The 56,692-nt window shown below is 71.6% G+C and carries 51 protein-coding genes and 2 pseudogenes; 26 read left to right on the top strand and 27 right to left on the bottom strand.

What is annotated here, in order from left to right; genetic code table 11:
* Positions 1 to 12: 12 nt before the first annotated feature.
* The 3 genes from ACIGXP_RS30095 to lipB all read right to left on the bottom strand — a co-directional run bounded on the left by ACIGXP_RS30095 (position 13) and on the right by lipB (position 2,319).
* Positions 13 to 210, bottom strand: coding sequence for a hypothetical protein (locus ACIGXP_RS30095; protein WP_069781302.1), 198 nt, complete (start codon positions 208 to 210; stop codon positions 13 to 15).
* 230 nt (positions 211 to 440) lie between these two features.
* The gene (gene lipA / locus ACIGXP_RS30090; protein WP_363218055.1) at positions 441 to 1,406 is read right to left on the bottom strand and encodes a lipoyl synthase; all 966 of its coding nucleotides are present in this window, start codon (positions 1,404 to 1,406) and stop codon (positions 441 to 443) included.
* 115 nt (positions 1,407 to 1,521) lie between these two features.
* Positions 1,522 to 2,319 (bottom strand): lipoyl(octanoyl) transferase LipB, encoded by a 798-nt coding sequence (lipB, locus tag ACIGXP_RS30085; RefSeq protein WP_363218054.1) that lies wholly within the window; start codon positions 2,317 to 2,319, stop codon positions 1,522 to 1,524.
* Positions 2,320 to 2,558: 239 nt separating this feature from the next.
* Here lipB and ACIGXP_RS30080 point away from each other — a divergent pair, with 239 nt between their 5' ends.
* Positions 2,559 to 4,028: a regulator gene (locus tag ACIGXP_RS30080; RefSeq protein ID WP_399773632.1), complete on the top strand. Its 1,470-nt coding sequence runs from the start codon at positions 2,559 to 2,561 to the stop codon at positions 4,026 to 4,028.
* A gap of 58 nt (positions 4,029 to 4,086) precedes the next feature.
* On the opposite strand, the gene ACIGXP_RS30075 is transcribed toward ACIGXP_RS30080, so the two are convergent.
* Complete coding sequence (locus ACIGXP_RS30075; protein ID WP_399773629.1) at positions 4,087 to 5,451, bottom strand: NAD(P)/FAD-dependent oxidoreductase; 1,365 nt, start codon at positions 5,449 to 5,451, stop codon at positions 4,087 to 4,089.
* Positions 5,452 to 5,634: 183 nt separating this feature from the next.
* On the bottom strand, positions 5,635 to 6,531 hold the full coding sequence (locus ACIGXP_RS30070) for a TIGR01777 family oxidoreductase (RefSeq protein ID WP_399773626.1): 897 nt from the start codon (positions 6,529 to 6,531) through the stop codon (positions 5,635 to 5,637).
* Between the two features lie 82 nt (positions 6,532 to 6,613).
* Between ACIGXP_RS30070 and ACIGXP_RS30065 the strand changes: the two genes are divergently transcribed.
* Entirely contained in the window at positions 6,614 to 7,102 is a 489-nt protein-coding gene (locus ACIGXP_RS30065; RefSeq protein WP_399773624.1) for a GNAT family N-acetyltransferase, read from the top strand.
* A 13-nt stretch (positions 7,103 to 7,115) separates the two neighbouring features.
* Here ACIGXP_RS30065 and ACIGXP_RS30060 read toward each other — a convergent pair whose 3' ends face one another.
* Entirely contained in the window at positions 7,116 to 8,300 is a 1,185-nt protein-coding gene (locus tag ACIGXP_RS30060) for a MarP family serine protease (protein WP_399773621.1), read from the bottom strand.
* A gap of 515 nt (positions 8,301 to 8,815) precedes the next feature.
* Here ACIGXP_RS30060 and ACIGXP_RS30055 point away from each other — a divergent pair.
* Positions 8,816 to 9,616: a peptidoglycan recognition protein gene (locus ACIGXP_RS30055; RefSeq protein ID WP_399773619.1), complete on the top strand. Its 801-nt coding sequence runs from the start codon at positions 8,816 to 8,818 to the stop codon at positions 9,614 to 9,616.
* A 102-nt stretch (positions 9,617 to 9,718) separates the two neighbouring features.
* Here ACIGXP_RS30055 and ACIGXP_RS30050 read toward each other — a convergent pair whose 3' ends face one another.
* From ACIGXP_RS30050 to ACIGXP_RS30010, 9 genes are all read right to left on the bottom strand, one after another.
* Positions 9,719 to 10,237, bottom strand: coding sequence for a DUF4240 domain-containing protein (locus ACIGXP_RS30050; RefSeq protein WP_363218072.1), 519 nt, complete (start codon positions 10,235 to 10,237; stop codon positions 9,719 to 9,721).
* 66 nt (positions 10,238 to 10,303) lie between these two features.
* Positions 10,304 to 11,308, bottom strand: coding sequence for a helix-turn-helix transcriptional regulator (locus ACIGXP_RS30045; RefSeq protein ID WP_399773616.1), 1,005 nt, complete (start codon positions 11,306 to 11,308; stop codon positions 10,304 to 10,306).
* 76 nt (positions 11,309 to 11,384) lie between these two features.
* Entirely contained in the window at positions 11,385 to 14,087 is a 2,703-nt protein-coding gene (gene aceE, locus ACIGXP_RS30040) for a pyruvate dehydrogenase (acetyl-transferring), homodimeric type (protein WP_399773614.1), read from the bottom strand.
* 260 nt (positions 14,088 to 14,347) lie between these two features.
* Complete coding sequence (locus ACIGXP_RS30035) at positions 14,348 to 14,971, bottom strand: GntR family transcriptional regulator (RefSeq protein WP_363218046.1); 624 nt, start codon at positions 14,969 to 14,971, stop codon at positions 14,348 to 14,350.
* Positions 14,972 to 15,154: 183 nt separating this feature from the next.
* The gene (gene sucB / locus ACIGXP_RS30030; protein ID WP_399773611.1) at positions 15,155 to 16,936 is read right to left on the bottom strand and encodes a 2-oxoglutarate dehydrogenase, E2 component, dihydrolipoamide succinyltransferase; all 1,782 of its coding nucleotides are present in this window, start codon (positions 16,934 to 16,936) and stop codon (positions 15,155 to 15,157) included.
* A gap of 61 nt (positions 16,937 to 16,997) precedes the next feature.
* Positions 16,998 to 18,386, bottom strand: a complete 1,389-nt coding sequence (lpdA, locus tag ACIGXP_RS30025; RefSeq protein WP_363218075.1) for a dihydrolipoyl dehydrogenase — start codon at positions 18,384 to 18,386, stop codon at positions 16,998 to 17,000.
* A gap of 302 nt (positions 18,387 to 18,688) precedes the next feature.
* A complete protein-coding gene (locus tag ACIGXP_RS30020) occupies positions 18,689 to 20,239 on the bottom strand; it encodes a leucyl aminopeptidase (protein WP_363218076.1) in 1,551 nt (516 codons plus the stop codon).
* Between the two features lie 181 nt (positions 20,240 to 20,420).
* Positions 20,421 to 21,011, bottom strand: coding sequence for an RDD family protein (locus ACIGXP_RS30015; protein WP_399773608.1), 591 nt, complete (start codon positions 21,009 to 21,011; stop codon positions 20,421 to 20,423).
* Between the two features lie 75 nt (positions 21,012 to 21,086).
* Positions 21,087 to 21,872, bottom strand: a complete 786-nt coding sequence (locus ACIGXP_RS30010) for an adenosylcobinamide-GDP ribazoletransferase (protein ID WP_399773605.1) — start codon at positions 21,870 to 21,872, stop codon at positions 21,087 to 21,089.
* Positions 21,873 to 21,932: 60 nt separating this feature from the next.
* Between ACIGXP_RS30010 and ACIGXP_RS30005 the strand changes: the two genes are divergently transcribed.
* Complete coding sequence (locus tag ACIGXP_RS30005) at positions 21,933 to 22,697, top strand: hypothetical protein (protein ID WP_399773603.1); 765 nt, start codon at positions 21,933 to 21,935, stop codon at positions 22,695 to 22,697.
* Here the strand turns inward: ACIGXP_RS30005 and ACIGXP_RS30000 are convergent.
* The 3 genes from ACIGXP_RS30000 to cobT all read right to left on the bottom strand — a co-directional run bounded on the left by ACIGXP_RS30000 (position 22,637) and on the right by cobT (position 26,441).
* Positions 22,637 to 23,389: a hypothetical protein gene (locus ACIGXP_RS30000; protein ID WP_399773600.1), complete on the bottom strand. Its 753-nt coding sequence runs from the start codon at positions 23,387 to 23,389 to the stop codon at positions 22,637 to 22,639. The two genes, ACIGXP_RS30005 and ACIGXP_RS30000, sit on opposite strands and share 61 nt — an antisense overlap.
* 24 nt (positions 23,390 to 23,413) lie before the next feature.
* Positions 23,414 to 25,210: a phosphatidylglycerol lysyltransferase domain-containing protein gene (locus tag ACIGXP_RS29995; protein ID WP_399773598.1), complete on the bottom strand. Its 1,797-nt coding sequence runs from the start codon at positions 25,208 to 25,210 to the stop codon at positions 23,414 to 23,416.
* Between the two features lie 121 nt (positions 25,211 to 25,331).
* Entirely contained in the window at positions 25,332 to 26,441 is a 1,110-nt protein-coding gene (cobT, locus tag ACIGXP_RS29990; RefSeq protein ID WP_363218082.1) for a nicotinate-nucleotide--dimethylbenzimidazole phosphoribosyltransferase, read from the bottom strand.
* A 133-nt stretch (positions 26,442 to 26,574) separates the two neighbouring features.
* Between cobT and ACIGXP_RS29985 the strand changes: the two genes are divergently transcribed.
* Positions 26,575 to 27,558 (top strand): class I SAM-dependent methyltransferase, encoded by a 984-nt coding sequence (locus ACIGXP_RS29985; RefSeq protein WP_363218083.1) that lies wholly within the window; start codon positions 26,575 to 26,577, stop codon positions 27,556 to 27,558.
* Positions 27,559 to 27,650: 92 nt separating this feature from the next.
* Here the strand turns inward: ACIGXP_RS29985 and ACIGXP_RS29980 are convergent, their stop codons facing one another.
* Positions 27,651 to 28,853 carry a bifunctional adenosylcobinamide kinase/adenosylcobinamide-phosphate guanylyltransferase gene (locus tag ACIGXP_RS29980; protein ID WP_399773595.1) on the bottom strand — a complete coding sequence of 401 codons (1,203 nt, stop codon included), beginning with the start codon at positions 28,851 to 28,853 and terminating at the stop codon, positions 27,651 to 27,653.
* Positions 28,854 to 28,933: 80 nt separating this feature from the next.
* Here ACIGXP_RS29980 and ACIGXP_RS29975 point away from each other — a divergent pair, with 80 nt between their 5' ends.
* Entirely contained in the window at positions 28,934 to 29,149 is a 216-nt protein-coding gene (locus ACIGXP_RS29975; protein ID WP_360087886.1) for a hypothetical protein, read from the top strand.
* 43 nt (positions 29,150 to 29,192) lie between these two features.
* On the opposite strand, the gene ACIGXP_RS29970 is transcribed toward ACIGXP_RS29975, so the two are convergent.
* From ACIGXP_RS29970 to ACIGXP_RS29960, 3 genes are all read right to left on the bottom strand, one after another.
* Positions 29,193 to 30,266: a S1C family serine protease gene (locus tag ACIGXP_RS29970; protein ID WP_399773590.1), complete on the bottom strand. Its 1,074-nt coding sequence runs from the start codon at positions 30,264 to 30,266 to the stop codon at positions 29,193 to 29,195.
* Between the two features lie 56 nt (positions 30,267 to 30,322).
* Positions 30,323 to 31,024 carry a methyltransferase domain-containing protein gene (locus ACIGXP_RS29965; protein ID WP_363218086.1) on the bottom strand — a complete coding sequence of 234 codons (702 nt, stop codon included), beginning with the start codon at positions 31,022 to 31,024 and terminating at the stop codon, positions 30,323 to 30,325.
* Between the two features lie 83 nt (positions 31,025 to 31,107).
* The gene (locus tag ACIGXP_RS29960; RefSeq protein ID WP_363218087.1) at positions 31,108 to 31,734 is read right to left on the bottom strand and encodes a DUF3043 domain-containing protein; all 627 of its coding nucleotides are present in this window, start codon (positions 31,732 to 31,734) and stop codon (positions 31,108 to 31,110) included.
* Positions 31,735 to 31,980: 246 nt separating this feature from the next.
* Between ACIGXP_RS29960 and ACIGXP_RS29955 the strand changes: the two genes are divergently transcribed.
* From ACIGXP_RS29955 to ACIGXP_RS29890, 14 genes and pseudogenes are all read left to right on the top strand, one after another.
* On the top strand, positions 31,981 to 32,772 hold the full coding sequence (locus tag ACIGXP_RS29955; RefSeq protein ID WP_363218088.1) for a PspA/IM30 family protein: 792 nt from the start codon (positions 31,981 to 31,983) through the stop codon (positions 32,770 to 32,772).
* Between the two features lie 32 nt (positions 32,773 to 32,804).
* Positions 32,805 to 33,083 carry a hypothetical protein gene (locus ACIGXP_RS29950; protein WP_363218089.1) on the top strand — a complete coding sequence of 93 codons (279 nt, stop codon included), beginning with the start codon at positions 32,805 to 32,807 and terminating at the stop codon, positions 33,081 to 33,083.
* Positions 33,084 to 33,278: 195 nt separating this feature from the next.
* A complete protein-coding gene (locus ACIGXP_RS29945; RefSeq protein WP_399773585.1) occupies positions 33,279 to 34,544 on the top strand; it encodes a sensor histidine kinase in 1,266 nt (421 codons plus the stop codon).
* Positions 34,541 to 35,218 (top strand): response regulator, encoded by a 678-nt coding sequence (locus ACIGXP_RS29940; protein WP_399773583.1) that lies wholly within the window; start codon positions 34,541 to 34,543, stop codon positions 35,216 to 35,218. Before ACIGXP_RS29945 ends, ACIGXP_RS29940 begins: the two co-directional genes overlap by 4 nt.
* A gap of 66 nt (positions 35,219 to 35,284) precedes the next feature.
* Positions 35,285 to 35,972 (top strand): annotated as a pseudogene (locus ACIGXP_RS29935) (efflux RND transporter permease subunit); the annotation flags it as partial.
* A 74-nt stretch (positions 35,973 to 36,046) separates the two neighbouring features.
* Positions 36,047 to 37,282 carry a cytochrome P450 gene (locus tag ACIGXP_RS29930; RefSeq protein ID WP_399773580.1) on the top strand — a complete coding sequence of 412 codons (1,236 nt, stop codon included), beginning with the start codon at positions 36,047 to 36,049 and terminating at the stop codon, positions 37,280 to 37,282.
* 72 nt (positions 37,283 to 37,354) lie between these two features.
* Positions 37,355 to 38,716: a cytochrome P450 gene (locus ACIGXP_RS29925; protein ID WP_399773578.1), complete on the top strand. Its 1,362-nt coding sequence runs from the start codon at positions 37,355 to 37,357 to the stop codon at positions 38,714 to 38,716.
* The gene (locus ACIGXP_RS29920; protein ID WP_363218094.1) at positions 38,713 to 39,780 is read left to right on the top strand and encodes a polyprenyl synthetase family protein; all 1,068 of its coding nucleotides are present in this window, start codon (positions 38,713 to 38,715) and stop codon (positions 39,778 to 39,780) included. Before ACIGXP_RS29925 ends, ACIGXP_RS29920 begins: the two co-directional genes overlap by 4 nt.
* A gap of 8 nt (positions 39,781 to 39,788) precedes the next feature.
* Positions 39,789 to 40,880 (top strand): terpene synthase family protein, encoded by a 1,092-nt coding sequence (locus ACIGXP_RS29915; RefSeq protein WP_363218095.1) that lies wholly within the window; start codon positions 39,789 to 39,791, stop codon positions 40,878 to 40,880.
* Positions 40,877 to 42,241: a cytochrome P450 gene (locus ACIGXP_RS29910; RefSeq protein ID WP_399773574.1), complete on the top strand. Its 1,365-nt coding sequence runs from the start codon at positions 40,877 to 40,879 to the stop codon at positions 42,239 to 42,241. The genes ACIGXP_RS29915 and ACIGXP_RS29910 overlap by 4 nt, the downstream gene beginning before the upstream one ends.
* Positions 42,238 to 42,471, top strand: coding sequence for a ferredoxin (locus tag ACIGXP_RS29905; protein WP_363218097.1), 234 nt, complete (start codon positions 42,238 to 42,240; stop codon positions 42,469 to 42,471). The genes ACIGXP_RS29910 and ACIGXP_RS29905 overlap by 4 nt, the downstream gene beginning before the upstream one ends.
* Positions 42,472 to 42,683: 212 nt before the next feature.
* Positions 42,684 to 43,295 (top strand): response regulator transcription factor, encoded by a 612-nt coding sequence (locus ACIGXP_RS29900; protein ID WP_363218098.1) that lies wholly within the window; start codon positions 42,684 to 42,686, stop codon positions 43,293 to 43,295.
* A gap of 222 nt (positions 43,296 to 43,517) precedes the next feature.
* Positions 43,518 to 44,759: a hypothetical protein gene (locus tag ACIGXP_RS29895; RefSeq protein WP_399773571.1), complete on the top strand. Its 1,242-nt coding sequence runs from the start codon at positions 43,518 to 43,520 to the stop codon at positions 44,757 to 44,759.
* Positions 44,756 to 45,961: a cytochrome P450 gene (locus ACIGXP_RS29890; RefSeq protein ID WP_363218100.1), complete on the top strand. Its 1,206-nt coding sequence runs from the start codon at positions 44,756 to 44,758 to the stop codon at positions 45,959 to 45,961. The genes ACIGXP_RS29895 and ACIGXP_RS29890 overlap by 4 nt, the downstream gene beginning before the upstream one ends.
* Positions 45,962 to 46,023: 62 nt before the next feature.
* Here the strand turns inward: ACIGXP_RS29890 and ACIGXP_RS29885 are convergent, their stop codons facing one another.
* Positions 46,024 to 46,779 carry an SDR family NAD(P)-dependent oxidoreductase gene (locus ACIGXP_RS29885; protein ID WP_399773568.1) on the bottom strand — a complete coding sequence of 252 codons (756 nt, stop codon included), beginning with the start codon at positions 46,777 to 46,779 and terminating at the stop codon, positions 46,024 to 46,026.
* A 53-nt stretch (positions 46,780 to 46,832) separates the two neighbouring features.
* Between ACIGXP_RS29885 and ACIGXP_RS29880 the strand changes: the two genes are divergently transcribed.
* Together ACIGXP_RS29880 and ACIGXP_RS29875 are read left to right on the top strand one after the other, a co-directional pair.
* The gene (locus ACIGXP_RS29880) at positions 46,833 to 47,915 is read left to right on the top strand and encodes a 3-oxoacyl-ACP synthase III family protein (RefSeq protein ID WP_399773565.1); all 1,083 of its coding nucleotides are present in this window, start codon (positions 46,833 to 46,835) and stop codon (positions 47,913 to 47,915) included.
* Positions 47,912 to 48,691 (top strand): SDR family oxidoreductase, encoded by a 780-nt coding sequence (locus ACIGXP_RS29875; protein ID WP_399773562.1) that lies wholly within the window; start codon positions 47,912 to 47,914, stop codon positions 48,689 to 48,691. Before ACIGXP_RS29880 ends, ACIGXP_RS29875 begins: the two co-directional genes overlap by 4 nt.
* A 63-nt stretch (positions 48,692 to 48,754) precedes the next feature.
* Here ACIGXP_RS29875 and nadA read toward each other — a convergent pair whose 3' ends face one another.
* The gene (gene nadA, locus ACIGXP_RS29870) at positions 48,755 to 49,939 is read right to left on the bottom strand and encodes a quinolinate synthase NadA (protein ID WP_399773559.1); all 1,185 of its coding nucleotides are present in this window, start codon (positions 49,937 to 49,939) and stop codon (positions 48,755 to 48,757) included.
* Positions 49,940 to 50,209: 270 nt separating this feature from the next.
* Here nadA and ACIGXP_RS29865 point away from each other — a divergent pair, with 270 nt between their 5' ends.
* Positions 50,210 to 50,566, top strand: coding sequence for an iron-sulfur cluster assembly accessory protein (locus ACIGXP_RS29865; protein ID WP_028422454.1), 357 nt, complete (start codon positions 50,210 to 50,212; stop codon positions 50,564 to 50,566).
* 64 nt (positions 50,567 to 50,630) lie between these two features.
* On the opposite strand, the gene ACIGXP_RS29860 is transcribed toward ACIGXP_RS29865, so the two are convergent.
* Positions 50,631 to 52,361, bottom strand: a complete 1,731-nt coding sequence (locus ACIGXP_RS29860; protein WP_399773555.1) for a hypothetical protein — start codon at positions 52,359 to 52,361, stop codon at positions 50,631 to 50,633.
* A 101-nt stretch (positions 52,362 to 52,462) separates the two neighbouring features.
* Positions 52,463 to 52,684 carry a hypothetical protein gene (locus ACIGXP_RS29855; protein ID WP_399773553.1) on the bottom strand — a complete coding sequence of 74 codons (222 nt, stop codon included), beginning with the start codon at positions 52,682 to 52,684 and terminating at the stop codon, positions 52,463 to 52,465.
* A 128-nt stretch (positions 52,685 to 52,812) separates the two neighbouring features.
* Between ACIGXP_RS29855 and ACIGXP_RS29850 the strand changes: the two genes are divergently transcribed.
* Positions 52,813 to 53,787 carry a carbohydrate kinase family protein gene (locus tag ACIGXP_RS29850; RefSeq protein WP_363220233.1) on the top strand — a complete coding sequence of 325 codons (975 nt, stop codon included), beginning with the start codon at positions 52,813 to 52,815 and terminating at the stop codon, positions 53,785 to 53,787.
* A gap of 45 nt (positions 53,788 to 53,832) precedes the next feature.
* On the opposite strand, the gene ACIGXP_RS29845 is transcribed toward ACIGXP_RS29850, so the two are convergent.
* Positions 53,833 to 55,212, bottom strand: a complete 1,380-nt coding sequence (locus ACIGXP_RS29845) for a cysteine desulfurase/sulfurtransferase TusA family protein (RefSeq protein WP_399773549.1) — start codon at positions 55,210 to 55,212, stop codon at positions 53,833 to 53,835.
* Between the two features lie 281 nt (positions 55,213 to 55,493).
* Between ACIGXP_RS29845 and coxB the strand changes: the two genes are divergently transcribed.
* Together coxB and ACIGXP_RS29835 are read left to right on the top strand one after the other, a co-directional pair.
* On the top strand, positions 55,494 to 56,453 hold the full coding sequence (gene coxB, locus ACIGXP_RS29840; protein WP_399773546.1) for a cytochrome c oxidase subunit II: 960 nt from the start codon (positions 55,494 to 55,496) through the stop codon (positions 56,451 to 56,453).
* Positions 56,450 to 56,692: pseudogene (locus tag ACIGXP_RS29835) on the top strand (cytochrome ubiquinol oxidase subunit I); the annotation flags it as partial. The gene coxB and the pseudogene ACIGXP_RS29835, both read left to right, overlap by 4 nt.

Genomic DNA, 56,692 nt, shown 5'->3' with positions numbered 1-56,692 from the left:
GGGCGGCGCGGGTCAGGAGCGGTCGGCGGCCTGCTCCAGGACACGCTGCGCCTCGACCCGGTCCTTGGCGCGCCGGCGGTCCTCCAGCACGGAGGTCCACGCGTTGCGGCGGGCGGTGCGCTGGCCGCCGCTCATGAGCAGGGACTCGACGGCGCGGAGGGCATCGGTGAAGGACGGGATGGCGGTGGCGCGTACGGGCGCGGCCTGCATGATCGAGGTCCCCCCTCGGATCGGATGGTGTACGGGGCGTGATACCAGAGTCACTGATTGGTGTTACCAGGGCGTGTCCGACCGGTCAAACGCCAATGAAGCCTTGATACAGAGCCCTGAAACGCTGACGCGGCCCTGATGCCCGCCCTCATCAGCGAGGACGGTCAGGACCGCGTCGACTCGGCCATTACTGGCCGGTAAGTGCTTGTGCGTGAATTCACACGCTGGGCTCACACCGCCTGGACGGCGATGTAGGAACCACGCTTCTCGATCGCCATCCGGTACAGGCGCCCGGCACGGTAGGACGACCGCACCAGCGGGCCGGACATCACACCGGAGAAGCCGATCTGCTCGGCCTCCTCCTTCAGCTCGACGAACTCCTGCGGCTTGACCCAGCGCTCGACCGGGTGGTGCCGGACGGAGGGGCGCAGGTACTGGGTGATGGTGACCAGTTCGCAGCCCGCGTCGTGCAGCTGCCTGAGCGCCTCGCTGACCTCCTCGCGGGTCTCGCCCATACCGAGGATCAGGTTGGACTTGGTCACCAGGCCGTAGTCGCGGGCCTCGGTGATGACCTTCAGGGAGCGCTCGTAACGGAAGCCGGGGCGGATCCGCTTGAAGATCCGCGGGACCGTCTCGACGTTGTGCGCGAAGACCTCGGGGCGGGCGGCGAAGACCTCTGCGAGCTGCTCGGGAACGGCGTTGAAGTCGGGAGCCAGCAGCTCCACCTTCGTACGGCCGCCCTCGCGGTCCGCCGTCTGCTGGTGGATCTGGCGCACGGTCTCGGCGTACAGCCAGGCGCCGCCGTCCTCCAGGTCGTCGCGGGCGACACCGGTGATGGTGGCGTAGTTCAGGTCCATCGTGACCACGGACTCACCGACGCGGCGCGGCTCGTCGCGGTCCAGGGCCTCGGGCTTGCCGGTGTCGATCTGGCAGAAGTCGCAGCGCCGGGTGCACTGGTCGCCGCCGATGAGGAAGGTCGCCTCGCGGTCCTCCCAGCACTCGTAGATGTTCGGGCAGCCGGCTTCCTGGCAGACCGTGTGCAGGCCCTCGCTCTTCACGAGGTTCTGCATCTTGGTGTACTCGGGGCCCATTTTCGCCCGGGTCTTGATCCACTCGGGCTTGCGCTCGATGGGGGTCTGGCTGTTGCGGACCTCCAGGCGCAGCATCTTGCGTCCGTCGGGTGCGACTGCGGACACGACCGGCTCCCTAAGCTTTGATTCTTCGGCGTACACCAGCGTACGCCCGTGCTCTGCACGCCCTGGCGGTGAGGCCAACCCCACAGCCGCAGGGCGCATTCCCCCCGGCGGTGGATCAGGCGGAGGCCTTCTCGATCTCCCGCGGCTTCAGTTCCGCGTGCTCCAGGATGTCCCTGAGGTGCTTCTCGACCACCGGCAGGACCTCCTCGATCGTGACGTCCCGGCCCAGCTCGCTCGCGAGGGAGGCCACGCCCGCGTCCCGGATGCCGCACGGGATGATCCGGTCGAACCACTTCATGTCGGGGTTCACGTTGAACGAGAAGCCGTGCATGGTGACGCCCTTGGCGACCCGGATGCCGATCTGGGCGATCTTGCGGTCCTCGCGGCGCTGGCCCGCGTTGGAGGGGGCGTACTCGGGACCGTTCAGCCGCGGGTCGAACTCCTCGTCGGCGAGGCGCGGGTCGAAGTCCAGGGACAGCCCTCCCAGGGCCGGCCGCTGCTCGACCGGGTCGCCGAGCACCCACACGCCGCTGCGGCCCTCGACCCGGGTGGTCTCCAGGCCGAACTCGGCGCAGGTGCGGATGAGGGCCTCCTCCAGGCGCCGGACGTGCGCGACCACGTCCACCGGGCGCGGGAGCTTCTGGATCGGGTAGCCCACCAGCTGGCCGGGGCCGTGCCAGGTGATCTTGCCGCCGCGGTCCACGTCGACGACCGGGGTGCCGTCCAGCGGGCGCTCGCTGTCCTCGGTGCGCCGGCCGGCGGTGTACACCGGGGGGTGCTCCAGGAGGATCACGGTGTCCGGGACCTCGTCGGCGAACCGGGCCGCGTGCACCCGCCGCTGCTCGTCCCACGCCTCCTGGTAATCGACGGCATCCGCACCGAACCCCATGCGGACGAACCGCAACTCACTCACGGCAAGCGCCTCCCTCAGCGACCGGTGTGTCAGGCACATAGCGCGCCCACGCCACTGTACGACCGACCGGCGTACGTCAGCCCTGCGGGCGTTCCTCACACGATCGGATGAATGCGGGGGGAAGACTGTGATCACCTGTTCACTCTCCGCTACATTCACGCCGTTCGTGCGGCCATAAGGGCTGCTCAAAGGCAATCCGGGCACTTCAGAAGCACGGAAGGCAGGAGACCGCACCGCAGATGACGGACCGACCCGCGCAGCGCACCCCCAACCGCCAGCTCGCCGCGCTCATCGCAGAGGCGGGGTTCTCCAACGCGGGTCTGGCTCGTCGCGTCGACCAGCTCGGCCTGGAGCACGGGCTGGACCTCAGATACGACAAGACCTCGGTCACCCGCTGGCTGCGCGGACAGCAGCCGCGCGGTACGACCCCCGCCCTCATCGCCGAGGTGTTCACACGCCGGCTCGGGCGCCGGCTCACCGCCCAGGATCTGGGCCTGGACGCGTGTGCGCCGGTGTACGCCGGGCTGGAGTTCGCCGCCACCCCGGAGGAGGCCGTCGACATCGTCAGCGGGCTGTGGCGCAAGGACTCAGGCAGCCACGCCGAGCTGCGCAAGATCGCCTTCACCCCGGCGGGGCTCGTGGTGCCCAGCCGGGACTGGCTGATCGGCAAGCCGGACGACAAGGTGGCCCGCGAACAGGCACCCCGGGTGCCCGCGCAGGGTCGCCCGGCCCCGGCCAAGCCCCAGGTCCGGCCGGTGCTGCCGGTTCCGCCCCGGGCCCGCGGACAGGCCGAGCGGGCCCCCGGCCACAAGGTCACGGGCGGTGACATCAATGCGCTGCGCTCGGTCGGCGAGCTGTTCCGCACCCTCGACGACCGGTTCGGCGGCGGCCACGCCCGCCAGGCCCTGGTGCGCTATCTGGAGCACGAGTGCGAGCCGATGCTCCGCGGCACCTACGACGAGCAGACCGGCCGCCGCCTGTTCGCCGCGGCGGCCGACCTGACCCGGCTCGCCGGCTGGACCTCGTACGACATCGCCGCGCACGGGCTCGCCCAGCGCTACTTCGTGCAGGCCCTGCGGCTCGCGCAGGCGGCCGGTGACCGTGCGTACGGTTCGTACGTCCTGGTCACCATGAGCCGCCAGGCCGTCTACCTCGGCCACGGCAGGGAGGCCGTGCAACTGGCCCGGGTCGCCCAGCAGGGCGCGGGCACGGGTGGCCCGCCGGTCGTGCAGGCGCTGCTGCACGCCTCCGAGGCGAGGGCGCACAGCGTGCTCGGCGAGGTGCGGGCGTGCACGGCGGCGCTCGTGCGGGCCGAGCGCGCCCTGGAGGCGGCCCGGCCCGGCGACGAGGTGCCGTACTGGGCCAAGTTCTTCGACGAGGCGCAGCTCGCCGACGAGTTCGGGCACTGCCACCGGGATCTGCAGCAGTTCCGGGCGGCCGCCCAGCACGCCGAACGCTCGCTGCAGCTGCGGGCCCCCTCCTACGCCCGCAGCCGCCTCTTCTGCCGGGTCGTCCTCGCCACGGCCCGCCTCGGGCTCGGCGAACTCGACCAGGCGTGCGCGCTTGCCGCCGAGGCGGCGGGGCAGGCCGCGGAGATGCGGAGCGCTCGCGCGGTGGAGTACGTGCGGGACTTCGAACGCCGGCTGGAGCCGTACCGGGACGCGGCACCGGTCAGGGGGTACCGGGAGAAGGTGGCGGCGCTGGCATGAGGGCGGGCTGAACAGGGTCCGGCGCCACCGGTCGGGTGACCGGCGGTGCCGCACTCTCCTACGCCGCCCGCGGCAACGTCGGTGCCGGGTCGGCCCGGTGCAGGGAACCAGCTGCGCCCAGGTCGGCCAGGATGGCGCTCGCGGCCCTGTGGGCCGAGTGGAGGGCGCCCTGGACCGTGCTGGTGTCGCGGTGGTCGCCGCAGACGTACAGGCCCGCCAGGAGGCGCACGGGGCGGCGCAGGTCGTGTGGGGGGCGCATGGCCGGGACGGCCTCCGGGGTGTGGTGGACCGCCAGCGTCTCCCAGCGGCGCGTCGAGGTGCCGTAGAGCCGGGCGAGGTGGATGCGCACCGCGGTGTCGGTGCCCTCGGGCGGGGTGCCCAGCACCGTCGAGGAGATCAGTACCCGGCCGACCGGCGCCCGGCTCGGGTCCACGCTGCTGAGCACCGCCGTGTGTGCCACCGGCCCGCCGCGGTCGGCGTCCAGCAGCAGCGAGGTACCCACCGAGAAGGCCGCCGCCGGATCGTCGGTGGTGTGGTGGACCACGGTCACCGGGTGGAAGTCCGGCACCCGCAGGCCCGGCAGCAGCTCCGCCGCGGCCCGTGCGTCCGTCGCCAGCAGCACCGCCCGGCAGCGGATCTCGCCGTGCTCGGCGGTCGTCACCGCGGTCGTGGAGACCGACGTGACCCGCACCCCGGTGTGCACGGTGCCGGGCGGCAGGGCCCGCGCCAGCAGCACCGGCAGCATCTCCGCGCCGCCCTCCGGCACACACAGCCGGCCGCTCGCGAAGGCCCGCAGTGCGAGGTCGGCACACCGGCTGGAGGTGCTGAGATCCGGGTCGCACAGCAGCGTGGCGAGCAGCGGGCGCAGGAAGCCGTCGATCGTGCGCCCCGGCATCCCGCGCTGGGCGAGGGCCTGTCCGGCGGGCATCTCCGGGCGCGCCAGGATGCGTTCGACCGGGGTGGTGGCGATCCGGCCGAGGGCGGTGCCGAGCCGGGCCTGGTCGACCGCGCCGCCCACCGGCGCGCCGACCCGGCCCGGGGTGGCCGCCGGCCCCCTGGGGGCGCTTGCAAGGGCGCGCACCACATGGAGTGCGCCCCTTGCGCTCCCTCCGGCCGCCGGTGCGCCGGCGCGCTGTGCGCGTCCGTCGCGGTGCAGCAGGACACCGGGCGCGAAGGTGCGCAGCACCAAAGAGTCCAGGCCTGGGGTGATGCGGAGTTCGGGGTAGGACGTGGACAGCAGCTGTCCGATGCGGTCGAGCCGGAAGCCGTCGACCTTCTCCGTCGACATGCGGCCGCCGACGTACGGGGCGGCCTCCAGGACTGCGGTTGAGATTCCTGCGCTGGTCAGCCGATGAGCCGCCGAGAGTCCGGCGATTCCGGCTCCCACGATGACGACGTCCACCTGGTACGCGGGCTCAAGCACGAGGCCCCTCCTGTGGTTGCGCGGCCGGTGGAGACGTCATGCCCCCAACTGGCTCCGGGGATACCCGAGTTCGGGTCGAGGTTAGGGCCGTGATCGGTCGCAAACAGTCGCGCATCAACAGGGCACGGTCGCATGGAGGTCGCATACGGTCACGTCTGTTCGCCCGTGTTGCAGGTTCTCCTCTCAGCCCGCGGAGCGGATCGCGTCATCGATACCAGGGAAGGCGAAACGGAACCCCGCCCCCAACAACCGCTTCGGCACCACCCGCTGGCTCCCCAGCACATCCCCGGCCAGCTCGCCCAGCACCGCCCGCAGCACCGGTGCGGGCACCGCGAACGGCGCCGGGCGGCGCAGCACCCGTGCCATCGCCGCCGTGATCTCACGGTTCGTCAGCGGCTGCGGGGCCGTCAGGTTGAACGGCCCGGACAGCGTGCCGTGGTCGATGAGATACCGGAGCGCGGCGACCTCGTCGTGCAGCGCGATGTACGACCAGTACTGCCGCCCGTCACCCAGCCGCCCCCCGAGCCCCGCCCGGAACAGCGGGAACAACCGCCCCCACGCACCGCCGCCCCGCGCCACGACCAGACCCGTCCGCGCGAACACCGTCCGCACGCCGGCCTCCCGCGCGGGCGCCGCCGCCTCCTCCCACTCCACGCAGAGCGACGGCAGAAAACCGTCGCCCGGCGGCGCGTCCTCGTCCACCACCCGGTCGCCGGTGTCGCCGTAGATGCCGATCGCGCTGCCGCTGACGAACACCCGCGGCGGCTCGGGCAGCGCGGCCACCGCCTCCGCCAGCGCGGCCGTACCCAGCACCCGGCTGTCCCGCAGCAGCCGCTTGTACGACGGCGTCCAGCGCCGGTCGCCGATTCCCGCCCCGGCCAGATTGACCACCGCGGCACAGCCGCTCAGCCCCGCCGCGTCGACGTACTGCCCCACGGGGTCCCAGCAGACCTCGTGCGGGCCCGCAGCCGCCCGGCGCACCAGTCGCACCACCTCGTGCCCGTCCGCGGTCAGGGACCGCACCAGGGCGCTGCCGATGAGCCCGGACGCGCCGGCCACGGCGATTCGCATACGCTCCATGGCCCCAGCATGCCCGCGGCCCCGGCAGGCCCGCCCGAAATACGCGTGAGGCGCTCCGGCCGCCCGCCGTAAGGTGATCGCCATGCCGGAGCCGTACATACGCATCGCCGTGGCCGCCGACGAAGAGGAACTGGCCGTCCTCGACCGGGCCACCTGGTCCACCCTGCACGCCGTGTCGCCGCGACCGGAGCCGCCGTACAAGCCGTTCTTCGACGAGCGCCACCTCCCGGGGGACTACCTGGTCGCCGAGACCGAGGGGCGGCTGGTCGGCTATGTCCGCATCGCCCGCCCGACCCCGCTGGCTTCCAACGCGCACGTCCTGCAGATCCAGGGCCTCGCCGTCGCCGAGGAGGCACGCGGGCGGGGGCTCGGGCGCGCGCTGATCCGGGCCGCCGTCGAGGAGGCGCGCGGGCGCGGCGCACGGCGGCTGAGCCTGCGGGTGCTCGGGCACAATGCCCCGGCCCGCGCGCTGTACGCGTCCGAGGGGTTTGTTGTCGAGGGAGTGCAGCCGGGGGAGTTCCTCCTCGACGGCGCCTACGTCGACGACGTGCTCATGGGCCGGCGGCTGTGACCCCCTCCGCTCGCTAGGAGCTGACCAGCTGCCCCGTGTCCACCGGCACTGTCGCCCTGGCCGCGCGCCGGGCGTCGCCCGCCACCTCGTCCGCCGTCAGCGCGTACCCCGTCTCGGCGTTCGAGGTGGAGCGGGCGAAGACCACGCCGAACACCTTGCCGTCCGTGGTCAGCAGCGGGCCGCCGGAGTTGCCCGGCCGGACCGTGGACCGGATCGAGTAGATGTCCCGGGTGACCACGCCGTCGTTGTAGATGTTCTGCCCGGTCGCCCGCACCCGGCTCGCCACCGTCGCCGCCTGCAGGTTCAGGCTGCCGTCCTGCGGATAGCCCGCCACCACCGCCGCCGCGCCGCGCACCGCGCCCGTGTCGAAGCGCAGCACCGGGGCCCGCAGATCCGGCACATACAGCACCGCCACGTCCCGGTCGGGGTCGAAGAGCACCACCCGGGCCCCGTACGACCGCCCGACGCCGCCCACCCGCACGCTCGGGTGGTCGATGCCCGCCACCACGTGCGCGTTGGTCATCACATGCCGCGCGGAAGAGACGAACCCGCTGCCCTCCCGGCCCTCGCTGCCCGAGACGCCCTCGATCTTCACCGTGCTCAGCTTCGCGGCGCGCGTCGCGGCCGGGGTGACGCTGTCACCCGTGGGCCGGGCCACCCGGGCCGTCGACTCGTTCTCGAACGGGTTGAAGACCTGCGGGAAACCCGCCTCCGTCAGCGCCGACGTGGCCCGTGAGAACCACGCGGGCGTGGTGTCCGGCATCGCCTGCTGCACCGCGCCGAGCAGCGTCGAGTTCCGTATCGCCGTGGTCAGGGTCTGCGAGGGGGCCGCCGCCAGCACGCTCGCCGCCACCCAGGCCACGATCAGCACCGCGACCGAGTTCGCCGCCGCGCCCCCTATCCCGTCCGCCACCCGCAGCGGACCCCGGTCCAGCTCCCCGCGCAGCCGCAGCGCCAGCCGGCCCGCCAGCTCGTGCCCCAACACCGCCGGCACCAGCACCGTCACCACCGCGAGCACCGTCGCCTGCGCCGTACCCCGCTCCACCAGGCCGGTCACCCAGGGCAGCACCCATACGCCGACGACGGCACCGCCGACGAACCCGGCCAGCGAGACACAGCCGGCGACCAGCCCGCGCCGGTAACCGGACGCTGCGTAGACGAGGATGACCAGCACAAGCACCAGGTCGAGCAGGTCCACGGAGCCGCCTTTCTCTCGGACCCCTCAGTACGGACGGGACGGGCCCGGTGATCAGTCACCCGTACGGGCACGGCCACCGGGCGTCGAACCGGCCACGTATGTGTGTACCCCCAGAAACGTCCCGGACCAGGACGATGGTTCCGCCGGGTGGCACAGCGCACATCGCGGACACGCCCCGCCACACCGAGAGTGGGACCATGCACGCCGCCCGAAGAACAGTGCACAGCTCCGGAACCCGACAGCCGCCGGGGCCGCCGGGGACCACGGAAAGAGCGGAAAGAGCGGAAAGAGCGGAGACCGGGGAGGGTCCGGAGGGGGTGGGGACTGCGGAGGGGGAGGCGCGTTCGGAGGGGACGGAGATCCCGGAGGCCTGGAGTGCGGGGGCGCCGAGGCCGTCGGGAGACCCTGGCATGCTCGGGACACCGCAGGGACCCGGGCTCTCCGGGGCAGCGGCCACGCCTGGACCGCCGGAACCGCCGGAGCGCCCGGGAAGGCGGAGCCGGGCGCGCCGGCGGGTGCCCGGAGTCCTGCTGCTGGTCGGCGGTCTGTCCGGGCTGGTGGCCGTCCTCGCGCTCGTCCTGTGCGCCCGTGATGCCGGGCGCCCCCAGGGGATCCGTCCGGACCGGCCCGGACCGGCCCGCACCCCGGCCCACCGCGCCGCCCGGCCGCACATCGTGCCCCGCTCCGTCTGGCTGGGCACCGCCCGGCGCACCCAGCCGCCCCCGCGCTACGACGACAAGGTGGTCGCCGTCTTCGTCCACCACACCGACTCGCCGAGCGCGTACGACTGCGCCGACGCGCCGCGCATCATCCAGCACCTGTACGCCGGGCAGACCGGCGACCGCCGCTGGGACGACATCGGGTACAACTTCCTCGTCGACCGCTGCGGCACCATCTACGAAGGCCGCGCCGGAGGCGTCGACCGGCCCGTCACCGGCGCCCACACCCTGGGCTTCAACCACCGCACCGCCGGCATCGCCGCCCTCGGCACCTTCACCGCCGGCGTCCCCGTGCCCCAGGCCATGACCGACGCGATCGCCGCCCTGACCGCCTGGAAACTCGGCCTCGCCGACGTCGACCCGCGCGCGACCGTCCGCCTGGTCTCCAGCAGCAGCCACAGCCGCTACCGCTCCGGCACCACCGCCACCCTGCCCGCCCTCGCCGGCCACAACGCCGGGTTCATGACCAGCTGCCCCGGCGCCGCCCTCACCGCCCGCCTCCCTGAGATCAGGGAGAAGGCCGCCCGCCTCCAGGGCCGCACCGCCGCCCTCCGGCCCCGCACCGCCCCCGCGCCGCCGTCCACAGGAACGCCATAGCCGCCACGCAGGGCCCTGAGAACCCCGCGCGCCCTACGGTCGTGCACGTCACCAGGCTCGACCGGGCCGACGCCGCCCCGCTGCACCGCGCGGTGGGGCCGCTCACTCCCTGAAACGGTTCCACAACCGGGGGAACCGTTCGGCGAGCGCCCGCTCGTTCTCGAAGTCCACCGGTGTGCCCTCCGGCTCGGCGGGCGCCGGGGCGATACCCAGATCGGGCGCGACGGTGCCGGTCAACTGCTCGTACGCCTCGTCCGCCGCGTAGCCCAGCTCCTCGCCGTCGCCGTCGATCTCCTCGTCGAACTCGCCCAGCAACTCCGCCAGCGCGTCCGGATCGTGCAGGGCGCCCTCGTAGACCTCGCGGCCCTGGCCGATCAGCCAGCACCGGAAGAAGTCGAACGCGTCGTCGCTGGCCCCGTCCAGCAGCACCCAGGCGGCGCCCCACAGGTCCCAGCGGTAGGCACGGTTGTATCGCGCCTCGAAGTGACGGGCGAAGTCCAGGACCAGATCGGGGTCCAGCCGGAGCAGCCGGTCCACGAGCACGTCGGCCTGCTCCTCGGGATCGCCCTCGGCGGTCTCGCGGGCGGCGTCGATCAGCTCCCAGAACTCCGTCTCGTCCATCACGGCACCAGCATCGGGCCTCCACCGGAGGGACGCACGCGGAGTGCGCCGGAGTGCGGCGGATCGTTACCCGGCGCCCGTACGGTCAGGGGGGCGCGGACCGCCGTACAGCGCGGCCAGCCGGGCAGCGGTCTCCGCGAACCGCTCGCGCAGGCTCTCGGGGGCCAGCACCTCGACGTCCGCGCCGAGCGCCGTCAGCTGCGTGTGTGCGACCTCCTCGGACTCCACCGGCAGCGTCACCGTCACCCAGCCTTCCCCGTCCGGCTCGCCCACCTCGCTCAGCGCCTCCCGCGCCGACATCGGGTCGCAGGCGTACCGCAGCGCGCGCACGCCTCCCGGGGACAGCCGTACGATCACCTCGGCGCGCAGCAGCGAGCGCGCGAACCGCTCGGCCTGCTCGGCCCAGTGGCCGGGGAGATCGAAGTCCGGATCACGGGCGAAGCGTTCCTCCAGCGGATCCACCGCGCCGAACCGGTCGATCCGGTACGTCCGGAAGGCCCCACCGCCGACCACCCGCGCGCACAGGTACCAGACGCCCGCCTTCAGCACGAGCCCGTACGGCTCCAGCAGCCGCTCCACCTCCTCCTCGCCCCGCCGGTACCGGGCGGTGACGCGGCGGTCGTCCCACACCGCCTCCGCGACCACCGGCAGCAGCGCGGGCGTCTCCGGCTCCCGGAACCAGGCCGGCGCGTCCAGATGGAACCGCTGCGCGGCGCTGTCCGGGGCGTCCCGCAGGGACGGCAGCAGCGCAGCCGACACCTTCAGCCGGGCGGCGGACGCGGCATCCTCCAGGCCCATCTCCCTCAGCGCCCCCGGCACCCCGCTCAGGAACAGCGCCTCGGCCTCGCTCCGGGCCAGCCCGGTGAGCCGGGTCCGGTATCCACCCACCAGCCGGTATCCCCCGGCCCGCCCCCGGTCGGCGTACACCGGCACCCCCGCCTCCGACAGCGCCTGCGCGTCCCGCGTCACGGTCCGCTCCGACACCTCCAGCTCCCGCGCGAGCTCGGCGGCGGTCATGGAGGGCCGGGACTGGAGGAGGAGAACCATCTTGATCAGGCGTGCGGCACGCATGCGTCTCATGATGCCGGGGGGTACCGACAAGGAAGGGGTACGGCAGCAGCCGTACCCCTTCACAGAACCCCGGTGACTACAGCCCGTACTTCTCCCGGGCCTCCTTGACCGCCGTGGCCTTCACCTCGCCGCGCTTGGCGAGCTGGGCCAGGGCCGCGACGACGATCGACTGGGCGTCGACCCCGAAGTGGCGGCGGGCGGCCTCACGGGTGTCCGACAGACCGAAGCCGTCGGCGCCCAGCGAGGACCAGTCCTGCTCGACCCACTGCGCGATCTGGTCCGGGACCTGGCGCATGTAGTCCGAGACCGCGAGGACCGGGCCCTCGGCACCCTGCAGCGCCTGGCGGACGAACGGCACGCGCTCCTCGCCGCGCAGCAGCGCCGCGTCGGCGTCCATCGCGTCCCGGCGCAGCTCCGACCAGGAGGTCGCCGACCAGACGTCGGCCGCGACACCCCACTCCTCGGCGAGCAGCTTCTGGGCTTCGAGGGCCCAGTGGATGGCCGTACCGGAGCCCAGCAGCTGGATGCGCGGGGCGTTCGCCGGGGCGGTCACGCCCGCGGACTCCGCCGTGTTGAAGCGGTACAGGCCCTTGACGATGCCCTCGTCGATGCCGAGACCCTGCGGCTTCGCGGGCTGCGGCAGCGGCTCGTTGTAGACCGTCAGGTAGTAGAAGACGTTCTGGTCCTCGCCCGGCTTGGCCTCGCCGTACATCCGGCGCAGACCCTCACGGACGATCACCGCGATCTCGTAGGCGAACGCGGGGTCGTACGTCAGCGCGGCCGGGTTGGTTGCCGCGATGACCGGGGAGTGGCCGTCGGCGTGCTGCAGGCCCTCGCCCGTCAGGGTCGTACGGCCCGCCGTCGCGCCGACCAGGAAGCCGCGGCCGAGCTGGTCGCCGAGCTGCCACATCTGGTCGGCGGTGCGCTGCCAGCCGAACATCGAGTAGAAGATGTAGAAGGGGATCATCGCCTCGCCGTGCGTCGCGTACGCGGTGGACGCGGCGATGAAGTCGGCCATCGAACCGGCCTCGGTGATCCCCTCGTTGAGGATCTGGCCGTTCTTGGCCTCCTTGTAGTACATCAGCTGGTCGCGGTCGACCGGCTCGTACGTCTGGCCCTTGGGGGAGTAGATCCCGAGGGACGGGAACAGCGACTCCATACCGAAGGTGCGCGCCTCGTCCGGGACGATCGGCACCCAGCGCCTGCCCGTCTCCTTGTCGCGGACCAGGTCCTTGACCAGGCGGACGAAGGCCATGGTCGTGGCCACGTTCTGCGAGCCGGAGCCCTTGTCGAAGGAGGCGAAGGCCTTCTCGGCGGGGGCGGGCAGCGGGGCCAGCGCGTGCGTACGGCGGGCCGGGGCCGGACCGCCGAGGGCCGCGCGGCGCTCCTGGAGGTAGCGGACCTCGGGGGAGTCGGCGCCCGGGTGGCCGTAGGGGACCACGCCGTCGACGAAGTCGCTGTCCTTGATCGGCAGGCCGAGCAGGTCGCGCATCGTCTTGAACTCGTCCACCGAGAGCTTCTTCATCTGGTGGTTGGCGTTCTTCGACGCGAAGCCCTCACCGAGGGTGTGGCCCTTGACCGTCTGGGCCAGGATCACGGTCGGCGCGCCCTTGTGCTCGACGGCGGCCTTGTACGCGGCGTAGACCTTGCGGGCCTCGTGACCACCGCGCGAGAGGTGGAAGCACTCAAGGATCTTGTCGTCGCTCAGCAGCTTCGCCATCTCGACGAGCGCCGGGTCCTTGCCGAAGAAGTCGGCGCGGATGTAGGCGGCGTCACGGGTCTGGTACGTCTGGATCTGCGCGTCCGGTACCTGGCGCAGGCGGCGTACGAGCGCGCCGGTGGTGTCGAGCTGGAACAGCTCGTCCCAGGCGGTGCCCCACAGCGTCTTGACGACGTTCCAGCCGGCCCCGCGGAACTGGGCCTCCAGCTCCTGCACGATCTTGAAGTTGGCGCGGACCGGGCCGTCCAGGCGCTGCAGGTTGCAGTTGATGACGAAGGTGAGGTTGTCCAGCTCCTCACGTGCCGCGAGCGCGAGGGCCGCCGTCGACTCCGGCTCGTCCATCTCGCCGTCGCCGAGGAACGCCCACACGTGCGAGGCGGAGACGTCCTTGATGCCGCGGTTGGTGAGGTAGCGGTTGAAGCGCGCCTGGTAGATGGCGGAGAGCGGGCCGAGGCCCATCGACACCGTCGGGAACTCCCACAGCCAGGGCAGGCGGCGCGGGTGCGGGTACGACGGCAGGCCGTTGCCGCCGGCCTCCTGGCGGAAGTTGTCCAGGTGGTGCTCGTTCAGCCGGCCGTCGAGGAAGGCGCGGGCGTAGATGCCGGGGGAGGCGTGGCCCTGGATGTACAGCTGGTCGCCGGAGCCGTCCCCCTCCTTGCCCTTGAAGAAGTGGTTGAAGCCGGTCTCGTACAGCCAGGCCGCCGAGGCGAAGGTGGCGATGTGGCCGCCGACGCCGTACTTCGCGCCGCGGGTCACCATCGCGGCCGCGTTCCAGCGGTTCCAGGCGGTGATCCGGGCCTCCATCTCCGGGTCGCCGGGCAGGCCCGGCTCGGCGGAGGTGGGGATGGTGTTGACGTAGTCCGTCTCGAGGAGCTTCGGCAGCGCGATGCCGCCCGCCTCGGCGCGCTCCAGCGTGCGGCGCATCAGGTATGCGGCGCGGTGCGGCCCGGCCTCCCTGGCGACGGCGTCGAGGGAGGCCTGCCATTCGGCGGTCTCCTCCGGGTCGCGGTCGGGGAGCTGGTCGAGCGCGCTCGGCTGGATGGCGTTGGGGTCGGTCATGTCGCCGCCTTCCTCAGTCGAAGGGGGTTCCCTCATCGGCAAGGGGTTCGGGGGTGCCCTTGGTCTTTGGCAGGACAGGGCGCGGACCTCGGTGGAAGTCCGTCGGCGACTGTAACTCCCTGATCGATGATCGATCAAAGGGTTCGGGGCGAAAACCTCTCGATTTCGAGAAAGTCGGCACGGGGTGCCTTCGAGGATGGCACCGGGTGACGCCGAATCGCCTTGTTTTCGCAGGTGAGCGGGGGGATGCTCGGGTGCGATCAAGGGCGCGGCGCGCAGCCCAGGACGTGCGCCTTCACCAGCTCCGCGATCCGCGGATCCCGGCGCTTGAACGCCTGCACCAGCTCCTCGTGCTCCTCCGCGTACGACTGCTGCACCGTGCCCAGCCAGCGGATGGACAGGGCCGTGAACACCTCGATACCGAGGCCTTCCCAGGTGTGCAGCAGCACCGAGTTGTCCGCGGCCCGGACCAGCTCGCGGTGGAAGCCGACGGTGTGGCGGACCTGGGCCGTGCCGTCGGCGTTGCGGTCGGCGTCGTAGAGCGCTGCCACATGCGGCTCCAGGGCCGAGCAGTCCTCGGCGAGACGGTCGGCCGCGAGTTCCGCCGCGATGGCCTCCAGGCCGGCCCGGACGGGGTAGCTCTCCTCCAGGTCCGCCGCGGTCAGATTGCGGACGCGTACGCCCTTGTTGGGGGCCGACTCGATCAGGCGGAGGGACTCCAGCTCGCGCAGGGCCTCGCGGACCGGGGTCTGGCTGACCTCCAGCTCGGTGGCGATACGGCGCTCCACGATGCGCTCGCCCGGCTGCCAGCGCCCGCTGACGATTCCCTCCACGATGTGCTCGCGGATCTGTTCGCGCAGCGAGTGGACGACGGGCGCGGTCATGAGGGCTCCTTCGGGAGGGCTGACGGTTAGACAATACGGCGCGTTCGCTCCGCGGGTAGGAGGTGTGGGGCCGCTTTTGCGCAGGTGAGACGAGCCTTACACGCAACGTGTGCCGACAAACACGAAACGCCCCGCCCGGAGAAGCTCCGGACGGGGCGCCGTACTGCGGTCCGATCAGGGAAGTCAGAGGCCGAGCTCGACCTCGAACTCGCCCGCCTCCAGGATCGCCTTGACCGCCGTCAGGTAACGGGCCGCGTCGGCGCCGTCGACCAGGCGGTGGTCGTAGGAGAGGGTCAGGTAGGTCATGTCGCGGACACCGATGACCGTGCCCTCCTCGGTCTCGATGACGGCCGGACGCTTGACCGTGGCACCGATGCCGAGGATCGCGACCTGGCCCGGCGGCACGATGATCGTGTCGAACAGCGCGCCGCGCGAACCGGTGTTGGAGATGGTGAAGGTCGCGCCGGACAGCTCGTCCGGGGTGATCTTGTTGGCGCGGACCTTGCCCGCCAGCTCCGCCGTGGCCTTGGCGATGCCCGCGATGTTGAGGTCGCCGGCGTGCTTGATGACCGGGGTCATCAGGCCCTTCTCGGAGTCCACCGCGATACCGATGTTCTCGGCGTCGAAGTAGGTGATCGTGCCCTCGGCCTCGTTGATCCTGGCGTTGATGACCGGGTGGGCCTTCAGCGCCTGCGCGGCGGCCTTGACGAAGAACGGCATCGGCGAGAGCTTGACGCCCTCACGGGCAGCGAAGGAGTCCTTCGCCTGGGCGCGCAGCTTCATCAGGCGGGTGACGTCGACCTCGACGACCGACGACAGCTGGGCCTGCTCGTGCAGCGCCTTGACCATGTTGTCGCCGATGACCTTGCGGATGCGGGGCATCTTGACGGTCTGGCCGCGCAGCGGGGAGACCTCCAGCGCCGGGGCCTTCTTCGCGGCGGCCGGAGCGACGGCGGCGGCCGGAGCCGGAGCGGCGGCGGCCTTCGCGGCCTCGGCGGCGGCGATGACGTCCTGCTTGCGGATACGGCCGCCCACGCCGGTGCCCTTGACGGTGGCCAGGTCGACGCCGTTCTCGGCGGCGAGCTTGCGCACCAGCGGGGTCACGTACGCGCCCTCGTCGGTCGCCTGGGTGGCGGTCGGGGAGGTGGGCGCGGCGGTCGGGGTGACCGGGGCCGGAGCGGGCGCCGGAGCCGGGGCGGCAGCGGCGGGCGCGGCCGGAGCGGCGGGGGCCGGAGCGGGGGCCGGGGCCGGGGAGGGGGCCGGAGCCGCGGGGGCGGCCGGGGCCGGGGCAGCGGCGGCGGGAGCCGGGGCGGGCGCGGCCGGAGCCGGAGCGGCGGCCGGGGCGGCACCGGGCGCGCCGATGACGGCGAGCTTGGCGCCGACCTCGGCGGTCTCGTCCTCGTTCACCACGATCTCCAGCAGCACGCCGGAGGCGGGCGCCGGGATCTCGGTGTCGACCTTGTCGGTGGAGACCTCCAGCAGCGGCTCGTCGGCCTCGACGGAGTCACCGACCGACTTCAGCCAGCGGGTTACGGTGCCCTCGGTGACGGACTCACCGAGCGCGGGCAGGACCACGTCCGTGCCCTCGGCGCCACCGGCCGGAGCGGCCGGAGCGGCGGGGGCCTCGGGGGCCGGGGCGGGGGCCGGGGCCTCAGCCACCGGAGCGGCCGGAGCCGGAGCCGGGGCCTCGGCGGCGGCGGGGGCCGGGGCGGCCGCGGGGGCGCCGGTACCGTCGTCGATGACGGCCAGCTCGGCGCCGACCTCGACCGTCTCGTCCTCGGCGACCTTGATGGAGGCCAGCACACCGGCGGCCGGCGAGGGGATCTCGGTGTCGACCTTGTCGGTCGAGACCTCGAGCAGCGGCTCGTCGGCCTCGACGCGCTCGCCCTCGGCCTTCAGCCAGCGGGTGACAGTGCCCTCGGTGACGCTCTCACCGAGCGCCGGAAGGGTTACGGAAACCGCCATGGTTTCGGTTGCTCCTAACGAATTGCGGAAGTCTGTGTCGTCGCGCCCGTTGACCGAAGGCTCAGTCGTGGGAGTGCAGCGGCTTGCCGGCCAGCGCCAGGTGGGCCTCGCCGAGCGCCTCGTTCTGCGTCGGGTGGGCGTGGATGAGCTGGGCGACCTCGGCCGGCAGCGCCTCCCAGTTGTAGATCAGCTGGGCCTCGCCGACCTGCTCACCCATGCGGTCGCCGACCATGTGGACGCCGACCACGGCACCGTCCTTGACCTGGACGAGCTTGATCTCGCCCGCGGTCTTCAGGATCTTGCTCTTGCCGTTGCCCGCCAGGTTGTACTTCAGAGCGACGACCTTGTCCGCGCCGTAGATCTCCTTGGCCTTGGCCTCGGAGATGCCGACGGAGGCGACCTCCGGGTGGCAGTACGTCACCCGCGGGACACCGTCGTAGTCGATCGGAACGACCTTCAGACCGGCCAGACGCTCCGCCACCAGGATGCCCTCGGCGAAGCCGACGTGCGCGAGCTGGAGCGTCGGGACGAGGTCACCGACCGCGGAGATGGTCGGGACGTTGGTGCGCATGTACTCGTCGACGAGGACGTAGCCGCGGTCCATGGCGACCCCGGCCTCCTCGTAGCCCAGGCCCTGCGAGACCGGCCCGCGGCCGACGGCCACCAGCAGCACCTCGGCCTCGAACTCCTTGCCGTCGGCGAGGGTGACCTTGACGCCGTCCTGGGTGTACTCGGCCTTCTGGAAGAAGGTGCCGAGGTTGAACTTGATGCCGCGCTTGCGGAACGCGCGCTCAAGAAGCTTCGAGGAGTTCTCGTCCTCGACCGGGACGAGGTGCTTCAGGCCCTCGATGATCGTGACGTCCGAGCCGAAGGACTTCCACGCCGAGGCGAACTCGACGCCGATGACACCGCCGCCCAGGATGATCGCGGACTTCGGCACGCGGTCCAGGACGAGGGCGTGGTCGGAGGAGATGATCCGGTTGCCGTCGATCTCCAGGCCCGGCAGCGACTTCGGCACGGAGCCGGTCGCCAGCAGGACGTGGCGGCCCTGGATCCGCTGACCGTTCACGTCGACGGAGGTGGGGGAGGACAGCCGGCCCTCACCCTCGATGTACGTCACCTTCCGGGACGCGATGAGACCCTGCAGACCCTTGTACAGGCCCGAGATCACGTCGTCCTTGTACTTGTGGACGGCCGGGACGTCGATGCCCTCGAAGGTCGCCTTCACACCGAACTGCTCGCTCTCGCGGGCCTGGTCGGCGATCTCGCCCGCGTGCAGCAGGGCCTTGGTGGGGATGCAACCCCGGTGCAGGCAGGTGCCGCCGACCTTGTCCTTCTCGATCAGGGCGACGTCCAGGCCCAGCTGCGCCCCGCGCAGGGCCGCGGCGTAACCACCGCTACCACCGCCGAGGATCACTAGGTCGAAAACGGTGCTGGCGTCGTTCGCCACGTCACGTCCTCCATGCATGTGCGCCGTACGCCGGTCTCCGATGACCGGCAGGCGGCTGGTGTCCGGCCGCTTGATGCTTCGGCCCTTCGGTGGGGGCCCTGTCCTGCCGGGCTCCATCTTTGCACTTGTTCGAGGCGGACGAGACGCCGGGCTGGGGTGTGAGACACCCCACGTACAGCTGAAAACGAAGCGCGCGTGAGCAAGGGGCGCGGGGCTGTGTCCGATATGCGGCTCCGCCGCGCGGGCGCGAACACCCCCACGCGGCGGAGCCGCACTACGGAACGGACCGAGCCTTCAGCGAGTCAGCCCAGGTCACCCGCAGCCGTGAGCTCGGCCAGCCGCACCAGCGTCCGCACGGCGGAGCCGGTGCCACCCTTCGGGGTGTAACCGAAGGGACCGCCCTCGTTGAACGCCGGCCCGGCGATGTCGAGGTGCGCCCAGGTGATCCCCTCGCCCACGAACTCGCGCAGGAACAGACCCGCGACGAGCCCGCCGCCCATCCGCTCGCCCATGTTCGCGATGTCGGCGACCTGGGACTCCATGCCCTTGCGCAGGTGCTCCGGCAGCGGCATCGGCCAGGCCGGCTCGCCGACCTCCTCCGCCGCCTCGAACACCGCGGAGCGGAACGCGTCGTCGTTGGCCATGACCCCGAACGTCCGGCTGCCCAGCGCCAGCATCATCGCGCCGGTGAGCGTCGCGACGTCCACGATGGCGTCCGGGTTCTCCTGCGAGGCCGCCCACAGCGCGTCGGCGAGCACCAGCCGGCCCTCGGCGTCGGTGTTGAGGACCTCCACGGTCTTGCCGCTGTACATGCGCAGCACGTCACCCGGGCGCACGGCGGAACCGGACGGCATGTTCTCGGCCAGCGCCAGCCAGCCGGTGACGTTGACCTCCAGGCCGAGCCGCGCGGCGGCGACGACGGCGGCGAACACGGCGGCGGCACCGCTCATGTCGCACTTCATCGTCTCGTTGTGCCCGGCCGGCTTCAGCGAGATGCCGCCCGAGTCGTAGGTGATGCCCTTGCCGACGAAGGCGAGGTGCTTCTCGGCCTTCGGGTGCTTGTACGACAGCTTCACCAGGCGCGGGGTGGCCGCGGAACCGCCGCCGACGCCCAGGATGCCGCCGTAGCCGCCCTTGGCCAGGGCCTTGTCGTCGAGCACCTGCACCCTGATGCCGTGTTCCTTGGCCGCGGTCTGCGCGAGGCCGGCGAAGATGGCCGGGGTGAGGTCGTTCGGCGGGGTGTTGATCAGGTCGCGGGCGCGGTTCATCTCCTCGGTGACCGCGACGGCGCGGGCGACGGCACCCTTGTGGGCGGCGTCGCGCGGCTTGCCGCCGAGCACCGCGGCCTCGGCCAGCGGCGCCTTGCCGTTCCTGGCCTTGGCGTCCTTGCCGTTGGCGTTCTCCTTGTAGACGTCGAAGGAGTACGCGCCGAGCAGGATGCCCTCGCTGATCGCGCCGACGGCGCCCGGGCTGTCGACGGGCAGCGCGAACGCGGCCTTCTTCGAGCCGGCCAGCGCCCGGGCCGCCACACCGGCGGCCTTGCGCAGCGCCTCGGCGTCGTAGCCCTCGCCGTCCGCGTTCTCGCTCTTGGCGTCCGGCTCCGCGCCCAGGCCGACCGCCACGACGAGCGGTGCCTTGAAGCCGGCCGGAGCGGGCAGCTTCGTCAGCTCGCCCTCGGCACCCGAGGCGCCGAGGGTCTCCAGAAGGCCGGCCAGCTTGCCGTCGTACGCCTTGTCCACGGCCTCGGCGCCCGGCGCGACGACGGGCCCCTGGGCACCCTTGGCGACACCGATCACGATCGCGTCGGCCCGCAGGCCGGGCGCCGCGGCGGTGCTGAGAGTCAGAGCAGTCACGGTGGTGAAATCTCGCTTCCGATGTGAAGTTGCTTGGCCGAAATGGGGTGGGTCGACCGGGCCCGAGAGCCGACCCTAGGTCCATGCGTGGGCGCAGGTGGCCACCGGGGCCTTCACCCTGTCGGCGAACACCCGGGACGAGACTACGCGCGTGTGCCCGTTCGCTCATTCCTTCGGGTGTTCACCCGCGTGTGGCGCGGTGGCCACTCAACGCGCCCACGACCGAGGTGCCGGCCAGCCGGTCGGCGAGGGAGCGGCGGCCGGGGGAGAACACCGTCAGCGCGTTGACCAGGAACAGCACCACCGCGACCGCCCACACCAGCACCGACAGCGCGAAGTGCCCCTCGATCAGCAGCACACAGGCCAGCGCGTACACCGCGACGTCGGCGGCGGTGCTGACCGCGGCCCGGCGCAGGGCGTGCCGGGACAGCCGTGGAGTGACCTGGAGGCCGAGCAGGCCCTTGCCGAGGGTGCGGCCGAGCCAGGTGAGGCAGGCCCACTGGTAGAGGAACGTGACGAGGACGAGCGCGCCGAAGGCCTCCTCGACGTCCAGCACCACCTTGTCCCAGAGGGACAGGCCGAGGTGCTCGGAGGCGCCGATGACGTCGCCGCGCGAGGTGACGAGGTCGAGGCCGCCCTTCGTCGCCAACTCGGGCACGTCCGTCACCAGCGCGGTGACTCTGTGGAAGGTGAGGACGGCCAGCACGGTGGCTGCCGTGACAACAAGTGCGAAGTCTATGGACCAGGCCGTGAAGCGGCGCAGCTTCAGCACGGAATTCCCCCGAATGCAACTCTCTTGTCCGTGTGCGGGCGAAGAGCTTAGCGCCGACGGGGGAGGAGGCGCGCCTCAGCCACCCAGTGCCAGGACCACCAGGGCGGTCGTCGCGGCCGTCTCCGCCAGCGCGCCGAAGACGTCCCCGGTGACTCCGCCGAAGCGCCTCACGCAGCGGCGCAGCAGGAGTTCGGCGGCTACGAGAGCCGGCGGTACCGCGGCCGCCGCGCGCACGGCACCGTACGGGCCCCAGGCCCAACCCCCCGCGGCCGAACCGAGGACGACCGCCGCCGCAGCCGCCGCCGCCCCCGCCACCGGCACCACCCCGGCCACCGCTGCGCCCAGCCCCTCCGGCCGGGCGGCCGGGACCCCTGCTCGGGCGGCGAGGGTGAGGGCCAGCCGGGCCGCGACGGCCGAGACCACGGCAGCCAGTGCGCCCCGGGCCCAGGAGTCGCCGTACAACTGCGCCAGGACCGCGACCTGGGCCAGCAGGGTCAGGACGAGGGTGAGGACCCCGAACGGGCCGATGTCCGACTGCTTCATGATCCTGAGGGCGTCCTCCGCGGGCTTGCCGCTGCCCAGCCCGTCGGCGGTGTCGGCGAGGCCGTCGAGGTGCAGCCCGCGGGTCAGGGCGGCGGGTACGGCGACCGAGGCGACGGCGGCGAGCAGCGGACCGGCGCCCAGAAGGAGCAGGAGCAGTCCGAGTCCGGCCGCGCAGGCGCCCACCACCAGCCCGGCGACCGGGGCGCCCAGCATGCCGCCGCGTGCGGCCTGCCGGTCCCAGCGGTGCACCCGGACGGGCAGCACGGTGAGGGTGCCGAAGGCGAAGCGGAGGCCGTCGAGAGGACTGGACTTGAGCACCGGCGAAGGTTATCCGGCGGTCGCGGAGCCGTCGTCCGCGCCCGGGGATATGGTGCGCATATGGGGCACTGGTGGGTACGGAACATCGCCGAACCGGGCAAACTCCCGCTGCTGCTCGCCCTCGCCGCCTTCCTGCTGACCTTCATGATCACCCGGGTGATCACCCGGCTGATCCGGGTCGGCAAGGGCCCGTTCGGCAACGTCAAGGCGGGCGGGCTGCACATCCACCACGTCGTCCCCGGGGTCGTCCTCACCCTCGTCGGCGGATTCGGCGCGGTCGCCAGCGACCGGCACGGTACGGGCGGGGCCGTCGCCGCCGTCCTGTTCGGGACGGGCGCCGGTCTGGTCCTGGACGAGTTCGCACTGATCCTGCACCTGGACGACGTCTACTGGACCGAGGAGGGCCGCAAGAGCGTCGAGGTCGTCGTGCTCACCGCCGCGATCGTCGGGCTGCTGCTGGCCGGTTTCGCACCGTTCGGTGTGAACGACCTGTCCCAGCAGGAACTGGCCGACCGGGGTACGGTCATCTCCAACATCGCCGGGAACTTCCTGCTCTCCCTCGTGGCCCTGAGCAAGGGCAAGGCCCGCACCGCGGTGTTCGGTGTGATCGTGCCGCTGGTCGCGCTCGTCGGTGCGATCCGGCTCGCCCGCCCCGGCTCCCCGTGGGCCCGCCGCTGCTACGGCCGCCGCCCCCGCGCCCGCGCCAAGGCGGCCCTGCGCGCCTACCGCCACGACCGCCGCTGGGCCCGGCCGCGCCGCGCCCTTCAGGACTGGATCGGCGGCAAGCCCGACCCGCGCCCGGCCCGGTTGCCCGGCGGCCGCTGACCGCGCTGCAGCAGGCGGCCGTACGCCCGCCCCAGCCCCTGCCCGCGGCGGTGCCGCAGCGCCACCGCGAGGCACAGCATCCCCACGGCCATCAGCGCGGCCAGGTGTTCCTTGCCCGCCAGGTTTTCCTTGAGCAGCACCTCGACGACCATCGCCAACGTCACCGCGCCCGAGGTGAGGTAGGCGCCGTACCGCCAGCTCACGAAGACGGCGAGCCCCACCACCGCCGCCGACGGACCGGTGTCCACCACCTGCGCGTCCGTCCACGGCAACCCGAACGGGGCGTGCGTGCCGAGCGTGATGCCGATGCGTGCGTACAGCGTGCCGGCGAGCGTGGCGACGTAGGCGATGGCCAGCGTCCGCCACCAGCCGATGCACATCTCGGCGATCCCGAACACCAGCAGGATCTGCGCGAGCGCGCCCCACACCGGCAGATCCAGCGCAGGCACGAACAGCGACAGGGGAGTGCGCAACAGGGCCAGCCACAGCGGGTCCTCGGCCCGTACGCCGCCCGCGTTCAGCACGAGCTGGTAGCCCCACGACTGGTTCTGCACATGCTGCAGCAGGGCCGTCAGGCACACCGCACCGAGCGTCATCGGGACCGCCCGCAGGCGCCGCTTCGGCAGGGCCTGCCGTACGGTGACGTACAGCAGACCCCACTCCTCACGCGCCCAGCGGGCGAGCGTTCCCATCAAGCGTTCCTCATCCCCGTACGGTCATCTGTGCGTGCCGAGGTGCCTGCGGTGCAGCCACTTCGGCAGTCCCGGCGCCTCCAGGAAGCCTTCCGCGCGGGCCGAGGCGAGGCCGATGCGCAGCAGGTCCGCGCTCTTCTCGAAGAGCAGGAACCGTGGCTCCCAGATGGGCCGGTACTTGGCGTTGGCGCGGTACAGCGACTCGATCTGCCACCAGCGCGAGAAGAAGCTGAGCAGCGAGCGCCACAGCCTCAGCACCGGACCGGCACCGAGGCGCGCGCCACGTTCGAAGACCGAACGGAACATCGCGAAGTTCAGTGACACCTGCGTGATCCCGATCTCGTCGGCGCGCCGCAGCAGTTCGATGACCATGAACTCCATCAGTCCGTTGTCGGAGTCCCGGTCGCGGCGCATCAGGTCCAGGGACAGCCCGTGCGGCCCCCACGGCACGAAGGACAGCAGCGCGCGCAGCCGGCCCTCGGCGTCCGTGCACTCCAGCATCACGCACCGTCCGTCGCCGGGGTCCCCGAGCCGGCCGAGCGCCATGCTGAACCCGCGCTCGGTCGCCCCGTCCCGCCAGTCGTCCGCACGCCCCACGAGATACGCCATCTCGTCCGCGGGGATGTCCTCGTGGCGCCGGATCCGCACCTCGTACCCGGCGCGCCTCACCCGGTTGCAGGCCTGCCGGACCGTCCGCATCGCCCGGCCCTCCAGTGTGAAGTCGGCGACCTCCACGATCGCCTCGTCGCCGAGTTCCAGGGCGTCCAGCCCGTGCCGGGCGTAGACGGTGCCCGCCTCCTCGCTCGCCCCCATCACCGCCGGGATCCAGCCGTGTGCCCGCGCCTCGGCCAGCCACGGCGCGATCGCGCCCGGCCAGGCCTCCGGATCCCCGAGCGGATCACCGGAGGCCAGACTCACCCCGCCGACCACCCGGTAGGCGACGGCCGCCTTCCCGGTCGGCGACCACACCACGCTCTTCTCCCGGCGCAGCGCGAAGTAGCCCAGCGAGTCCCGCTCGCCGTGCCGCTCCAGCAGGGCCCGCAGCTGCTTCTCGTCGTCCTCGGTGAGCGGGTCGACGGCGCGCCGGGAGCGGAAGGCGGCGTAGAGCACGGCGAGGACGAGGGCCGTGCTGAGCACGTTCACGGCGACGTTGGCCCAGTTCGGTGGGTCGATCCCCTGGAAGCGGGACTCCTCTGCGGCCACCGACACCAGGCGCAGGGTGCCGTAGTGCCAGCGCTCCAGGAAGGTGGAACGGGCCGCGTCCGGCGCCTGGTTGGTGACGGTCACCAGCAGCCCGGCGAGCAGACTGGCGATGAGCCCGCCGCCCACGGCGACCGTCGCCGCCAGCCGCGGGTTGGACCGGTCGCCCTTGGCGTAGAACTCCCGGCGGCCCACCAGCAGCGCGGCGACGAATGCGGCGGTGAGGCCCAGCGAGATCCAGTTCTGTGCGTACCGCTGGATGTCGGGGAAGGCCATGGCCAGCGCGAACAGGGCGAGGAAGGAGCCGCTGAGCACGAGGTTGAGGATCCAGGCGGCCCGCTTTCTGCGCCGCATGGTGATGGCCAGGAACGCGGTGAAGACGCCCGAGGCGAAGCCGGCCGTCAACAGGTACGGGGTGAAGAAGTCGTCCTGGTTGTGCCGGCGCACGTCCCGGCCGAGCGAGACCCAGACCGCGCTGAGGAAGTTGATGAAGGCGACGGTCCGCAGATACCAGACGGCGAAGGCGGCGGCCCGCCGGGAGGCCCCGGTGGACCGCCGCCCCTCCTCACCCGTGCGCCCCGGCTCGGCCTGCAGCCGCACGGCAATTCGGGCATCTCCCATGGGGCAGGATGATATGGGTGCTGCCCTGACCAACCGTACTTTTCCGGTCTCCGTGGCGTGCGCGCTGTTCCACCGCCGACCCGGCCGGCACGTCCTGGGTGCCGGACCGACCGGAACACGCCTACTCGTTCGTGTGTTCCGGTTCCTTCTCGAAAAGCTCTGCCGACTCCTTCTCGGACTCTTCCGGCTCCTGCTCGGGAAGCTCGGCGGCCAGCGCCGCCGCGGCCCGCACCAACGGCAGCGCCAGCAGCGCGCCCGCGCCCTCGCCGACCTTCACGCCCTGCTCCAGCAGCGGCTCCAGGGCCATCCGGTCCAGCGCCTTGGCCTGCCCCGGCTCCCCGCTGTCGTGCCCGGCCAGCCACCAGTCCGGCGCCCGGAACGCGACCCGCTGCGCGACCAGCGCGCACGCGGCGGCCACGACCCCGTCCAGGATCACCGGCAGCTTCCGCACCGCGCACTGCAGCAGGAACCCGGTCATCGCCGCGAGGTCCGCCCCGCCCACGGTCGCCAGCAGCTGCAGCTGGTCCCCGAGCACCGGCCGCGCCCGCCTGAGCGCGTCCCGGATCGCCGCACACTTGCGCATCCACGCCAGATCGTCGATCGCGAGCCCGCCCCGCCCGGTCACCACCGACGCGTCGGTCCCGCACAGCGCGGCGATCAGCACCGCCGCGGCCGTGGTCCCGCCCACGCTGATGTCGCCCAGCACCACCAGGTCCGTACCCGAGTCGGCCTCCTCGTCGGCGACCGCGACGCCCGCGCGCAGCGCCGCCTCCGCCTCGTCGAGGGTGAGCGCGTCCTCGATGTCGATACGGCCGCTGCCGCGGCGCACCCGGTGCCGTACGACGTCCTCCGGGAAGGCGTCGGGCGCGCAGTCCAGGGCCATGTCCACGATCCGTACGGGCACCTCCTGCCGCCGCGCGAGCACGGACACCGGGCTCGCGCCCTCCAGCACCGCCCGCACCAGCTGCTCCGCGCTGCCCGCGGGACGCGCCGAGACGCCCAGCTCGGCGACCCCGTGGTCACCGGCGAAGAGGATCACCCGCGGCCGCTCCACGGTCCGTACCGGTACGGCGCTCTGCGCGGCGGACAGCCACTCGCCCAGCTCGTCGAGGCGTCCCAGCGCCCCGGGCGGCACGATCTGGCGCTCCCGCCGGGCCTCGGCGTCGCGGCGCACGCCCCCGTCCGGGCGCTCGATCAGATCGGTGAAGTCGTCCAGATTAAGCCTGCTCATTCGCCGAACAGTACCGCCAGAGAACGCACGCTTCCGCGCCACATCACCACCACACCCCCACGACGTCATTGCACCCAAGATCGGGATCCCATACGTTCCGGTTTGCAGCGGAATGTCGCACAGGGAGCCGTCCATGCCGACCTCGCCTTTCACGCCGACGACCCTCCCGCGGTCGGCCGACCCGTTTCTTGAGCCGCGCCGCGAGAACTGCCCCTGGTGCGGCTCCGCAAAGCTGCGCACCCGGGTGCGCGCGAGGGACCCCCTGCGACACCGGCCGGGCAGGTTCGCCGTCGACCGGTGCCGTGAGTGCGGCCACGTCTTCCAGAACCCCCGGCTCACGGCGGAAGGGTTCACCTTCTTCCACCGGGACGTCTACGAACGGCACCTGGAGGAGTTCACCGCCCGGATCCTGTCCGCCGAGGCGGTCCGGCGCCGGCACCGCGCCACCGCCCGCAGGCTGTCGGCGCTGGCCGAGGCGGAGAGCTGGCTGGACGTGGGCACGGGCCACGCCCGCTTCCCCGAGGCGGCGAAGGAGTTCTTCCCGTACACGAGTTTCGACGGCCTGGACCCGACGGCCCGGGTGCAGCAGGCCCAGCTGGAGGAGCGGGTCGAGGAGGCCCACCGCGGCTACCTCTCCACCCCCGGAATGGCGGCCCGGCTGCGCGCCCGCTACGACGTGGTCAGCATGTTCCGGCATGTGGAGCACGCGCCCGACCCGCGCGCCGAACTCCGCGCGGCCCTGACGGTCCTCCGCCCCGGCGGCCACCTCGTCGTGGAAGTCGCCGACCCGCGCTGCGCGTTCGCCGCGCTGCTCGGCAGGCTCTGGCTGCCGTACGGCCAGCCCCGCCACCTGCACCTGATGCCTCTGGCCAATCTGCGCGCCGAGTTGGAGTCCCTGGGCTGCACCGTTCTCGTGATCGACCGCACGGACCCCCATGTGCCCTACGACCTCGCAGGCGCCGTCGCCCTGGCCTCGGCTCCCCATCTGCTGCTGAGGATCGTCGCGGCGCCCCTGCTGGACCTGGCGTCGGCCGTGGACCACATCCTGGCGCCCTTGTTCCGCCGCACCGCGTTCTCCAACGCGTACAGGATCGTGGCCCGCAAGGACCGCGGCTGACCGCGGGTGCGTCGTGGCTGGTCGCGCCCACGCGGCGGAGCCGCACAGCGATACAGCCCCGGCCCCGGCCCGCACCGGCACCGGGCGCCCACTCAGCCCCGGAGCACCAGAGCCTGACCGGCGACAACCAACAGCACCTGCTCACACTCCGCCCCGAACGCCGCGTTCAGGCGCCCCAGTTCGTCCCGGTACCGACGGCCGGAGGCAGTCGCCGGCACGATCCCCGACCCCACCTCGTTGGACACGGCGACAACGGTCCGCCGAGTACCGCGCACCGCGTCCGCCAGCTCCCGCACCCGCTCCCGCAGGGACTTCTCACCGCCCCCCGCCCACTCCGCGTCGTCCCACGCCCCCACGGAGTCCATGACGTCCGTCAGCCACAGCGACAGACAGTCGATCAGCAGCGGCGGCCCGTCCTCGCGGAGCAACGGCACCAGGTCCGTCGTCTCCGCCGTACGCCACGACCCCGGCCGCCGCTCCCGGTGCAGAGCCACCCGCTGCGCCCACTCGCCGTCCCCGTCCCGCGTCCCGCCGGTCGCCACGTACAGCACGTCCGGGAAGGTCTCCAGACGCCGCTCGGCCTCCACCGACTTGCCCGAGCGCGCCCCGCCCAGCACCAGCGTCCGGCGCGGCACGTCCGGTACGTCCTCGTACGCGCCGACGGTCAGCGTCGTGCCGTCGGCGACCGCCCGCGCCCCGGCCGCCGCCAGCCGGCGCCGCAACTCCGGACCGGGCGGCACGTCGTGGTCGAGGTGGACGGCGAGCACGTCCGTGGTCGGCCCGGCGGAGCCGACCGCCCGCAGCCGGGCCAGCGCGTCCGGGCGGCCCACGACGTCCGCGAGCACCATGTCGTACGACTCCGCCGTCGCCTCCTCCAGACCGGCCGGGGCCCCGCCGGGCGGCAGGTAGAGCAGCCGCCGGCCGTCCGGGCCGGTCACGTCGTATCCGGTGCCGCCCGCGTCCATCGCCATCGCCCGTACCCGATGCCCCGTCAGCACCGCCAACTCCCGCCCGTCCGGAACCCGCCCGGGCTGCGGCAGTCCGGCCGGCACCTCCACCACCGGCCCGTGGTGCGGATGGGACAGCAGCACCTGCCGCACCCCGGCCAGCGAATGCCCGGCCCGCGCCGCCGCGAACGCCGCGCCCGGCGTCAGATCGAGCAGCAGCGCCCCGTCCACCAACACGGCCGTGGCCGCCCGCGCGTCGGGCCCCAGCGCGGTCGCACAGGCGGCGCAGGGGCAGTCGGGCCGGGGCAGTCCGGCCGGGGCGCCGGTACCGAGCAGAGTCACGTCCACGGATCGATTTTCGCCCGTCCGATCAGGTCTTGCGCTTCCGGCTAGTCTTCCGGCAGGTGTTGGATCACAAGGAGGCCCACATGACGGCATGGACGTGGCGGTTCGAGAAGGCCGACGGGACGGAGGTCCAGCCCGCGGTGCAGCCCGAGGAGTTCACCACCCAGGGGGATGCCGAATCCTGGATCGGGGAGCACTGGAAGGCGCTGCTGGAGGGCGGGGCCGACCAGGTGCGGCTGTTCGAGGAGAACACCGAGATCTACGGACCGATGAGCCTGCACGCCGCCATGGAGGCGTAGGCCCGGGCCCGGGGGTACGGCTCGGGGCCGTACCCCCGCTTTCTCATTGCTCGCCGAGCGTCACCTCCGCCGTTCGTACGGCCCCGTCCCGCTGGAAGGTCACTGTCATCCGCTGGCCCGGCCTGTCCGTCGCCAGCGCCTCCGAGAGGGAGGTGATGGTGGTGATGGAGTGGTCACCCAGCCTGGTGATGATGTCGCCCGGGCGCAGGCCCGCCCGGTCGGCCGCGCCGCCGCTGCTGACGGTGACCACCGCGACCCCGGCGGGCTGGTAGCGGTCGTCGACGACCGTCCGCGCGGTGATACCGAGCGCGGCCCGCCCGGAGTCGACGACCTTGCCGTTCTTGACGATCTGGCCGGCGACCGTCTTCACCATGGACGCGGGGATGGCGAACCCGATGCCGGCCGCCGCGCTGCCCCCGAGGCCGGGGTCGGCGGCGGCGAGCGTCGGGATGCCGATGACCTGCCCGGCGAGGTTCACCAGCGCGCCGCCGCTGTTGCCGGGGTTGATGGCGGCCGAGGTCTGCACCATGTTCGCGATCGTCGCGCCGGTACCCCCGCCCGCGCTGCCCTCGCTGACGGTCCGCCCGGTCGCCGAGACGATGCCCTGGGTCACGCTGGAGGACAGCCCGAGCGGCGAGCCCATGGCCAGCACGATCTGGCCGACCTCCACCTTCTCGGAGTCGCCGAACTGAGCCGCCTTCAGCCCGGCCGGCACCTTGTCCAGCTTGATCACGGCCAGGTCCTGCTCGGGGTAGGAGTACACCAGGCGCGCGGTGAGCGGCTCCTCGTTGTTGGCCGTGGTCACCTGGAACGTCTTCTCCGACTGGACCACGTGTGCGTTGGTGACGATGTGCCCCTTGTCGTCGTACACCACCCCGGAACCCAGGTCATGGCTGGCCTGGATCTGCACGACCGACGGCAGGACCTCCTTGATGACCTTCTGGTACTGGGCCTGCAGCTCGTTCACGGCCGGCAGCACGGCCGTCCGTGCCGGTGCGGCGGTGTCCTGGACGGCCGGAGCGGAGGAGCCGGTGCAGCCGACGGCGAGGGCCGCGCAGCAGACCGGCGCGACGGCGGACACGGCCTTCCGGAGGGCACGGGTGAGGGAAGCGTCCATGCCCCGAGTCTCACCGGGCGGTGATCACCCGGCCCGCGCTGTTCCCCCGAACGGTCTCAGCCGCGTACGCCGCACAGGTGCAGCAGCGCCGCCACCCCGCGGTAGGGGTCCGTGCGCCCGGCCCTCTCCTCGACCGCGAGGAGGGCTTCCAGGTCGTCCGGGATCGGCGCGTCGTCCGCCGCGGTGTCCGTGAAGACCCGGACGCCGTACCAGGCGTGCAGCGGGGCCGCGATCCCGGCGAGCGTGGCGGTGAGCGCGGAGAGCCGGTCGGCGCGGACGTCCAGGCCCAGACGGTTCCGGTAGGCGGTCGTGTCGAAGGCGGCCAGCGCGCCCGCCCAGTCACCGGCGAGGCCCGCGCGCATGGCCAGTGCGTCGCCGTTGCGCACCAGCAGGGAGAGGAGTCCGCCAGGGGCGAGCATCCTCGCCAGGCCGGCCACCAGCGGGTCGGGCTCCTCCACGTACATCAGCACCCCGTGGCACAGCACCACGTCGAAGCTGCCCGGCAGGAAGTGCACACCGGTGTCCCGCCCGTCGCCCTCCACCAGCCGGACCCGCTCGCGGATGCCCTCCGGCTCGGCGGCCAGCGCCTCACGCGCGGCGGCGATCATGGTCGGGTCCTGCTCGACGCCGGTCACCCGATGGCCGAGCCGGGCCAGCCGCAGCGCCTGCGTGCCCTGGCCCATGCCCACGTCGAGCACCCGCAGCCGCTGCCCGACCGGGAACCGCCCGGCTATCTGCTCGTCCAGCTGCCGGGCCACCAGTTCCTGCCGTACGACATCACGCAGCCTGCCCAGCCTGCTCAGCCACGCGTTGGCCGCACCCCCGGTGAAAGCCTCTGCGCTCAGGGCCGCTCTCCGCGCTTGACCTGCGGCTTCGGCAGCCGGAGCCGGCGCATCTGCAGGGACCGCATCAGGGCGTAGGCCACCGCGCCACGCGTGTTCTCGTCCGGGAAGCGCTCCGCGAGCCGCTTCTTCAGCCGGAACCCGCTGATCGCCGCGTCCACCACGATCAGCACGATCACCACCAGCCACAGCAGCAGCGCGGTCGACTGGATCGCCGGCACCCGCACCACGCTCAGCACGAGGATCACCACGGCGAGCGGCAGGAAGAACTCCGCCACATTGAACCGCGAGTCCACCCAGGCGCGGGCGAACTTGCGGACCGGACCCTTGTCCCGGGCGGGCAGGTAGCGCTCGTCCCCGCTGGCCAGCGCCTGGCGCTGCCGCTCCAGGGCCTGGCGCCGCTCCTCGCGCTGACGCTTCGCGGCCTCCTTGCGGGTGGTCGGCGTATGGGCCACGCTGCGCCGCTGGGACTGGGCCTCACTGCGCTTGGGCGTGGGCCTGCCCTTCGGGGCCTGCGGGTCACGGGGCTGCTTGGAGAGGTCTACCGCCGTCTTGTCGGCGGGAGCCTTCTCGTCCTTGGCACGGCTACGGAACACAAAACCCAAGGGTAAGGGCTGCACCGGCATGGACCCCAGCCCGGCCGGGAACGATCCGGCAACACCGGACGTCTGTAGGGGGACAGAGGGGGCGTTCCGGTGCGGGCGGGTGGGGGATCACCTACTCCTCACGCCGGAGCGGTGGCGTCCGCAGTCGTCCTCGGGGATGAGCGCATCACTCCCCGAACAGTGCGGTAATGGAGTCAGGGCCCGTACTGTGGGTCCTGTCGCAGGATCTGTGAGCTGGAGTCCGTCAGAAGGGGGCGCGCGAAGCCCATGAGCGGTGTCATGAAGCGTATGGGGATGATCTTCCGCGCGAAGGCGAACAAGGCCCTTGACCGGGCCGAGGACCCGCGCGAGACCCTCGATTACTCGTACCAGAAGCAGCTGGAGCTGCTGCAGAAGGTCCGCCGCGGCGTCGCCGACGTGGCCACCAGCCGCAAGCGTCTGGAACTCCAGCTCAACCAGCTGCAGCAGCAGTCCACCAAGCTGGAGGACCAGGGCCGCAAGGCGCTCGCGCTCGGCCGCGAGGACCTGGCGCGCGAGGCGCTGTCCCGGCGCGCCGCGCTCCAGCAGCAGGTCACCGACCTGGAGACGCAGCACGCCACCCTCCAGGGCGAGGAGGAGAAGCTCACCCTCGCGGCCCAGCGCCTGCAGGCCAAGGTCGACGCCTTCCGGACGAAGAAGGAGACCATCAAGGCCACCTACACCGCCGCCCAGGCCCAGACCCGCATCGGCGAGGCCTTCTCCGGCATCTCCGAGGAGATGGGCGACGTCGGCCTGGCCATCCAGCGCGCCGAGGACAAGACGCAGCAGCTCCAGGCCCGCGCCGGCGCGATCGACGAGCTGCTCGCCTCCGGTGCCCTGGACGACCCGACCGGCATGGCCAAGGACGACATCGCGGCCGAGCTGGACCGGCTGTCCGGTGGTAGTGATGTAGAGCTGGAACTGCAGCGCATGAAGGCCGAGCTGGCCGGAGGCTCCCCGCAGCAGGCGATCGAGGGCGGCACGGGCCAGGGGCAGACCCAGCAGCAGCCGCAGGACACCCCGCGCTTCGACAAGCAGTAGCCCGGGCCGGGACCCGAGCCGAGGAGGCCGACGTGATCGTACGGATCATGGGGGAGGGCCAGGTGCAGCTGGACGACTCCCACTTCGTCGAGCTGAACAAGCTGGACGACGAGTTGCTGGCCGCGATGGAGAGCGGCGACGGCGCCGGCTTCCGCGCCACCCTCCACGCCCTCCTGGACAAGGTCCGTGAGCTGGGCCGGCCCCTGCCGGACGCTTCGCTGGAACCCTCGGAGCTGATCCTGCCGTCGGCCGACGCGTCGTTGGAGGAGGTCCGGGACATGCTCAGCGACGACGGGCTGATCCCCGGGTGAGAGCCCGGCCGGCTCGGGCGGCCCGCGGACTGCGGGCCGCCGACGCCTGATCGCGCAGTTCCCCGCGCCCCCGGGGCGGCACAGGCGGACGCTGGGGTACCCCCTCCGGGGGAGGCACCTTCAGCGAGCAGCGCCCGGTCCCACCCCCGACCGGCACCAGTACAGGGCACCGCACGGCACCCGTACTGTTCACCCGTGAGTACCGCCCGCACGCTCGACCGCGCCCGCTGCAGCCTCAAGGCCCACCCCTGGGCCCTGGACGCGTCCATCGCCGCAGGCGCCCTCGTGTGCATGGTCGCCGGCTCGTTCGTCGTCCCCCGCGGAGCGCACGGCGTCACCTGGGGCGTCCGCACCCCCGACCCCCTCAGCCTCCTGCTCATGCTCCTCGCCGCGGTAGCGCTCGTCCTCCGCCGCCGCGCCCCCAAGACCGTCCTCGCCACCACCGGCGCCCTCTCGGTGATCGAGTGCGTCACCGGCGACCCACGCGCCCCGGTCACGATGTCCGCCGTCATCGCCCTGTACACCGTCGCCGCGACCACCGACCGCACCACCACCTGGCGCGTCGGCCTGCTCACCATGACCGTGCTGACGGCCGCCGCCATGCTCGGCGGCCCGCTGCCCTGGTACGCGCAGGAGAACCTGGGCGTGCTCGCCTGGACCGGCATCGGCGCCACCGCGGGGGACGCCGTACGCAGCCGGCGCGCGGTCGTCCAGGCCATCCGGGAACGCGCCGAGAGAGCCGAACGCACCCGCGAGGAGGAGGCCCGCCGCCGCGTCGCCGAGGAGCGGCTGCGCATCGCCCGGGACCTGCACGATGTCGTCGCCCATCACATCGCCCTCGTGAACGTGCAGGCCGGGGTCGCCGCGCACGTCATGGACAAGAGGCCCGACCAGGCCAAGGAGGCCCTCGCCCACGTCCGGGAGGCCAGCCGGTCCGCGCTCGACGAGCTGCGCGCCACCGTCGGACTGCTGCGGCAGTCCGGTGACCCGGAGGCACCGACCGAGCCCGCACCCGGCCTCAGCCGCCTGGAGGAGCTGGCCGCCACCTTCCGCAACGCGGGACTGCCGGTACACGTGGCCCGTGCCGACCAGGGCACCGAACTGCCCGCCGCCGTCGACCTGGCCGCCTACCGGATCGTCCAGGAGGCCCTGACCAATGTGCAGAAGCACGCCGGGTCCGAGGCCAGGGCCGAGGTCAGCGTCGTCCGGGTCGGGACGCACATGGAGGTGACCGTGCTGGACGACGGGGCGGGCGCGGCCGGGGTGCCCGGGGCGGGCGGCGGGCACGGACTGCTCGGCATGCGCGAGCGGGTCACGGCCGTCGGCGGCACCCTCACCACCGGACCCCGCTTCGGCGGCGGCTTCCGCGTCCATGCGATCCTGCCCCTCAAGACCCGTACCGAGACCCGTACCGAGAGCCGTACGGAGACCCGTACGACGGCCCCGGGGGAGCCCGCATGACGATCCGTGTCCTGCTCGCCGACGACCAGGCACTGCTGCGCAGCGCGTTCCGGGTACTGGTCGACTCCGAGCCCGACATGGAGGTCGTGGGGGAGGCCGCCGACGGCGCCGAGGCGGTCCGGCTGGCCAAGGAGCAGGCCGCCGACGTGGTCCTCATGGACATCCGGATGCCCGGCACGGACGGGCTCGCCGCCACCCGGCTGATCAGCGCCGACCCCTCCCTGGCGGAGGTCCGCGTGGTCATCCTGACCACCTTCGAGGTGGACGACTACGTGGTCCAGGCGCTGCGCGCGGGTGCCTCCGGCTTCCTCGGCAAGGGCAGCGAGCCGGAGGAGCTGCTCAACGCCATCCGGGTCGCGGCGGGCGGTGAGGCCCTGCTGTCTCCCGCCGCCACCAAGGGCCTGATCGCCCGCTTCCTCGCCCAGGGCGACGACGACGGCCGCGACCCCGCCCGCTCCGAGCGGCTCGGCGCGCTCACCGGCCGGGAGCGGCAGGTGCTCGTCCAGGTCGCCGGCGGCCACTCCAACGACGAGATCGCCGAGCGCCTGGAGGTCAGCCCACTGACGGTGAAAACGCACGTCAACCGGGCCATGGCCAAGCTGGGCGCGCGCGACCGGGCACAGCTCGTGGTGATCGCGTACGAGTCGGGGCTGGTGCGTCCGCGGATGGACTGATCTCCACCCGGGCGTACTGCGGGTCTCCACCCCGGCGTACTGCGGGCTGAGCAGGGCCGGGACAAGGAGCTGAAGGCGCTGCGCCTCGGCCCGGTGAAGCCGGGTGACATCGCCACGGTGAAGCTGGTGGACGGTCCGGTGTCGCTGACCCGGATCGACGGCCGGCGCTCCGCCACCGTCACGGCCGGGCCGACGGGTGACAACACGGGCGCGATCGGCACCGAGCTCCGGTCGAAGATCCTCCTGGTCTCCGTCCCGTTCGCGGCGACGGGCGCGATCGGCCTGCTGGTCGCCCCCCGGCACCCCGAGGGGCGTCCCGGCGATGATCGGCATGCTGATGCTGATCGGCATCGTGGTGACGAACGCGATTGTGCTGATCGACCTGATCAACCAGTACCGCGGACAGGGTTACGGCGTCGTGGACGCGGTGATCGAGGGCGGCCGCCACCGCCTCCGCCCCATCCTGATGACGGCGCCGGCGACGATCTTCGCCTTGCTTCCCATGGCCCTGGGTGTCACCGGCGAGGGCGGCTTCATCGCCCAGCCTCTCGCGGTGGTCGCCATCGGCGGCCTGATCACGTCCACGCCGCGGACGCGGAGCCCGCAGGGGTGCAGCGGCCCGCGGGCGGCTCTCACGGAGGTGCGGCTTCCTGGTCCGGCGACCAGGAAACCGCACCTCCTCGTCTTTGGCCGGGCACGCGGATCCTGGCCTCTCGGCGGAAGACACCCGTATCGCCGGTCGGTGATCCTTTAATCCGATCGTGCGGGCGAGATCCTGCCGCCACCGGCGGTCGGCGACCGCCCGAATACAGGAGGAAAGCGCTCCCGATGTCGCCCGACCCTTCCGCCGCAGAACTCTTCGACCCCATGTCGCCGGAATACACCGCGTGTCCTTACGCGGCATTCGCGCGCGCCCGAAAGGAACAGCCGGTCGCCCACCAGACCGCGCTGGACGAATGGATCGTCACCGGACGCGCGGAAATCGAGGCCGTCCAGCGGGACCACGAGCATTTCACGAGCCGCTACAACCTCGACGGCTCCTATCCCTTCTGCCCGGAGGCGAAGGAGATCCTGGACGACTCCCTGTTCTTCCGGGTCGCCCTCTACAACGTGGACCCGCCCGCCCACACCCGGTTCCGGAATCTCATCAGCGAGTACTTCACCCCGCGCGCCCTGCGGCGCCGTGAGGCGTCGATCCGGGAGATAGCCAAGCGGCTCGTCGCCGACATCACGGCGAAGGACGGCTGCGATCTCCTCCAGGAATTCGCCTACCCGCTTCCGATGACGGTGATCTGCGACATCATCGGCATCCCGGAGGAGGACCGGGCCACGGTCAAGCAGTGGAACAACGAGTGGCTCGCCCTGCAGGTCGTCCCGCTGCCGCCGGAGCAGCAGGTGCACTGCGCCGGCAATGTGGTGACGTACGAGAAGTACGTGCTCGGCCTGCTGGAGCAGCGCCGCCAGGAGCCCGCCGACGACCTGCTCACCGAACTGGTGCGGGCCGCCGACGCGGACGACCCGGTGTGCACGGTCGAGGACGCCGTCGTCGCCCTGCGCGTGATGATCGCGGCGGGGCACGAGACCACCACCAACCTGATCTCCAACGCGGTCCACCAGCTGCTGCGCGACCGCGCGTTGTGGGAGCAGATCGTCAAGGACCCGGAGCTGGTCCCCGCCGCCGTGGAAGAGGCGCTGCGCTTCGACTCCTCGGTGCAGGGCGCGCCTCGCGTCGCCACCAAGGCCCTGCGGGTCGGCGACACCGAGGTCCCCGAAGGGGCCAGGCTGCGCGTGATGTTCGCCGCCGCCGGACGCGACCCCGAGTGGGTCGACGACCCCGACACCTTCCGCCTCGACCGGCAGGGCCCGCCGCGCCACCTCGGCTTCGGCCACGGCATCCACTTCTGCGTGGGAGCCTCCCTCGCCCGCCTGGAGTCGCAGATCGCCCTGCAGACGCTGGTGGAGGCGCTGCCCGGACTGCGCCTCGCGGACGGCTTCGAGCCCCGGTACCTGCCGGGCGGATTCGTCTTCCGAGGCCTCGCCGAGCTGCCCGTCACCTGGTCCTGACCCGCGCCCGGCCGTCCTGCATCCCCTCGACGTACCCCCCTCTACGTCCCACCCACGGAGGCAAGAAGAACCATGGCACTCGCGACCGCCGCACCGTCAGTTCCTCCGATGCCGGGGCGCATTCCGCTCGCGGGCCACGCCGTACAGATGTTCCGCAACCCGCTCAGGTTCTTCCAGAGCGTCAGCGAGCAGGGCGGCCTGGTACGGATCTGGCTCGGCACCAAACAGGCCTATGTGGTCAGCGACCACGACATGCTGTACGACATTCTCGTCCGCAAGGCCAAGTCCTTCGAAAAGGGGATGCAGTTCGACCAGGCGCGCCCGCTGCTCGGCAACGGAATCCTGCTGTCCGAGGGTGATTTCCACCGCCGGCAGCGCCTGCTCATGCAGCCGGCCTTCCACCACGAGAAGATCGCCACGTATGTCGACGTGATGCGCGAGTCGGCGACCGACGTGTTCGACACCTGGCGGGACGGCCAGCGCGTCGGCATGTACAACATGTTCTACGAACTCGCCGTACGCATCGTCATCAAGGCACTGTTCTCCACGGACATGGTGGAACAGGACGTGGCCGAGGTCTACAAGTCCATGCCGATCGTGATTTCCGGTGTGGAGAAGCGCGCGGCCATTCCGCCCGGCCTGCTCGACCGCATTCCCAACAAGTCCAGCCGGGAGTTCCACAGCGCGATCGGCCGGCTCTACTCGATGGGGCGGCGCATCATCGCCGACTACCGGGCCAAGGACAAGGGCATCGGCGAGCGGCCGGACGACCTGATGAACCTCCTCTTCACCGCGCGTGACGAGGGCAACAAGTCGATGACCGACAAGCAGATCCAGGACGAGTTCATGACGCTCCTGACGGCGGGGTCCGAGACCACGCCGAGCGCCATGAGCTGGACCTGCATGCTGCTCGGCCGCCACCCCGAGGTGCAGCGCCGGATGCAGGAGGAGGTCGACGAGGTCGTCGGCGACCGTCCGGTCGAGGCCGGCGACCTGCGCGCCCTGGACTACACCCGGCGGGTCATCCAGGAGGCGCTGCGGCTGTACCCGCCGGTGTGGGCGCTGGGCCGCAAGTGCGTGAAGGCCACCGAACTCGGCGGTCACCTCATCCCGGCCGGCACCGAGGTCCTGTACTCCATCTACGCCGTCCACCACGACCCGAAGGTGTACGACAACCCGGAGGCGTTCGACCCCGACCGCTGGCTGCCCGAGCGGGCCAAGGAGGTGCCGCGCAGCGCGTTCATGCCGTTCGGCGCGGGTGTCCGCAACTGCATCGGCGAGTCCTTCTCCTGGTTCGAGACCCAGACCGTCCTCGCGACCCTGCTGCAGCGCTGGTCCGTGCAGCCCATCACCGGCGAGCCGGTGAAGCCGATCGCCATGGGTGCCCTCGTTCCCGGGGAGCTGCCCATGAAGGTCGTCAGGCGCGACAGGTGACCCTCACCGACGCGCTGACGGAAAGCGCGGCCGTCACGGCGCGGGTCGACCGGAGTCTCGAGTGCTTCCTGCAGCGGCGGATCACTGACGAGCCCGACCCGGCGGCCCGCCAGGTGCTCGTGGTCCTGCGGGACTTCATCCTGAACGGCGGCAAACGGATCCGCCCCCTGTTCTGCTACTGGGGGTGGCGGGGCGCCGGCGGATCCGCGGACGACACCGACCTCGTCGCGGTGGCCGCCGCGCTGGAGCTGTTCCACACCGCGGCCCTGATCCACGACGACATCATCGACCACAGCGATCTGCGGCGCGGCCGGCCCACCGTCCATCTGTCCCTCGACAAGTGGCACGCCGAACAGGACTGGCAGGGCGAGAGCCAGGCGTTCGGGCACCACGGTGCGCTGCTCGCCGGGGACGCCTGCCTGGTCTGGTCGGAGGAGATCTACCACGACAGCCCCCTGGTGGTACAGGACGAGCGCGCCCGCCGGCTGTTCGCCCGGCTGCGCATCTCGGCGCTGTACGGGGAGTTCCTCGACCTCGTCGGCGAGGCGCGGGGTGGCGACCTCTCCGACGCGCTGAAGATCGTCCGACACAAGACGGCGAGCTACACCATCCGTTATCCCCTGCAGATCGGTGGGGCGCTGGCCGGCGCGGACGAGGCGCTGCTCGCGGCGTACGACACCTTCGGCTTGTTGCTGGGCGAGGCCTTCCAGCTGCGCGACGACATGATCGGCCTGTTCGGCGCGCCCGAGCTGACCGGCAAGGAGCCGCTGGACGACGCCCGCAAGGGCAAGCCGACCGCGCTCATCACGGTCGCCCGGAACATGGCGGACCCCGCGCAGCACGCCCGGCTGGACCTGCTCTACGGATCCGAGTGGCTCGGTCTCGACGACCTCGCCGAACTGCGGGACGTGGTCCGCGCGACCGGAGCGCCCGCCGTCATCGAGCGGATGATCGGCGAGCGGCACACCGGAGCGGTCCAGGCCCTGCGCGGCGCCGGCCTCCAGCCTCCCGCGCTGACCGAGCTGGAGTCGCTGGCGGCAGCCTGCGTGCATCGTGAAAGGTGAATGACCGGATGTCGACCATCCCGAAGCCGTTCTCGGACGGCACGGAGATCTATCTCCCAGAGTTCCCCTATCTGCTCCCCGCGTGCAGCCACCCGCAGACGGAGGACATCCGGCGGGAGTCGGACGCCTGGGTCCGCGAGACCATGGGCTTCGCCATGGACGACCCCCGGGAGATGGACCTCCTCCTGGAGGAGACCGCCTCCCTGTGGACCTGTCTGGTGCTGCCCACGGCCCGCGAGGACCGGCTGCGCCACCTGTGCAAGTACACCGAGTACCTCTCGGTGTTCGACAACGCGATGGTGGACCGGGACAAGCTCGGCAAGGACCCCGCCGCGGCCCAGGAACTGTTCGTCCTGCTGGCAGGCATCCTCGACGAGCAGGCCGACGGCACCGAGATGTGGGGCTCGGTCCTCCAGGGACTGTGGAAGGAGATGCGCGCGGACATGCCGCCCGCCGTGTGGGACCGGTTCCTCGCGGAGGTGCGGCGCTTCCTCGCCGGGTGCGTCCACGAGATCACCTCCCGCACGGAGGACCGGGTCTTCGACTACGACACCTACATAGGCGTCCGCAAGGACAGCGTCGGCATGGGCATGTACTTCGTGCTCGGCGAGTACGGGCTCGGCATCGACCTGACCGAGGACCTTGAGCGGCACGCGGAACTGCGCGAGATCATCGACATCGCGCTGGTGCACATCATGCTGACGAACGACATGTTCTCCTTCCGGGCCGAGGCGATGATGGACGACTACGTCAACGCCCTCTCGGTCCTGCGGCTGAGCGAGGGACTCGGCCTCCAGGAGGGTGTGGACCGCCTGTTCGCCCTCATCGACGGCAAGCGGGCCGAGTTCATGAAGGCCAGGGCGGCCATCGAGGCGGGCGAACTGGGCCGCCGCGACGACATCCGCGCCTACCTGGACGCGCTGTGGCACATGATGGCCGGCAACCTCCAGTGGTCGTACCTGACGTCCCGTTACAACGGGCCGGGGCACCGGTGGAACGGTGTCCGCTCCGGGATGCTCACCCTGCACCTGGACCGCACCGTCTACAGCGACCGCGCCTACTGCCGGCTGGCCGCGCCGACCTCGGAGGCGCACGCGTGAGCGTCTCGTACACGACCGCCCCCGGCCGGGTGCCCGGACTCGGCCACGCGCTGGCCCTGATGCGCAGTCCGCTGGGCTTTCTGACCTCGCTGCGCGCCCACGGCGACCTGGTCCGCGTGGACCTGGGCCCGATGCCCTCGCTGTTCGTGACCTCACCGCCGCTGATCCACGCCCTGCTCACGGACCGCAAGGATCTGCTGGACAAGGGCCGGTTCTACGACAAGGTCCGCCCGCTCACCGGCAACGGCGTGATCCACGCCTACGGCGACGAGCACCGCCGCCAGCAGGCCATGATCAAGCCCTCCTTCCACCGTGACGAGATCACCCGGTACGTCCAGGTGATGCGCGAGGTCACCGAGGAGAAGACCGCGCACTGGCGGGCCGGCGACGAGATCCCGGTGGACAAGGCCATGCGGGACATCACCTTCAACATCCTGGCCCGCACCATGTTCGGCTCGGTCGTGGACCGGGCCGCGCACGAGGAGCTGGCGGCGATCCTGCCCACCGTGCTGGAGGCCATCATGTGGCGCACGGTGTCGCCGGGCGACCTGCTGGAGAAGCTGCCGCTGCCCATGAACCGCCGCTTCGACGCGGCCTTCGCCCAGCTCCGCGAGGCGATCAGCCGCGTCATGCTGGCCTACCGGCAGGGCGCCGCCGAACCCGGCACGGCGGGCATGCTGTCCATGCTGCTCGCGGCCCGTGACCCGGAGACCGGACGTCCGATGACCGACGAGGAGCTGTGCAACCAGATCGTCTCGGTCACCATGGCCGGCTCGGAGACCGCCGCCACCGCCATGGCCTGGCTCTTCTACGAGCTGGCCCGGCACCCGGAGATGGCGGAGCGGGTGCGCGCGGAGGTCCTGGAGGTCGTCGGCGAGCGGGACTTCGAGATGGCCGACGTCGGCAACCTGCCCTACAACCGGCGGGTGTTGCAGGAGCTCATGCGGGTCCGGCAGCCGATCCTCGTCATCTCCCGGCGCGCCGTACGGGACTTCCCGCTGGGCGGCGGCCATGTGAAGGCCGGCACCGAGCTGTTCTACAGCCCGTACGCCGTGCACCGCGACCCCGACCTCTTCCCCGACCCGCTGCGCTTCGACCCGGACCGCTGGCTGGACATGCCGGTCGCACGTCTCCCCAAGGGCGCCTACACACCGTTCGGGGCGGGTCCCCGGCACTGCATCGGCGAACAGTTCGCCTGGGCGATGATGCATGTGGTGCTGGGCACGATCGTCCGCCGTTGGCAGCTGACGCTCGCCGACGGAGTCAAGGTCAAGGAGATGCCGTGGGCCACGGTCAACCCCAATCACATGCCTATGACGGTGTCGCCGGTCCGGCGCCGGGAGCCGGTGGCCTGTCCGTGACCCTGCGCATCACCGTCGACCTGGACCGCTGCTGCGGCTCGGGCATGTGCGCGCTGAGCGCGCCGGAGATATTCGACCAACGGGACACGGACGGCCGCGTGATCCTCCACGAGCATTTTGCGCCACCCGGCAGCGAGAAATCAGTCAAGATCGCGTCGGACAACTGCCCGTGCGAGGCGATTTCCGTGACAGACGTGGTACTGGGCGAGCGCGAACGGAGAAATGAATGAAAGCGTACATATTTGCGATGTGATCGAGTCGAGGTGGCTGAACTCTTGTGTGGCGCACCGGCGTTCGATTAGCCTGCCTGAGGTTGACGGTACGAGGTAGGGGGAGCCCATTGCCGGTCAGTCTCACGGGTAAGAGTCGGTTCCATTCCATACGGAACCCGGTCGATGTCATGGTGTGCGACAGTCATCCGCACGCACGATTCGGTTTGAAAATGCTGCTCGCTCAGGACCCGGGAATCTCCGTGGTCGCGGAAGCGGCGGACGAACGACAGGCGGTGAAGGGGGTTGCCGAATTCCGACCCGATGTCGTCCTGCTGGAGGCCGGGCTGACCGAACTGGTCCAGGAACTGGACCGGGCCGTCTCCAGCCCTCCTGCCACCGTTGTCTACGGCATCGAGGCGATGAGCCCCGAGCGACTGGCCGACCTGGTCAGAGGCAATGTGCGCGGAGTCGTCCACCGCAACGCGGCCAACGACGACGTCGTCCACGCCGTCCACGCGGTCGTGGATGACGGCGGCTTCGCCTCCTCGGAGCTCACCGCCTGTCTGCTGCAGGCCGTCCGAGCAGGCTGTACGCCCCCGGGAGTGGACCACCGCTTCCGGGACCTGCTCACCGAGCGCGAGAACGGCGTCCTCGCCCTGCTCTGTCAGGGGCTGTCCAACAAGGCCATCGCGACGGCCCTGTGCGTCACCGAGAAAACTGTCAAGTTCCATGTCTCCAACGTGCTCGCCAAGTCCGGCGTCAGCACGAGAGCCCAGCTCATCGCCGCCATGGGCTCCTTCACCACGCCCCACGGCCATTCCATCGGAGCTCGTGGCGCCTGACCCGTTCCACGGGGCGTTCACCACACTGGTCGATGGTCCAGGTCCCAGCTCGGCGAGCCCGGCCCGGAGACGGGCTCGCGGACCTGGTTCTTGGGCGGAAGACACCTCGGGTGACGTCCGGAAATACTGAGGTCACGCGTTCCGTGAGAATTCTTGCCGAACCAATTCGGAACGCCGGCGCACGGTATTTTACTGGACGGCTCCGATGGGAATGAGTGCTTGATGTCACGGCTGCGGTACCTGGATCCCAGCGAGGCTTATCACGCGTTTGTCGACTGGTCCGGTTCTTATTCGATAGCCGCCGCCGGCGCAGTGGACCCGGGCCGACTCATCCAGGCGTTCAAGGCGCTGTGCCATGCGGTTCCACTCCTGACGGGAAATCTCGGACGGGACGAGAACGGCTATTTCTTCCGGATTCCGCCCGGTCGGCTGCCCGAGGTCACCCTGCGGGAGACCGACGGCACACCCGAGGACGAGGAGGCCGTCTACCTGGCCGAGATGGCACGCCCGCTGGACTCCACCGAGCAGCTGTGCCGGCTCGTCCTCGTGCGCTCCGAGCACAGCGCGCGCATCATCCTCGTCCTGCACCACAGCATGATCGACGGGCGCGGCGGCGTCACCCTGCTCGAGAAGCTGTGCCGCAACTACACCGCGCTCACCGAGGGCCGGACATCGCCCTACGCCACCCCCGCGGCCCCGGCCCAGCTGTCCGCCGAGACCCTGCTGAAGGACCGTCACACGGCCGGTGTCGTGGAGAGCGCGGTGGACCGGGACGCACTGCGCGCGGCCCTGGCCGCTGCCCCCTCCCCGGAGCCGCTGCGGGTGGTGCCCCAGCGGCTGCGGCTCGACACCGAGGACACCGCCCTGCTGCGGGACGTGCTGCGCGCCGACTCCTTCTCGGTGCACGGCTTCGTGGCGGGCGCCGCGACCGTCGCCGTACGCGAGGGACGCCCTGGCGCGGACGCCCTGGACCTGGTCTGCGGCTGCCCGGTGGACCTGCGGAACCGGACCGAACCGGTGGTGACCGTCGAGGAGTCCACCAACTTCGTCAGCGGCGTCGAGACGGCCGTCTCCGTCCCGCGCGGCGCCGATCCGACCGAAGTCGGCCGGGTCATCAAGGAGCGCCTCGACAAGGCCATCGACGACGGCGAGGCCGAGCGCGCGATCCTCCAGGCCGGCCAGTTCGCCGCCGCCGAACCCGTCTCCGTCGACCTCGTCGTCACCAATCTCGGTCCCATCCCCGAGTTCACCGCACCGCGGGGTCTGCGCATCACGGACTTCCGCGGCTACACCACGACCACCATGCACGGCCTGCTGCTGTTCGTCGTCACCTCGTACGACGGCCGGCTCAGCATCGAGATCACCTCGCCCGAGGGCCTGCTGTCCGCAGCGGAGCGCACGGCCCTCGCGGAGCGCACCGCGGAACTGCTCCGCGCCCGCACCACGAACCAGGAGCGCGTATGACCCAGCAGGAAACCACGCCACCCCGTATCCCCACGGCACGGGTCCACCCGCTGGATCCCCCGCCGGAGCTGTCCGAGATGCGCGGGCGCTGCCCCGTGGCCCCGCTGACCTATGCCGACGGCCATGAGGGCTGGATCGTCACCAGCCACCAGCTGGCCCGGCAGGTGCTGTCCGACTCCCGGTTCAGCTCGAACCCGCGCATCCGGCACTCCGCGGTGCATGACGTCCTGGGCGACGGCCAGCCGCCCGAGGAGGACGTGCCCGGCATGTTCGTCGGCATGGACCCGCCGGAGCACACCAAGTACCGGCGGCTGCTCACCGGCGAGCTGAGCACCCGCCGGATGCGGGAGATGGAACCGAAGATCGCCGCGGTCGCGAACGAGTTGATCGACCGGATGCAGGCGGACGGCGCGGACACCGCGGACCTCGTCACCGCGTTCGCCATGCCGCTGCCGTCCCGGGTCATCTGCGATCTCCTGGGAATTCAGTACGCCGACTGGCAGGACATCCAGCCCGTCTCCGAGAAGATGCTGCGCATCGACTCCTCCGCCGAAGAGGTGAAGGACTGCTACCGCATCATCTTCGAATTCCTCGCGAATGTCGTGGCGCTCAAGCAGAAAGAGCCCGGCGACGATCTGCTGAGCGGACTCGTGCAGTCGGCGGAACTTTCCGATGTGGAACTCACCAGTGTGGCGTTCCAGCTTTTCACCGCGGGCCACGAGACCACCGCGAACATGTTCTCGCTGGGCACCTACACCCTGCTGACCCACCCGGACCAGCTCGCCGCCCTGCGCGCCGACGCCGGACTGATGAACAGCGCCGTCGAGGAACTTCTGCGCTATCTGACCGTCATCCAGTTCGGCATCTCGCGCGGCGCGGCCGAGGACGTGGAGCTGGGCGGGGAGACCGTGCGCGCCGGGCAGACCGTCACCGTGTCGCTGCCCGCCGCCAACCGGGACCCCGAGCGCTTCACGGACCCGGACCGCTTCGACATCGCGCGCGTGCCCTCCGGCAACGTGGCCTTCGGCTTCGGCGTGCACCAGTGCGTGGCCCAGCAACTGGCCCGCGCCGAGTTGCGGATCGGCTTCCAGGTCCTGCTCGACCGGCTGCCCCGACTGCGCCTGACGGTCCCGGCGGACCAGGTGCGGATGCGGGACGGCGCCATCGTCTACGGATGCCAGGAACTGCCGGTCGCGTGGTAGCTGCACGGCGCGCGGGGCCAACCGATGCCCGCCCCGCGCGCCGTGCGAACGGCCCGGCCGGCTCAGCGGGCCGGCAGCCGCAGGCCGGCGTCGAGCCGGATCGTCTCGCCGTTGAGCATGGGGTTGCGGAGGATGTGGAGCACCAGCTCCGCGAACTCCTCCGCCGCTCCCCACCTGCGCGGATGAGGCACCAGTCCGGCCAGTTCGGCCTTCTTGTCGGCGGGCAGCACATCGGCCGCCGGGGTGTCGAACAGCCCCGGGGCCACGGTGACCACCCGGATCCGCAACGGCCCGAGGTCCCGGGCCAGAGGCAGGGTCATGCCGGCCACTCCGGCCTTGGAGGCGGCGTAGGCGGCCTGCCCGATCTGGCCGTCGAACGCGGCGATGGAGGCGGTGTTGACGATGACTCCGCGCTCTGCGGAGACCGGCTCATTGGCCGCCATCGCGTCGGCGGCCAGGCGGACGACGTTGAAGGTGCCGATCAGATTGGCCTCGATCACCTCGGTGAACTCCTTCAGGGGGTGCGGACCGGAGCGGCTCACCACCCGCGCCGCGTGCGCGCGGCCCGCGCAGTTCACCACGGCCCGCAGCGCCCCCTGCTCGACGGCGGCCCCGACGGCCCGCTCCACATCGCCCTCGACAGCGACGTCCCCGGGCACGAACACCGCCTCGCCGCCCAGCCGCGAGACCGCCTCCTCACCCCGCTCCCGTGAGCGGCCGACCAGCACCACCCGCATGCCGTCGGCCTGCAGCCGCTGTGCGGTCGCGAGACCCAAACCCGAGGTTCCGCCGGTGATGAGAGCAACGGCACGAGACATGAGGACCTTTCCTGGAAACGGAGCCGAAACGCGGCAGGATTATTTAATCGTGAGTGACCGTGCAATACAAGGCAAGCCTTTTGGAAAGGGGTGTGCGGACGGTGTGGAATACTGCTCCGGTATCCGTGGGCATTCGGTCGGTAGGGCGTTTTGTGCCCGACCTCGAGATATCGAACGAAGAAATCGTCGCCCGTTTCGACACCAGTGACGAATGGATTCGGACCAAGCTGGGAATCACCACGCGCCGGGTGGCCCGGCCCGGCCAGCTGACCTCCGACCTCGCGGTCGGGGCGCTCCAGGACGCCTGCGCCCGCGCGAGCATCGCCCCGGAGACCATAGACCTCGTCATCTGCTGCACCGGCACCCCGGACCACATGCTGCCGGCCATGGCCGCGGCCGTGCTGCGCAAGGCGGGCCTCTTCGACATCAGGGGCTTCGACATCAACGCGGGCGGCTGCGCGGGCGGCGTGTTCGCGCTCGACGTCGGCGTGAAGTACATCCGCTCCGGGGAGTACAACCGGGTCGCCGTCGTCATCGCCGACACGGTCGCCCAGTGCCTGGACCCCGAGGACCGCACCGGGCACGCCATCTTCGGTGACGGCGCGGGCTGTTACCTGCTGGAGGCGTGCCGGGACGGGCAGGGGGTCGGGCCCACGCTGATGCGCACCAAACCGGAGCTGTACTACACGGCCTTCACGGAGCGTCTGGACCCGCCCGAGGGTCTGCCCAACCGCTTCAGCGGGCCCAACTACATGCGCATGGACGGCGGGGGAGTGCGCGACTTCGCGCTGGACGTCATCCCGGACTTCGTCGAACAGGTCGTCAAGGCGGCCGGGACCACGCTGGACGACGTCGACCTGATCGTCTCCCACCAGGCCAACCCGACACTGCTGCGCCGGCTGGTCCGCGAACTCGGCCAGCCGGAGAGCAAGGGCGTCGTCGTGGCGGACCGGCTCGGCAACACCAGCGGGTCCAGCGTGATCCTGGCCCTGTGGGAGGCCGTCGAGTCGGGCCGGCTGCGCCCCGGCGACGAGGTCCTGCTGGTCTCGTTCGGCTCGGGCATGAGTTACGGCGGCACGGTGCTGCGCTGGTGCGGGCCGGAGGACTTCGGCGCCGGGCGGAGGGATGCCGCGTGAGTGGACGTACGGGATCGGACCAGGTCACCCTCGTCACGGGCGCCTCCCGAGGCATCGGGCGGGCCGTGGCGGTCACGCTCGCCCGGCGCGGGGGCCATGTGGTGATCAACTACAAGCAGGACGAGGAGGCCGCGCACAGCGCCCTGGAGGAGGTGGAGAAGGCGGGGGGAGAGGGCAGCCTGTGCCGGGCCGACGTGGAGGACCCCGGGCAGATCGCGGAGCTGTTCGCCTTCGTCGAGGAGCGGTACGGCCGGCTCGACCACCTCGTCGCCAACGCGGCGGCGGGTCCCGCGAAGACCGTTGAGCAGGTGGAACTGCGCCACCTCGCGCGCAGCCACGCCATGAACTCCCAGTCCTTCGTGGTCGCCGCCCAGCACGCCGTCCGGCTCATGGACCGCGGGGGACGGATCGCGGCCGTCTCGTCGCTGGCCGCCGGGCGTGCCATCCCCGGATACGCGGCCATCGGCGCCCAGAAGGCGGCCCTGGAGGCCTGGGCCCGCTACTTCGCGGCCGAGCTGGCGCCCAAGGGTGTCAACGTCAACGTGGTGACCGGCGGGATGATCACGACGGACTCCCTGGGCCACTACCTGAGGGCCACCGGCCTGACCGCCGACGACATCGTCCCGCACATCCCCAAGGGCCGCCCCGGCTCCCCCCAGGAGGTCGCCGACGCCGTCGACTTCCTGCTGTCGCCCGCCGCCGAGTACATCACCGGCCAGAACCTGGTGGTCGACGGCGGCCTGAGTATTTCGGCACCGTTCTGCGGGCATCCCTGACGACGACGCCCCCGGCCGGCCGAAGAGGCCGGCCGGGGGCCGTGGACTCCTGGGGCTCTCGGACTACGGCAGCGCCAGCATCCGCTCCAGCGCCAGCTTCGCGAACGCCTCCGTCTCCTTGTCGACCTCGATCCGGTTGACCAGGTTGCCCTCGGCCAGGGACTCCAGGGCCCAGACCAGGTGCGGCAGGTCGATGCGGTTCATGGTCGAGCAGAAGCAGACCGTCTTGTCGAGGAAGACGATCTCCTTGCCCTCGGGCGCGAAACGGTTCGCCAGCCGCCGGACCAGGTTCAGCTCGGTGCCGATGGCCCACTTGGAGCCCGCCGGGGCCGCCTCCAGGGCCTTGATGATGTACTCCGTCGAGCCGACGTGGTCCGCGGCGGCGACGACCTCGTGCTTGCACTCGGGGTGGACGAGGACGTTCACGCCGGGGATGCGGGCGCGCACGTCGTTGACCGAGTCCAGGCTGAAGCGGCCGTGGACCGAGCAGTGGCCCCGCCACAGGATCATCTTCGCCGCGCGCAGCTCGTCCGCGGTCAGGCCGCCGTTCGGCTTGTGCGGGTTGTAGACCACGCAGTCGTCCAGGGACATGCCCATGTCCCGGACGGCGGTGTTGCGGCCCAGGTGCTGGTCCGGCAGGAACAGCACCTTCTCGCCCTGCTCGAAGGCCCAGTCCAGCGCCCGCTTGGCGTTGGACGAGGTGCAGATCGTGCCGCCGTGCTTGCCGGTGAACGCCTTGATGTCCGCCGAGGAGTTCATGTACGAGACGGGGACCACCTGCTCGGCGACCCCGGCCTCCGTCAGCACGTCCCAGCACTCCGCCACCTGCTCGGCCGTCGCCATGTCGGCCATGGAGCAGCCGGCGGCGAGGTCGGGCAGTACGACCTTCTGGTCGTCGGAGGTGAGGATGTCCGCCGACTCGGCCATGAAGTGCACACCGCAGAAGACGATGTACTCGGCCTCGGGGCGCGCGGCCGCGTCCCGGGCCAGCTTGAAGGAGTCACCCGTGACGTCGGCGAACTGGATGACCTCGTCGCGCTGGTAGTGGTGGCCGAGCACGAAGACCTTGTCGCCGAGCTTCTCCTTGGCCGCGCGGGCGCGCTCGACCAGGTCGGGGTCGGACGGCGACGGCAGGTCACCGGGGCACTCGACGCCCCGCTCGCTCTTCGGGTCGGCCTCACGGCCGAGCAGCAGCAGGGCGAGCGGAGTCGGCTGCACGTCGAGCTCCGGGGTCTGGGCGGTGGTCACGACACGCACCCTTTCTACTTTTCGTCTAACTGACGCTATCTATCATAACTGGTTCACGTCAGTTTGACGATGGCCATAGCGTCGATGTGACGTGAATCCCGCTCGGCTCCCCGCAAGGTCCCTCCACAGGCCGCTGCCGGTGCTCACGGGCATGTGCGAGCATGAAGAGAAGGAAAAACGCGACAGGACTGCCCGGCCCGGAATGAATCCGCGGAAGCGCCGGTTGCACTCGTCGGCAAGCAGTCTCCGTACAACCCGGGAGAGATGTAGATGTCCGTATCGGACGAGACCACCACCGTCACCGACGGCATCATCCTGACCGACGCCGCCGCGGCCAAGGTCAAGGCCCTGCTCGACCAGGAAGGCCGTGACGACCTCGCGCTGCGTGTCGCCGTCCAGCCCGGCGGCTGCTCCGGCCTGCGCTACCAGCTCTTCTTCGACGAGCGCTCGCTCGACGGCGACGTCGAGAAGGACTTCGGCGGGGTCAAGGTCGTCACCGACCGGATGAGCGCTCCCTACCTGGGCGGCGCCACCATCGACTTCGTGGACACGATCGAGAAGCAGGGCTTCACGATCGACAACCCGAACGCGACCGGCTCCTGCGCCTGCGGCGACTCCTTCAGCTGAGCCGACGGTCTGAAAAGGCGGCGACCCCGGCACGGGGCCGCCGCCTTCGTCGTACGCCGGGAGGCTAGCGAGTCCGTGCCGGCGTGTGGGGACGCAGCGCCCCCGGCTTGCCCTGCGGAATACGGCTGCCGTCGGCACCGACCACCGTCCGCCCGTCCAGTGGCGCAGCCAGCCGTACCGTCTTCGCGTACTCCTTGGCGATCAGCACACACACCTTGTCCGGCCGGCGATGCTCGGTCACCGTCACGGTCACCCGCTCGCCGCTCTCCTTCGCGGCCACCTCGTAGTCGGCACACACCCCGCCGTAGAAGCTCACGGTCAGCTCCCGATCGTCGGCCAGGTAACCGGTCACCCGCACGGTCCGGGGCGTCGGCGTCCCGGAAGCCGACGGAGCCGGGGGCGTGGCCGCCGAGGCCAGATACCGGGGATCGACCGCCGGATACGCAACGGTGGACGCGCCCTGGCCGACCGGCCCCCGCACCTCGAACAGCCAGGACGGCACCAGCGTCTGCCGCCCGGCGACGGAGTGCGAGGCCAGCCCGAAGACCGCCTTCTCCACGGTGACGGTGTCGGTGCCCGGGTCCGCTCCCTGCTTCGGCGCGCCCGTGGACTCCCCGCAGGGCCGCTCCAGCCGGTCCTGCAGCGGCATCGGGCTGGCACAGCCGCCGATCCCCATCCGGTGGTCGCCCTTCGGGGCCGCGTTCATCAGCTTCAGCGTCTTCCCGGCGCTCAGCACGGGATATGTGTCGCCCTTCGCCGGAGCCCCGAGCAGTCCGTGCCCGCCCACCAGCTCACCCCGCCGGTCCACGGTCAGGCCGGTCGTCCAGCCGTACGTCGGCAGCCCGCCGACCACCGGATCGGCGTTGACCACCCGCTGGCTGCCCATGACCTGGCTCGCGTCGATCTTCGCGTCGTCCAGACCGGCCGCCTTCAGCACCGGCGCGGCGGCCCCGGTCGCCTTCGCCACGCTCACCGCGGTGCCCGCGGGGGCCATCGGGTCGTGCACGCAGAGCACACCCTTCCTGCAGTCGTCGGTGCCCGGCGCATACCGGCTGTAGGTCCAGCTTCCCGGCGCGTCCCGGTTCACCTGGAGGCTCGGCCCGGAGCCGTCCTTGCCGCCGACCCGCCAGATCCGCCCCTCGGCCACCGGAGCGCCGCCGACACCGAGCGCCCTGGCCAGCCGGACCACCGCGTCCTTGCCTACCTGGCCCTCCGGGACGTACACCGGCGCGGAGCCGGGCCCGGCCGGCAGATCGCCCCGGGCCACGTACGTCGCCCCGTACGGGTCCGGTTCGCCCGGGGCGATACCGCCCGTGCCGCTCCAGCCGTCCAGGGCGAGCGGCCCGGGAGGGGCACCGTCGCCGGGGGTACGGCCTCCGGCGTCACTGCTCGCCGCGAGATAGGCGCCACCGCCGCCGACCAGCAGCACGGCGGCGGCGACGGAGACGACGGCGAGCCGCGACCGCCGCCGCCCGGCACGCCCACCCTCCATGTCGCTCTCCGGGCCGCCGGGCCCCTCAGCGCGGACAGCCGCCTCAGAGCCATCAGCGGCCTCAGCGCCATCAGCGCCGACAGCGGTCTCAGTGCCGACAACGTCGTCCGCGTCGTCCGTGCTGTGCTTGCCGTCGTCCTTCCCGGGCGCGCCGTCCTCCGTCGCGATCGTCGGCTCGGGCTTTCCCGAGTCCTCGGCTCCCTCGGAGCCCTCCTGGCTCCCGGCACCCCCAGGGCCCACGGCGCTCTCGGGCTGCTCGGAGCCCTCGGGGTGCTCGCGGTTCTCGGGTCGCTCGGTGTTCACCGCATCGCTCCTCGCTGGTCGTATCCCGCATCCCCCGCCTGGGGGACGGCGATGGGACGCGCGAGGGGAGCGTGCGGTTCCCTGCGGAGTGCGCCCGCGCGTCAGTCGCCGTAGTCCGACATCGCGTCCAGCAGCCGCGCGGACCGCGCCGGCACGTTCACCCCGTGAATCAGGGACGGCGGCACCGGCCGTGACGTCGCGTGCTCGGGAACCGTCCAGTGCGGAGCCATCCGGGCGCAGTCGCCGCGCAGCGCTGCGAGGCCGCCGTCGAGGTCGCCGTCGAGGTCGGCCGGGGCGGCGGAGCGGAACTTGAGGTTCGTCATGACCGCACCGTAGGCCTGCTCAAGCCGCGAAGAAAGATCTACTATCGGGTAGTTTCGCCACCTACAGCCCCGGCAGCCGACCGGGTAGCGTGAACTGTCAATCCAGCCTCCCGCAGGAGAATGCCGACGTGCGCATCGCAGTCACCGGCTCCATCGCCACCGACCACCTCATGACCTTCCCCGGCCGTTTCGCCGACCAGTTCGTCGCGGACCAGCTGCACACGGTCTCGCTCTCCTTCCTGGTCGACAACCTGGACGTGCGCCGGGGCGGCGTCGGCGCCAACATCGCCTTCGGCATGGGCCAGCTCGGCACCAGGCCGATCCTGGTCGGGGCCGCCGGCTTCGACTTCGACGAGTACCGGTCCTGGCTCGACCGGCACGGCGTGGACACCGACTCGGTCCGGATCTCCGAGACCCTGCACACCGCCCGCTTCGTGTGCACCACCGACGCCGACCACAACCAGATCGGCTCGTTCTACACCGGTGCGATGAGCGAGGCCCGGCTCATCGAGCTGAAGACCGTCGCCGACCGTGTGGGCGGCCTCGACCTGGTCGTCATCGGCGCCGACGACCCGGAGGCGATGCTCCGCCACACCGAGGAGTGCCGCTCCCGCCGGATCCCCTTCGCCGCCGACTTCTCCCAGCAGATCGCCCGGATGGAGGGTGAGGAGATCCGGATACTGCTGGACGGCGCGACGTACCTGTTCTCCAACGAGTACGAGAAGGGCCTCATCGAGTCCAAGACCGGCTGGAGCGAGGACGAGATCCTGGCCAAGGTCGGCCACCGCGTCACCACGCTCGGCTCGCGGGGCGTGCGCATCGAGCGGGTCGGCGAGGACCCGATCGAGGTCGGCTGCCCTGAGGAGGAGCGCAAGGCCGACCCCACGGGTGTCGGCGACGCCTTCCGCGCGGGGTTCCTGTCGGGACTGGCCTGGGGCGTCTCGCTGGAGCGCGCCGCTCAGGTGGGCTGCATGCTGGCGACGCTGGTCATCGAGACCGTGGGGACGCAGGAGTACCGGCTGCTCCGCGGGCACTTCATGGAGCGATTCACCAAGGCGTACGGGGACGAGGCCGCGCAGGAAGTCCAGGCCCACCTGAGCTGAGCTGCGGCTTTTCGTCTGCCACCCAGCCCCGCACCCCGAGGCCGGTCAGCTCGTGCGGCGGACCAAGTACGCCGTACCTCCTTCCGCCGGCTCCTCCCCGATGTACTCCTGCCCCCGCATCTCGCACCATGCCGGGATGTCCAGGCGGGCCGCCTCGTCGTCGGAGAGGACCCGTACGGTCCCGCCGACCGGCACCTGACCGAACACCTTCGCCAGTTCGATGACCGGGACGGGGCACCGCTTGCCGAGGGAGTCGACGAGCACCTCCCCGGGACCCTGCTGGGCGGCCGGTGCCGCCGGTGCGCCCAGCTTCTCCCGGACCCCCGCCACCGCCCCCGGCAGCACCGCGAGGAACCGCTCCACGTCCTCCTCGGCCGCCCCCATCGGCAGGGACACCCGTACGTTCCCCTCGCTCAGCACCCCCATCGCCCTCAGCACATGGCTGGGCGTCAGGGTGCTGCTCGTGCAGGACGAACCGGAGGAGACCGAGAAGCCCTCCCGGTCCAGCTCGTGCAGCAGGGCCTCGCCGTCGACGTAGAGGCAGGAGAAGGTGACGATCCCGGGCAGCCGCCGCTCGGGGTCGCCGACGACCTCCACGTCCGGTACGGCCTGCGGTACCCGCGTCCGGATCCGTTCCGTCAGCTCCCGCAGCCGTACCGCCTCCTGGGCCGCCTCGGCCCGTACCGCCCGCAGGGAGGCCACCGCCGCCACGATCGCCGGGATGTTCTCGAACCCGGGCGCCCGCCCGGACTCCCGCTCGTCGGCGGGCCCTTGGGCGGCGAACCGCACCCCCTTGCGCACGACGAGCAGTCCGACCCCGGACGGCCCGCCCCATTTGTGCGCACTGGCCGCGAGCAGCGACCAGTCGCCCCCGACGGGCCCCCACCCCAGCGACTGCGCCGCGTCCACCAGCAGCGGCACCCCGGCGCCCCGGCACACCTCGGCCACCTCGGCGACCGGCTGCGCGGTGCCCACCTCGTGGTTGGCCGACTGCAGACACGCCAGCGCGGTGTCCGGGCGCAGGGCGGAGGCGTAGTCCGCGGGGGTGACGGCTCCGGCCCGGTTGACGGCCACTCGGGTGACCGCACCGCCATCGGCCTCGAACACCTCCGCCGCGTGGAGCACGGAGGAGTGTTCGACAGCTGACACGACAAGGTGACGCCCAACCCGCCGCCGCCCGGCCAACGCCCCTGCGATCCCGCTGTGCAGGGCCCGGGTCCCCGACGAGGTGAACACCACCTCGTCCGCCCGGCACCCCACGGCCTCGGCAGCTGCCTCCCGCGCCGCGTCCAGCAACATCCGGGCCCTGCGTCCCTCCCGGTACAGCCGTGCAGGATCGGCCCATCCCTCATCCAAAGAGGCCAACAGCGCCTGACGGGCCACGGGATGGAGGGGAGCGGCGGAAGCAGCGTCAAAGTAGGCCATACGGCAACGCTAAACCGCCGGTCGGGGCAGCGCCCCAAAGGGGCGCGGGGCTGTGACATCAGCGGCTCCGCCGCGGGGCGCGACCAGCCACAACGGGCCCGCAGCCGCCAATTCAGCGAACCACCCGAGTCAGTAGGCACCCCTCCCCGCGAACCCCCGGAGAGGGTGGGCTAGGGTTTGGTCCGCATAAACATCCAAACCCCTGCCCGACGCAGGGCGGCGACCGACCAGCGAGAAGGCCGCAGCCGACCGCGCGGGCGAGACTCTCGGGAAGGCGCTACGTGAGTCCCAACGGCTCCGACCGCTCGCCGCGGCGCCCGATGCGGCGGAAGCTGCTGCAGGCACTGACCGCGGGCCTGGTCCTGGCGACCGCAACCGGTTGCACATACAAGGACTTCCCCCGCCTTGGCATGCCCACCCCGACCACGGAAGAGGCTCCGCGGATCCTCTCGCTGTGGCAGGGCTCCTGGGCTGCCGCGCTCGCCGTCGGCGTGCTGGTGTGGGGCCTGATCCTGTGGAGCGCCATGTTCCACCGGCGCAGCCGCACCAAGGTCGAGGTACCTCCGCAGACTCGGTACAACATGCCGATCGAGGCCCTGTACACAGTGGTCCCGATCATCATCATCTCGGTGCTCTTCTACTTCACGGCCCGGGACGAGTCCAAGCTCCTGGACCTCTCCAAGAAGCCCGACGTCACGGTCAACGTGGTCGGCTTCCAGTGGAGCTGGGGCTTCAACTACGTCGAGAGCGTCCCGGGTGTCTCCGGCGACGCCAAGACCGACAAGAACCTGGACGCCATTCCGGACCGGTTCAAGAAGGACTTCCCGGCGAACGCCGGCGGTGTCTACGACGTCGGTACCCCGGGCACGCGGAACCCGGACACGAACAACCCCGGTCCGACGCTCTGGCTGCCCAAGGGTAAGACGGTCCGCTTCGTCCTGACCTCTCGTGACGTCATCCACTCCTTCTGGGTGGTGCCGTTCCTGATGAAGCAGGACGTCATCCCGGGCCACACCAATGCCTTCCAGGTGACCCCCAACCACGAGGGCACCTTCCTCGGCAAGTGCGCCGAGCTCTGCGGTGTCGACCACTCGCGCATGCTGTTCAACGTGAAGGTCGTCTCCCCTGCGGCGTACCAGAAGCATCTCCAGGACCTCGCCAAGAAGGGGCAGACCGGTTACATTCCCGCCGGCATCGCGCAGACGAGCCACGAGAAGAACCGGGAGACGAACAACCTGTGAGCATCCTCAACGAACCCCAGGGTGCCGCGGCAGCTGAAGGCGCGTACGCGGACGAGCTGCCGGTCAGGCGCAAGCAGCCCGGCAATGTCGTGGTGAAGTGGCTGACGACCACCGATCACAAGACGATCGGGACGATGTACCTCACGACGTCGTTCGCGTTCTTCCTGATCGGCGGCGTGATGGCGCTGCTGATGCGCGCCGAGCTGGCCCGTCCGGGCCTGCAGATCATGTCGAACGAG

Origin of the sequence: Streptomyces sp. NPDC053069 (assembly GCF_044546895.1) — a bacterium.
In the GTDB taxonomy this organism is placed as follows: Bacteria; Actinomycetota; Actinomycetes; order Streptomycetales; family Streptomycetaceae; genus Streptomyces.
The sequence above is the reverse complement of the archived record's forward strand: the minus strand, read 5'-3'. Positions and strand labels throughout refer to the sequence as shown.

Bases quoted from the DNA above. Each gene is read 5' to 3' on its own strand.
- ACIGXP_RS30095 (WP_069781302.1), bottom strand. From the start codon at position 210: ATGCAGGCCGCGCCCGTACGCGCCACCGCCATCCCGTCCTTCACCGAT.
- ACIGXP_RS30080 (WP_399773632.1), top strand. From the start codon at position 2,559: ATGACGGACCGACCCGCGCAGCGCACCCCCAACCGCCAGCTCGCCGCG.
- ACIGXP_RS30070 (WP_399773626.1), bottom strand. From the start codon at position 6,531: ATGGAGCGTATGCGAATCGCCGTGGCCGGCGCGTCCGGGCTCATCGGC.
- ACIGXP_RS30065 (WP_399773624.1), top strand. From the start codon at position 6,614: ATGCCGGAGCCGTACATACGCATCGCCGTGGCCGCCGACGAAGAGGAA.
- ACIGXP_RS30050 (WP_363218072.1), bottom strand. From the start codon at position 10,237: ATGGACGAGACGGAGTTCTGGGAGCTGATCGACGCCGCCCGCGAGACC.
- ACIGXP_RS30045 (WP_399773616.1), bottom strand. From the start codon at position 11,308: ATGCGTGCCGCACGCCTGATCAAGATGGTTCTCCTCCTCCAGTCCCGG.
- aceE (WP_399773614.1), bottom strand. From the start codon at position 14,087: ATGACCGACCCCAACGCCATCCAGCCGAGCGCGCTCGACCAGCTCCCC.
- ACIGXP_RS30035 (WP_363218046.1), bottom strand. From the start codon at position 14,971: ATGACCGCGCCCGTCGTCCACTCGCTGCGCGAACAGATCCGCGAGCAC.
- sucB (WP_399773611.1), bottom strand. From the start codon at position 16,936: ATGGCGGTTTCCGTAACCCTTCCGGCGCTCGGTGAGAGCGTCACCGAG.
- ACIGXP_RS30005 (WP_399773603.1), top strand. From the start codon at position 21,933: ATGGGGCACTGGTGGGTACGGAACATCGCCGAACCGGGCAAACTCCCG.
- ACIGXP_RS30000 (WP_399773600.1), bottom strand. From the start codon at position 23,389: ATGGGAACGCTCGCCCGCTGGGCGCGTGAGGAGTGGGGTCTGCTGTAC.
- ACIGXP_RS29995 (WP_399773598.1), bottom strand. From the start codon at position 25,210: ATGGGAGATGCCCGAATTGCCGTGCGGCTGCAGGCCGAGCCGGGGCGC.
- cobT (WP_363218082.1), bottom strand. From the start codon at position 26,441: ATGAGCAGGCTTAATCTGGACGACTTCACCGATCTGATCGAGCGCCCG.
- ACIGXP_RS29985 (WP_363218083.1), top strand. From the start codon at position 26,575: ATGCCGACCTCGCCTTTCACGCCGACGACCCTCCCGCGGTCGGCCGAC.
- ACIGXP_RS29975 (WP_360087886.1), top strand. From the start codon at position 28,934: ATGACGGCATGGACGTGGCGGTTCGAGAAGGCCGACGGGACGGAGGTC.
- ACIGXP_RS29970 (WP_399773590.1), bottom strand. From the start codon at position 30,266: ATGGACGCTTCCCTCACCCGTGCCCTCCGGAAGGCCGTGTCCGCCGTC.
- ACIGXP_RS29960 (WP_363218087.1), bottom strand. From the start codon at position 31,734: ATGCCGGTGCAGCCCTTACCCTTGGGTTTTGTGTTCCGTAGCCGTGCC.
- ACIGXP_RS29955 (WP_363218088.1), top strand. From the start codon at position 31,981: ATGAGCGGTGTCATGAAGCGTATGGGGATGATCTTCCGCGCGAAGGCG.
- ACIGXP_RS29940 (WP_399773583.1), top strand. From the start codon at position 34,541: ATGACGATCCGTGTCCTGCTCGCCGACGACCAGGCACTGCTGCGCAGC.
- ACIGXP_RS29930 (WP_399773580.1), top strand. From the start codon at position 36,047: ATGTCGCCCGACCCTTCCGCCGCAGAACTCTTCGACCCCATGTCGCCG.
- ACIGXP_RS29925 (WP_399773578.1), top strand. From the start codon at position 37,355: ATGGCACTCGCGACCGCCGCACCGTCAGTTCCTCCGATGCCGGGGCGC.
- ACIGXP_RS29915 (WP_363218095.1), top strand. From the start codon at position 39,789: ATGTCGACCATCCCGAAGCCGTTCTCGGACGGCACGGAGATCTATCTC.
- ACIGXP_RS29900 (WP_363218098.1), top strand. From the start codon at position 42,684: ATGCTGCTCGCTCAGGACCCGGGAATCTCCGTGGTCGCGGAAGCGGCG.
- ACIGXP_RS29895 (WP_399773571.1), top strand. From the start codon at position 43,518: ATGTCACGGCTGCGGTACCTGGATCCCAGCGAGGCTTATCACGCGTTT.
- ACIGXP_RS29890 (WP_363218100.1), top strand. From the start codon at position 44,756: ATGACCCAGCAGGAAACCACGCCACCCCGTATCCCCACGGCACGGGTC.
- ACIGXP_RS29885 (WP_399773568.1), bottom strand. From the start codon at position 46,779: ATGTCTCGTGCCGTTGCTCTCATCACCGGCGGAACCTCGGGTTTGGGT.
- ACIGXP_RS29865 (WP_028422454.1), top strand. From the start codon at position 50,210: ATGTCCGTATCGGACGAGACCACCACCGTCACCGACGGCATCATCCTG.
- ACIGXP_RS29855 (WP_399773553.1), bottom strand. From the start codon at position 52,684: ATGACGAACCTCAAGTTCCGCTCCGCCGCCCCGGCCGACCTCGACGGC.
- ACIGXP_RS29845 (WP_399773549.1), bottom strand. From the start codon at position 55,212: ATGGCCTACTTTGACGCTGCTTCCGCCGCTCCCCTCCATCCCGTGGCC.